This is a genomic window from Secundilactobacillus collinoides DSM 20515 = JCM 1123 (genome assembly GCF_001435975.1).
Taxonomy (GTDB): domain Bacteria; phylum Bacillota; class Bacilli; order Lactobacillales; family Lactobacillaceae; genus Secundilactobacillus; species Secundilactobacillus collinoides.
This window is the reverse complement of sequence record NZ_AYYR01000067.1, coordinates 1-57,671: the sequence shown is the minus strand read 5'-3', so window position 1 is coordinate 57,671 and position 57,671 is coordinate 1. Positions and strand designations below refer to the sequence as shown.

Genomic DNA, 57,671 nt, shown 5'->3' with positions numbered 1-57,671 from the left:
GGGTCGATAACGGTGATGCTTTTCTGGATTCGGACGACCTTGAAAAACAACGCGGAATCACGATTTTTTCACATGAAGCGCGTTTCCAGTACAACGATCTGCAGGTCGACCTGCTGGATACCCCGGGTCACGTGGACTTTGCTTCACAGACGGAACAGGTGTTGAGCGTACTGGATTACGCCGTTTTGGTGGTTTCGGCCACGGATGGTGTGCAGGGCTATACCCGGACATTGTGGCGGTTACTGGCGCGGTATCACGTGCCGACGTTTATTTTTGTGAATAAGATGGATGTGACGGGAACCGAACGCGATCAGGTGTTAGCGCAGTTGCAGGCCGAGTTATCCGCGGGATGTATCGCGTTTGATACTGGTGACGACGCTGCGTTGCCTGCCGATGTCTATGAAGATGTTGCGATGCAAAACGACACGGTGCTTGAAACCTATTTGAACGCTGGCAATTTAACCGATGACACAGTTCGCCAAATGATCCAACGGCGGGAAGTCTTCCCGTGTTTCTTTGGTGCAGCGCTGAAGGTTGACGGCGTTGATAGTTTGCTGGCGGGGTTGGCCCAATGGACGACTGAACCCCAGTTTGAGACAAATTTTGGCGCTCAGGTGTTTAAGATTTCCCACGATGAAAAGGACGTTCGCTTGACGTGGCTGCGAGTCACTGGCGGTAGTTTGCATGTGAAGGACACACTTTTCGGCGAACAGAAGGCCAATCAACTGCGAATCTATAACGGCACGAAATTTACGAGTGTCCAAGCGGTCACTGCGGGGCAGGTGTGCGCGATTCCTAATTTGACGGATACGCATCCTGGTATGGGGTTAGGTGAAGCAACGGCAGCTGAGACACCGATGATGCAACCCGTTTTGAACTATTCGGTGGACCCCAAGGGTTACGACATCCAGACCTGCTTAAAAGTCTTTCGCGAACTTGAAGACGAAGACCCGCAGCTTCACGTTTCCTGGTCGGAGCACCTGCAGGAGATCCGCGTTCAGATCATGGGTGAAGTGCAGTTGGAAATTTTGGAACAGATTCTCCACGACCGGTTTAACCTGGATGTGGGCTTCGGTGAGGGCAGTATTTTGTATCGGGAAACGATTACGAAAGCGGTGGAAGGTGTCGGTCATTTTGAACCGTTGCGGCACTATTCCGAGGTTCATTTGCTACTGCGACCAGCACCTCAGGGCAGCGGGTTGATCTTCGATGCCGACTGTCCGCTGGAAGTGTTGGGGAAGAATATCCAGCACCAAATTCTGACCAGTTTAGCTGCCAAGGAACATCTCGGCGTTTTGACCGGCGCGCCAATTACCGATATGCACATCACGTTAGTAACTGGTCGGTCCAGCACCGTGCATACGGTTGGCGGTGACTTCCGGGAAGCGACGTGGCGAGCGTTGCGGCAGGGGCTAATGATGCTGCGCGACTCTGGCGGTGATCAGTTATTGGAACCGTGGTACCGATTCCGTTTGGAGGTCGGACAGGATCAGATTGGCCGTGCCATGACTGACATTACTAGAATGACCGGCACTTTGGATGACCCGGAAACGACCTCTGAAGGAACAAATAATAATTCTGGGATGACGACCTTAACGGGGATCGCACCAGTGTCTGAGATGCAAAATTACGCTCAGGAAGTTAACGCCTATACACATGGACAGGGACAGCTAGAGTGTGTAATCGATGGGTACCGTCCCTGTCATAATGCTGATGCGGTTATCGCTGCTCAGGACTACGATCCGGTTAGCGATTTGGATAATACCCCGGGCTCTGTTTTCTGCGCGCATGGTGCCGGGTATCCCGTTCAGTGGGATGATGTTCCGGCGACTGCGCATGTGGATTATCGGTACACGGCGGATGAATTGGCAGAGATGACGTAGAAAATTAGTAAAACCTGCTGGGAAAACCTTATTCATTAGGCTTTTCTTATGATTATCAGATGATTAGAATGAATAATGTACAATAAAAAGCATTAATAGTATGATTTACTTATCAAATGCAAGGGGATGTTCTTATGGATTTGAGAGGTAGATTTACTGTTAAGCTGTTATTGTTGATCAGCATTATTGGTTTATTTGGTACATTTGGTTCAGTTAAAGCAAAAGCGTCTAAGTATGGTGTTGATGGCAGTTGGGTTTTTCGTTATAGATATGAATATAAAGTTCGTGTTAGAAAACCGACCGCAGCTTTTAAGATGCACATGGGAAAGTACGCTTATCAAAATGAAATTGCAAAACCATTTGTATTGCAAAAAGGAGCCGTTGTACGTACTTGGTATTCAGGCCATGATGGGTTTAATTGGTATTTGTCGGGTGGAACGCATGGGAAGTATGATGGGTCACGACATTATGGATATGGAGTTAATTGGACTTCTCCAAAATCTTTTAAAATCTTAAAGACATATCATGGTGATAATTGGTTTTAAAAGGGTGCTAATTATTAAATTTATATTCGTAATGGTCAGTTTAGAATGAAGAAAATTTATGCAACATTAACAAAATTATTACACTCTTCAAATGTAGATTAACAATCGATATAGCACCAAAAAACGTCAGCGAACACCAATTCGCTGACGTTTTTTGTTTGGTGAATCTAACGAATAAACCCATGACTGCGCAACGCTTCACGCGAGTAATCGTCCGCCGCCTGATACCCATGATCCAGCAGATCATTAATGTAAATCTTGTTATAAAAGAATGAAAAAATAATACCAATAATGCCGGCACCAAAGCCGAAAGTGGGCAGGCCGAAAACGGCTTCGACAATCAGTAAGATGAAGAACCATTTCCAGTCGCCACGAAATAATGGCGGTAGGCAACCGAAGAAAAACACCGTCCAGGAAAAGCCGATTTTTGCTGGTTTGACCTGCTGAGTTGCTGCATTTGAAAGATTAATGTGCATAAACACGCCCCCTAGCGCGACTAATGTCACGTAAACTTGTTCCTTGACCATTATGGCATAACTACGGATAAGCAGTGCCTTTTTGACAAACTAAAAATAAAAATCATATTCTTGACAGCACCCGTGCGCATCGGGTAAGATGTATTTGAAATCATATTATACGACATATAATATTACAGGAGGTGATAACGTGGCAATTCAAGTCAGCTCAGAATTGCTGGATGGCTGTGTGTTGGCCATCTTATCGGAACAGAACTTTTACGGTTACGCGCTGACACAGCGGGTTCAGGCATCCATTAAGGTGTCTGAATCGACCATGTACCCGGTGTTGCGGCGACTCAAGAAAAATGGGTGGCTGTCCACCTATGACGAGCCTTACCAGGGGCGTAACCGGCGTTATTACGAGATTACGACGAACGGCAGACTGCATCTGGCGACCATTCGAGGGGAATGGCAGACGTTTAAAAACGGGATCGAATCAATGTTAGGGGATGAAACGAAAAATGGATAAGTACTTGAAGGTGTTCGAGAGTTATTTGAATCAGCTCAGTGATGGCGAGCGTGACGAAGTGATGAACTTTTATTCGGAATACTTACAGGACGGCGGGTTCACGAACTATGATGATATCGTAACTGAATTGGGAACGCCAAAACAACTGGCACGCAAGGTGTTAGCGGATTACTCCATTCGAATCTTGGATGATCCGGACACTGGAAGTACCCGATCAAAAACGCAGCAATCAAAGACACAGGTCCGCACGATATGGCTGATTGGCTTGGCCATTTTATCGACGCCGGTCACGATTCCCATGGCACTAGTGGCGTTCGCGGTCATGGCCGCAGTGCTCATTACATTAGCGGCGGTGCTGTTCGCTATCGTGGTCACAATTATTGCGGTTTTTATTGGCGGATTAACGGCGTTTTTTGTCGGATTCGGGGTGCTGGGGGCTTCAATGGGTACCGGACTTACGTACATTGGCGGCGGTTTGACAATCATCGGATTATTCGTGCTCTTAATTCCGCTGATAGTTTGGATCATTCGGGGCATTATCCGCGGGGCACTGGCGTTCAGCCGCTGGTTATACAGTAAACTGGCGCGGAAGAATAAGGCCGAGGAAAGGCGGGCTCACAAATGAAAAAGACAGCAATTGTTGGGGCAATCATTGCGGTGATTGGCGTGATCCTGTTTTCTATTGGTTTGGGTCGCAACGGACTGAAGTCGATTTATTGGGATAATGGGTTTAAGATCAATCACACCGTGACCAAAACGGTCTCCTTCAAAAAGGTGACTGATATTGATATTAATGCAGCGACTACTGGCCCAATTATGATTGAACGGGGTGACACACCAGAAGTAAAAATTAAAACTTCAAAAAGCCGTCCAGTGACGACGTCAGTGTCGGATGGAAAATTGAACGTGACCGCTAAGCAACATTCTGGTTTTCAACTTCACGGTTTTTCTTTCGAGTATGATGATTATTCTCATTCGAATGTGACCATTATGATTCCTAAAAACATGAAATTAAACACAGTTACCACAGCGGGTGATTCAACTGTTATCGTTAAGGACGTTTCGGTTAAAACAATTGTCAATAATGGTGATAATGATATTAATCTGTCGAATATGAGTCTGGCCGATATGCTGACCATTCAAAGTTCGTCATCTGGTGGCGATGGTGATGTGACACTCAACAATGTGGCGGCCAAGGGGCTGACCCTGTCGGCATACGATGATGTCACGATTGCAAATAGCCGATTTAACGCGCAGGACAGTACCGTACAATCGCAGGATGGGGACATTACGTTCCATCAAAACGACTGGCGCAACGTCAGTGCATCCAGCAGTGATGGCGATATTAATTTTAACCAGCAAAAGATCCATCAGACCTTTAAAGCGACAACGACGGATGGGGATATCATGGGCGTGGTATCGCCGGATAAAGGCGTCTCGATTCAGACTCACGTATCCGATGGCGACAGTACGATCTTTGGTTTTTCTCGAAACAGTTATGGTTCAACAACGGGTAACCAGATTTATGACCTGTCTTCAACTGATGGCGATGTGGGGATAACGCGGTAGCATGTCGCAGCCGTGGTGTTAAACACTCATTTTTGATAATATACACGCAGAAAAACGCAAGACAACGCTACTAGAGCGTTTAGTCTTGCGTTTTTGTGCACGGTGTTTCACATGAAACAATCTGTATTAGGCTAATGTGTCCCGACGCGCCAAAAGTAAGTCAATGAACCGCTGACTGGCAATTGGTAATGAATCCTTATCTTTGTAACCTAACGCTAACGTCATGGTGATCGCCGGTTCGGTTGGCAATGAGTTGATTGCAAACGGCATTCGCGACAAAATGAGGTCCGACATGATACTGAAGCCCAAACCGGCTTCAATCATGGTCATGATGGCGTAATCGTCATGAATCTTAAACTTTAAATTGGGCGTGACACCTACTGAATGAAAGGCGTTAAGCGGTTCGCTGTAATCGCCCTGTTCCACCATGATATAGGGGTCGGCGGCCAATGCAGTCAGCGGCACCACATCCGCGTTGGCGTACGGATGATTGGGGTTCAGTACCGCCAGCATTCGCTCTGGTCGGACCACAACGGTCTGCAAATCGGGAACCGCTGGCGGTGTGACAATGCCAAAATCCACTTCACCATTTCTGATCATGGTTGGAATGGACGTGTAGTCACCCTGATGAAAAATAAATTGTACGTTAGGGTACTGCTGTTCGAATTCGACGATGAGTTTCGGTAACCAATGCCGGGTGACACTGGAAATGGTCCCGATACGAATGACCCCGCCGTCCAGCCCGCGAATGGAGTCAGCCTTGGCCTGCATGGCTTGGTACTGACGAAGCGTTTGCTCAATCAACGGGTAGAGCTGTGCGCCTTCAGCTGTGAGCTGGGTACCATTGCGGGAACGGGTGACCAGTTGAAATCCTTGTTCGCTCTCTAAACTGGTGATCATTTGACTAATAGCTGACTGGGTGTAGCCGAGTGATTTAGCGGCCTTGGTGAAGCTGCCGAGTTCCACGATTTTTTCTAACGCTAATAACCGATTCATATGTATCACGATCCCTAATAGTTGAATTAAAAACATTCATTATCCTTATGCTTGTTCTGATTATATAATAGTTGGTATTGAAGCGTAAGGGGGGAATCAAATATGACGCGAACCAAAGCGTTTTTGTTAATGCTCATCGTCACGGCGGGCTGGGGCGCATCGTACATGTGGATGAAGATTGCGTTGACTGGTGTGCACCCGCTGATGGTGGTGGGGCTGTGCTTCATGATTGCCTTTATCGCCATGGCGATCGTGTTTCCAAAGGCCTTAATGAAAACAACTAAACGAGATTGTGGCATCAGTTTTGTGTTAGGGCTGCTATTGTTCCTGCTCTTTACGTCTGTGGTCGTGGGATTGAAAACGACCAGTGCCTCGACTGCCGGATTTCTAACGAGTACCACCGCGATATTTGTGGCAATTTTTGACGCGATCCTGCACCGGCGATGGCCCGGTCGGCTGACTGTGGTCACGACTGTTACGGTGATTGTGGGCCTCTATTTGCTGACAGCTAGCGGTCCCATGGTCCTCAACCGCGGTGCACTTTTCTGCCTTGGCACCGCAGCGCTCTATGCGGTGTACATCCTGTTGTCGGATCACTGGGCTAAAAAACGTCAGGTCACACTCAAGGTCAGCATTCTGCAACTGGGCGTGGCTGGTGGACTTGGGATGGGAACAGGCTTCTTGTTTGAACCGGTGACGTTCCCAACTACGGTCAAGCAGTGGGGCGCAATTCTCGCCCTGGGACTGATTTGCAGTGCGTTTGGGTTCATGGTGCAGCCTCTGGCACAACGGGTCTTAGATCCGGAGACGATCAGTTTGATCTTTTCATTGGAGCCGTTATTTGCTGCATTGTTTGCCTTTTTGGTGCTTGGTGAGGTTTTGACTGGTCGGGAGGCTGTTGGTGCAGCAATCATCTTTATGAGTGTGGTGGTTGCCCAAGTCGCCAAAGCCCGCGCTGTATCCAAAATGAGCCCCGGTGGCCAGAAATAGGGATCTCGTTTCACCTGTGCTTGGCTTGGCGGGGTTGAAAGCGTACAATCGAACATGAAACCACATTTTGATCAAAGGGGATCGATTGCATGAAAATTGAAGAAGGCTACATGCCATTTCGCGGGTTCAAGACCTACTACCGCATTGTCGGCGAAGCTAACGGCAAGGCACCATTACTGCTGATTCACGGCGGTCCCGGCTCATCGCATAACTATTTTGAACTACTGGACGACTACGCTGAAACTGGCGACCGGCAGCTAATTATGTACGACCAAGTTGGTTGCGGCAAGTCGTCGCTGCCCGAAGACGAATCCGTTTACGTTAAGGAGACCTGGGCCGAAGAACTGATTGCGCTGCGCAAGTATCTGCACCTGGATGAACTACATATGCTGGGTCAATCCTGGGGTGGGATGCTGGAAATGCTGTACCTCACTCAGTACGATCAGACCGGCGTTAAAAGTGTGATGATCGATGGCTCGCCAGCTTCCATCAAGCTGTGGACGCAAGAACAGCACCGGCTGATTTCTTATTTGAGCTACGAGGACCGCGAAGCCATCGCTGAAGCTGAACGAACCGGCAACTTCTCGGGGCCGAAGTACTTGGCTGCCAACGACCGCTACATGGAACGCTATTGCTGGGATGACCCGGATGAAAATTCACCGGAACCGCTGCGCCGTGAAACTAACGGCAAACGGGCCAGCTTGATTGCTGAAGGACCCAACGAGTTTACCGAAAACGGGACCATCAGCGACTACGACGTAACCGGTGACCTGCACAAGATTCACGTGCCAGTGCTGGTAACTAACGGGACGGATGATCTGTGCACACCACTTATTGCCAAGTCCGTTTACGACCACATTCCGGGGGCAAAGTGGCATTTGTTTGCGAACAGTCGTCACTTGGCACTGCTGGATCAGCATGATGAATTTATTTCAGTGTTGGACGGTTGGTTGAAAGCCAACGATTAGGGCGTTAATAAATAGTGTGAAAGGACTGCGTTTTCTGGCATTGGCTGCTGGCAGACATGGCCAAAAAAATCTAAAAAACCGTTAAACTCATTTTCCTGAGTTTAACGGTTTTTAGTGTTGGTGCGTACTATTCAGATAAACTGGCAATAAAATCTGGGTAACCAATTGGTCGACGGCGTCATCGGATAAGCCACCCTTCGTCAAAATCTCCGAAGCCAGCAAGACGAGCGGCAGACCAATCAATGATGAATTGATGTTAGCCATGTCGACCTCACCGCGATCAGCAGCGTGATTGAGAATGGTCAGCATGATTTTGGCAAACCGGTTATCTTCAGATCTTTCCCCAAGCGAGGCGGTGACCCGATCTAACGTGATGTCGTGCAACCGGTCGAGCAAAACGCCTTCAAGCATTCCTGTCGTGAGCGTTTTAAGTGCGTTTTGGAAGTAGGCGAACAACCCAAACAGATCATCGCGGAGGTTACCGGTGTCAGGCTGTTCAAACTCGATCTCCGGGCCGTACTTGCTAAACGCGCTGATGACCATCACTGCCTTGGTAGGCCAGTGACGATACAGCGTATTTTTATTGGTGCCGGCTAATGTTGCAATATCTGAAATTGTTAATTTTTCATAACCAACTTTATTTAATTGTGCCCAAACCGTTGAAAGAACAGCATCTTCCAGTGCTTTTCCACGGCGGCGGGTGCTCTTTTTTTCTGCCATTTTAAATAAACCCCTTGCATTTTTAAGGTACCGTGGTACCATAAATATCATATTAAAGGTACTACAGTATCTTAACACAGATTCGAGGGAAAAACATGACAGAAAAAAAGGAACGCAGTTTTGCAAGTATCGCAACCATTTTAGTCTTGGGTGCCATTGCGCCAATGTTGGATAGTACAGTAACAAACGTCGGTATTAACACCATCATGAACGCGTTACACAGTTCGGTGAACACGATTCAGTGGGTTACGACGGCCTATGTGCTGGCATTGGGTATCATGGTGTTATTTACCGGGTGGGCGGCAGATAGGTTTAGCGGCAAGACGCTGTACATTGCTGGACTGAGTGTTTTCTTAGCAGGTTCAATTGTTTCCGGAGTAGCCGGCAGTGTGACGGTACTGCTGGTTGGCCGTATTATCCAGGGCGCGGGTGCCGGTCTGATTATTCCGCTCTTATCCACGTTGCTGGTTCGGGCAACTGGCGGCAAGAATCTTGGCAGCACCATGGCGATGGTTGGCCTTCCCGTTGTCTTTGCACCAATTTTGGGGCCAACGATTGGCGGCTTCATCATCGACCAGCTTAACTGGCACTGGATCTTCTACATCAACATTCCAATCGTAATTGCAGCGCTGATCTTGATCTGGGTCATGATGCCGACCTTTCCGGCGACCCAAAAAACGAAACGGTTTGACTGGTTCAGCTTTGTCGACCTTGGAGCGATGTTTAGCCTGTTGATCGTCGCTATTATCAATTTCAGCGAACATACCAACATCACCCATGCCAGTGTTATCTGGCCAATGGTGGCAGCAGTACTACTGTTGATCACCTACGTCATTTACGCTTGGAAGCGGCCGGCAAACGCACTCGTGAGTTTGTCACTCTTTAAATCAGCACACTTTTCCGGCTCAGTTGTGATTCTGTTAATGTCCGGCATCACCGTTAATGGGGCACTGTTTCTATTGCCGCTGTACTTGCAAAACATTCGCGGTCTCAGCGTTGTGTGGTCCGGTATCTACCTGATTGCACAAGGGGTCGGTATGTTGCTGACTCGGACACAAGTGGGGAAACTCACCGATCAGTTTGGTGCTCGTTGGATCGTTATCATTTCAGTAGCCATTACAATTGCCAGCACCTTGCCATTCGTTTGGTTCGGTGCGTCGACCAGTAAGTATTTGGTCATGGCAATGCTGTTCTTCCGCGGCATTGGGCAGGGCGGTTTGACGATTCCGGTCATGTCGGATTCCTTTGTGGGCCTGCCAAGCAATATGATTTCTCAGGCAACTACCGCTACCCGGATGATTCAAAACGTCGGCAGCGCGCTGGGGACCGCTGTCCTAGCCACTGTCATTTCAAAACAGATGACGGGTGTTCTACCAACTGTGGCTCACATGAGCAGCGCTTATCACATGGCGTTTATTTGGTCCGTTGCGTTTACCGCTGTGGCAATTATTCCGGCCTGGTTCTTATCACATCACGCGAAGGCGGGCGTATCTGAGGGTGCTGAAAAACAGGACCACTCGGAGAAGACAACGGTGACTGAAAAACCAAAGACGGTCTGACATCGTTGAGAACTTAAAGTTTACCGCGTTCGACAAAAAAGGGACTGACTATACGTCAGTCCCTTTTTAATTAGCGTTTAAATTTCAGCTAAGACATAGTGAGCCTTTAATACCTGGTCCAAATACGCGGCCAAGTGTTCATGAGCAAATACTTGGGCCTCCGCTTCAGCCTGTTCATTGTAGTTGGTGTTAGTGTTCACGTCATAAACGAATTTTCGGTGCTGTGCATCCTCCACCCATTCAACCGCCGCCACGTCCAGCTGCGCATCATTTAAAAAGCGTTCGTAGTCAGCTTGCTGTTGGGCGTCCAGCGGGTCGATGATCTTGAATTTAGAATCAGAAACGTTCGGCAGTTGGCATTCATCTGCTGGGCAAAGTTCAAAGCCCTGACTGGAGTCGATGGATACCGTGTATAAAAACTTGCGGCCGATAAATTCGGAACGACGGATGCGCCCGTCAATGGGGCGAATGTATTCCTGTAGCAGGGTGATACCGTCGACTGGTTCTTCAAAACTATCGCTATTGACGTATGTGTCAAGCGCTTCGGCATCGTTGAACAAGTGCACGCCGGCACCCTTGCCAGCGCGGTTATGTTTTGTGATCAGCGGATAAATGTTCAATTTTTTTGCGGCCTCAACGAGGTGTTCTTTGCCCAACACCGCAACCGTGCGTGGGGTTTGAATACCAGCTTTATTCAGCGCTAAATATTGTTTAACCTTGCTGATTTCAAGATTAATGGCGCCAGTACCGACACATGGCGCGTCCTCCTTTCTGGAAAATGGGTGGTTAAAGTGCTGTTAATTCAAACGATTCTTCTGGTTTTAATTCGGCATCCACGATGATTGAAGGCAATCCCGTAATACCAGCTGCAGCAATCTCATTAGCGGTCAAGTTGGTTGCCAAGTTATTTTGTTCAGTGAGGTGATAGACGGCTTTTAAATACGGGGCAACCTGTGCTTCAGTGAGCTGATTGAGCTGGTCCTGATTTGTAAAAATAGCATGGATCAACTTGCGAACCTGAGCGGGGTGTCGGTAATCGATATATTGATCAGCAATGCCGCCATTGACTAGGTTATCGAGAGGCTTGTTCCAGAACTTGAGATGAAGTCGGATTTCACCGTTGTCGACTTTGGTGAAGAGCGCTTTTTCATTTTCGAGGTACCAGGCGCGGCTATCGGGACAGCCGAGATTTAATATCACTGTGACATCGTGTGACGCATTAACCAAACCATAATTTACCGTATTTAGCTGTTGAAACTCCCAAGTATATTGACTCATTTATCTAATCACCTTTCTGTTCTTGATAAAACAAAAAACCGTCCCCGCAATTTCTTGCAGGGACGGTTTTAGCCGTGGTACCACCCAAATTCGCAGTCAATAAAGACTGCCTTAAAGCACACAATCATGTGCTGGGTGGTTAACGCACCCACGCGTGGCAGCAGCTTGCACTGCAGTCAGGACTCAGGACTCATCTTCCGGTCACCTTTCAATCCAGCCTTGCACCAACACTGGTCGCTTTGAAGATACTCGTTAACCGTACTCTTTCCCTCGACATCGTTTTATCATTCGTTTTTAATGTGTCTCAAATATTAATCAAGTTACGTATTATTGTCAAGAAAAATATTGTGAAATTATGAGTCAGATAAGAAACTAGTATGAGCTAGTACTTACTCGTAGTAAGAATAGGTCGCATTAACAACTAACTAAAAATAAATTTCGGTTGTTTATCAACGAAAGGCGAACTTTTGGTGACGTTTAAAGTCACAATCTGTGTGAGTTGAAATTAATAAACCTTTGATTTTGTCCGTGCCGTTACACAAGGCGCACATTTTCTGAGGACACAATGTTTCACATGAAACATCACTGCGCCGACAGCGACCTGATCGGCTTAGCAGGTACGCCGGCCACCAGTGTATTATTCCGAACATCCTTAGTGACAACGGCGCCGGCAGCGACCACCACGTTATTACCGATAGTTACGCCTGGTAAGACGACAACGTTTCCACCAAGCCACACATCGTTGCCAATGGTAATGGGCAACGCCTGTGCCATGTAGTCTCGCCGACCTTGGGCAGTCATTGGGTGGTTGACTGTGTACAGACCGACGTTTGGCCCGATCATGACGTGGTTACCCATAGTTACAGGTGCAATATCCAGGATTGTCAGATTGTAATTACTGAGAAAGTCATCACCTACGTGAATGTTCTTGCCGTAGTCACAGTGAAAAGGGGCTTGCACGGATAAGCGTTTGCCAGCCGCACCAAATAAGTCACGAATTTTTGCGGTCTGCGCAGCCGGATCCGTTGCGGGCAGCGCGTTAAATTCCTGACACAGCTGAGCAGAACGGGCCTTGCGAGCGGCAACCTCGTCGTCCAAAAAATAATACCAATCGCCATTTTTAAGTTTTTCTAATTCAGAGGGCATATTATCAATCCTTTCATGATCAGCATAGCACTTAGAGTGGCCTCTAATTCAAATTTGTTGCTTAGCAAAAAGTGGTACAGTAAGGCTATTCAGTGATGTTCGATGAGGAGGAAAACAGCATGATTGAAGTGGATCACATTGACCATTTAGTATTGACTGTTCACAATATTCAGCAAACCTGCAGCTTTTACCAAGAAGTACTCGGCATGGGCGTCCAGCATTTTGAAGGCGGCCGGGTCGCGTTACGGTTTGGTCAGGAGAAAATCAACCTGCATTTGTTGGGACATGAAATTGACCCGAAAGCCCAGTATCCAACGCCTGGATCGGCTGATTTGTGTTTCATTGTGACGTCCTTTGATGACGTTGAAACCACCTTGAAGGCTCAGCGAATCGACTATAAAGGTCCAGTTGCTCGGAGCGGTGCAATGGGTCCCATTACCTCAATTTATCTGCGCGATCCTTACCTTAATTTAGTTGAATTATCAATTTATAGGTGAAAAGAGATTGTGATACGGCTTATTCTAGAATAAAATTAGATGTATAAAACTTCGCATTCTGACAGATGTTTTACAAATTGGTTTAGTTCAGATTATTTGCAATACGAACACGAATTTTTAGCCTAGTAAGTTTCCATTTGTGAAATTCTGTCAGACTAAATGGGGAGTCTATTTTAGATTATTGGAGGCGGATCATTTGATTACCAAACAGCATCACCGGTCACTTGTCAAAACGCTGACGGTGCTTGGTGCTTTTCTCTTGGTTGGCGGTGGTTTAACAGGTTGCGGCAGCGATGCCAGCACTAAGACTTCCGAAGATAACCAAAGCCAATCGTCATCGGTCGTTAAACACAGTCATCACAAGTCAAACGCGTCAAGTTCATCGCAGGCTGCATCGAGCCAATCTTCGAGCAGTACGGCGAAAAGACAATCGCAATCTAGTGACGCAGCAATTTTAAAGCGGCTTGTCAGTTATACCGATAACGAGTCGGCTGGTCCCAATCAAAACTATTACTGGAGCAACGGCCACGCACGCATCACTGGGTTTAGCGGCATGCATGCGGGCAGTTACCACTTTGCGGGTGACAGTCTGGGACGCTCGGCCACAGCCAAAGCTGTCCTGACCTACTCTGAATACAAATCGTCACAGGGTTCACGGCAGGGTGATCCGCTTGAACCGCCGGCATGGCCAGCTTCAAACCCAATCGTGGCCATCTCGTTTAGTTTGACTGGTCGTACTTATCATGGGTATCTGTACAATCGCAGCCACTCCATCGCGGATAGTTTGCTGGGGTGGAAATCGTACACGTCGGCCTACAACTTCACGACCGGGACACGACCACAGAATGTGGGTGCCGACCAGGATGGTGGGATGCGTTACGCCGAAGAAATGGCCGAGGGTTACTGGGAAGACCACCCGAACACCTCGCATACCATCGATTATGAAACCACGCCGCTGTATGAAGGCAGCGAAGATATTCCCCGCGGGTCGGTGGTGGATATTAAATCATCCGATGGCGTGCTGAACAGCGAAATCGTTGTGATCAATTCAGTCGAGGGCATTAAGATCAACTATAACAGCGGTACAAGCAATGCGAAGACTTATGAAACATCCTCGCGAGCAGCCTATTCTTCATCAGCCACTAGGTCTTCAACAACCACTAGCAACACTCAGCATAGTACTGCTGGGGGAACGAAACAGGGTCAGTGGACGGTTGCGGGTAACGGCATGGTCTACGTTTCAGACAGCAATAAGTACTACACGAAAGTCACAAATCCGCAGAACTATCAGTACATGAGCAGATCCAAGGCAATTGCTGCCGGGGATACGCAAGCGAGTCGTGGCAACGAGTATGCTCGGCCGTAGTCATTTTTGAAAACAAAAAGGTGTGTCAAAAGCCGCTCACGCTAAGTAAGAAAATTATCTGGCCAGCAGATTCTGGTAATTAGCGTATCCTTGCGGCAAACGGTCATTTTAAAATATAAGCGCCCCTAGCTAGAAATCCGAGTAGGATCTTCTGCTAGGGGCGCTTATTTTTTTGAATGGTTAAGGAAAGGAAATAAACACAACCCCACGCTTTCTAGGCAGCAGTGTCGAAACAAGTTTTACAAGGCAAAGGGCTACAATTCGCCCCTTACCGCCTTGTTTCACTCGCTGTGCGTGGGAGCATCGCCTCAATTAAATCGAATTGGTCATCGACCTGTTGCGGTGTGACGCCGCTGGTCAGTGCCAACACGCTGAGGCCTTCAATAAGAAACATGATGTGCTCTGCGATGTCGTTTAGATTGCTGTCACGCAGCACGTTTTGTGCGATGCCAAACTCTAAAATGGTGGTGATGGTTTGTTTGATCATGGCAAACTGTTCAGCTTGGAAGGCCTGGTCTTCAGGGCGTTTGTGGGTGAAATAATACTCGTAAACTGCGCGTAACAGGCTGTCGTTTAAGCCGCTGAGCAACCGGTCACGCTGACCGTCAAAGTAATCTTGAAGGACAAGGTCAAAGTCGTTTTTTGAAACGATATCCTGTTTCACTTCTTCCAAGGAGTGGCTGTTTCGTTTGTTGAGGACGGCGACGAAGACCTCATCGACGGAATGAAAGTACAGGTAGATGCCGCCACGGCTGATGTTGGCCGCTTCAATGATGTCCTTCATGGTCACATCCAAAAAGCCTTTTTGCTGAAAGACGCGGCGACCGCTGGTAATGATGGTCTCGCGTTTTTGCTTTTTTCGTTCATCGTTGGTTAATGTGGCCATGGGGCACCTCCTTGTGTGCGTGTTTGATTAGTATTAGTTTAGCACATTATGAACTTGCACAATGGTGTGAAACGACAAGGCTAAAAAAAGACGATTTATTTCAACCATATTTGGATGTGATGCCGTAGCTATTAGGTATTAAGGTTGGCCCATATGGCTAAAATTACGGAGGAAACTATGATTGATATCACATTCAACGAAGCCTTTGCTGACACCTTGCACCAACACCTCAAAACGCCGGTTATCGCGTTGCAGTTTGACTTACAAATTGGTAGTCTGCACCGGTTAAACAACGCGCTAGATCCGTTTTGGCAGCTGAAGGCCAAGCATGATTCAAATAGTACGGCGGCGCAACTGGTTGCCGCTGCTCACCAGCAGCTTGCCCGGTTGCGCAAGTCAACGGATGCCGGGGAAGCAGTGCGTGTTTGGTGGAGTGATTCAGCTGATGATACTCTAGGCTTTCTCTGGCTCTGTGATCGACTGAAAGATCAGCAGCTCAATGTGACCCACATTAAGGTACCGCTGACGGTCGCCAACTATCAAAACCGGGATGTGTTGAAACGGTTTGCGACGCTTGGCGACATCGATTCAGATGCCGTGAATGCTTATCTTGATACCGCAAAAAATTTATCATACAGTTTGCGTCAAACATACAGTTACGAATGGCGGGCGTTGTCGGCGGCTAACGCACCGTTGAGGGTGGCCATCAATGGTCATATGGTGGGTGTTCCCGCTGATTTTTTGGACGGTGCTTTGAGACAAGCAATGCTGAACATCAAATTAAAACCAGTGTCTTTTGCCAAGCGGACGCGCATCATCACTGAGACTTTGACCGCTTATCCAATCGGTGTGCCAGCTTGGTGGTATCGGCATCGATTAGCTATATTGAATGACCGTTCTAATAAATGATTACTAAAAAAGCTTGGTCAATTTCGACCAAGCTTTTTGTGGGTCACGATTAAATTTGAGCGAAAAGGTCATTTAGTGCTTCGGTCATCGTTGGGTGCGTGTAAATTTGGTCGCGCAGCACTTCTGCTGGCAGATGGTTTTGCATCGCCACCGTAATCACGTTAATGGTTTCAAACGCTTCTTCCGCGTAAATTGCGGCACCAAGGATCTGATGGGTCTCTGGGTCGATCAGTGCCTTGTAATTCCCGCGGGGATTGCCAATAACCTGGGCTTTGGGTACACCAGCTGTTGCCATTTTCAATACCTGGTAGGGCTGTTCGGCTGCTTTTAATTGCGCTTCAGTCTGCCCGACGCTGCTGACAGCTGGATTCAAGAAGATGGTGTTGGCGTAGACGGGACGGTTAGCGCGGGTGCGAGTCTGATCACCAAACAGTTGATTGGCCATGATGCGCCAGTCATCAAGTGAGATGTAGGTGAACTGCGGACTGCCGGCAACGTCGCCGAGGGCGTAAACGTTCGGAACACTGGTTTCCAACACATCGTTAACTGCAATGGCGCCGCGGTCATCAGTGTTAATACTTGTACGTTCCAAATGCAGGTCGTCAGTGTTGGCCCGGCGACCGGTTGCAACGAGCAGCGCATCAGCAGCCAGTGTTTGCGTGCCAGCCGGTGTCTCAACAGTGAGCGACAAGCCGGTTGCTGTATCGGTCACCTTCGTCAGTTGGCTCGCGAGAACGAAGTTGACCCCGTCAGTCTCTAAATCATTTTTGGCGGCTGTCGCGATTTCTGGCTCAAATCGTTCTAATATCGCAGTGGTTTGACCAATGACAGTGACTTGACTGCCAAATTGCGCGTACATGGACGCGAACTCTAGTCCGATTGGACCGCTGCCGAGAATTGCTAACTGCTGGGTTTGTTTCGATTGATTCAAGAGCGTTTTTGACGTGAACACGTGCTGACTATCAGCGAGACCGTCAATCGCTGGAAGGATCGGCGTTGACCCGGTGTTGATAAAGATCCGGTCAGCAGTCAGGGTTTCGGTGCCGGAATCGTCTGTCACCTGCAGTGTGTGGTCGTCCAGAAATTCAGCGTCCGCATTTAACACAGTTGCGGTTGCCTGGTCGGCTACATTGTGATAATTTTTATTCCGCAACATTGTCGTCAATTTGTTTTTTGTTTCGAATGCTGCCTCGTAGCCGTGACCACTGTGTGCACTGATGATCATGTTTTTCGTGGGCAGGCACGCCACGTTAATGCAGGTGCCGCCATACATCATGGCATCCTTTTCAATGACTAAAACGTCCTGTCCGTGTTGTGCCAGTGTTCCGGCAAGGGTTTTGCCCGCCTTGCCAAAGCCGATAATGATGTTTGTAAAGTGCCGCATCTTAACCGCCATCCTTTCAGTTTGTCAATCGCGTTTTCTATAGTATAGTGGTGGTAAATTCAGTGCGCAATTAGGTACTTTTTGGTAACCAGGAGGGATCAGATGACAACGACATACATGGCGGACGGTGGTTTGTTCACTTGTCCGGTGGAAGCAACAACAAGTTTAATTGGGAAAAAATGGGTACCAACGATCATGATGACGCTGGCGGATGAGCCGTACCGGTTCGAAGCGTTGCACAGTACCATGGCTGCCAGCAAAAAAGTGTTGAAACAGCAATTGGACGTATTGATTGCCAACGGGTTAGTGAAAAACGATAAACAACGCCATGATAATCAAGTCATTTCCACATATGCGTTGACAAAACAGGGTACCGAACTAATGCCGCTCATCTTCGCGATGAAAAAATGGGGTACACAACATTTGGTCTGTGACGAGACAGGAAGCCGCAGTGAATGGTCACGATCAAACGTCTGATTTTTATCTTTTTTTGGAAAGCTTGTTGGGTTTTGACTCTTTACAGCAAAACCTTTTAATTGGTGCGTATTAATTTACTGTCAAAAATCAAAAGTGAAACGAGGTGTTTTTTTGGAAAACATTCGTCAGGTAGCGCAGTCTGCGGGGGTTACCGCAAACGCGCTCCGGTACTACGAAAAAATTGGCCTTTTAACCGTTGCTCGGGATAAAAACGGTATTCGTCAGTATAGTGATCACGACATCGAACGGGTGAAAATTATTTGTATTTTACGTCGAATGAATATGCCAATCAAAGAAATTCGCCAGAGCTTGCAGATAGGGGATACGCCAACTGTTGCGGAGCAAGAAGTATTTAAGCAGCAGTTATACCGCTTAGCGGATAATCTTGACCAGCAGATGGTCGCGCTGCAAGAGGAAAAACAGATGGTATTGCGTAAAATTCGGGCAGTCGATAACAATATTAACCAGACAAAGACCGAGGCATCAGCCAGCTAGGTTGGTGCCTCGGTCTTTGTTTGCATTTACCAAGCGACGACGCCGTCTGTATTAGTAAACGTTGCGTTGCTGGTATCATCAGGGTCGGTTGCTAGTTCAATAGTGCGCGCGACGCCCTCAGGAATGGGTCTAGCACCCATTGCCTGAGCCTGTTCAGGTGTAGCACCGCCAAATTCAGTTGCGACCATGCCAGGATCGATGGCGTTGACAGTGATTGGCAAGTTGTCCCGGGTCATTTCCTTTGCGAGTTGAACGGTGTACATGTTGACGGCTGCTTTTGCGGATTGATAACCCACGGCCACTGCGCGATAGACGTTAGTTTCTGGGTCTAAGGCACTTGTTATGGACCCCATCATGCTGGAAATGTTGATAACCTTAGCCTTAGGTGCCGCTTTTAGGAGAGGTAGAAACGCTTGGCACATATTGACCACGCCAAAGTAGTTCAACTCAAAATCTTGTCGCAATTGATCAGGATTTACAACGGACGGTTGTTGAAACGCGTCAAATACGGCACCGGCATTGTTAATAAGGATGTCGAGATAGCCAAATGTTTTGGTGATCATTTCAGCGGCGTTTTCAACTGACTGCGAATTTGTGACATCAAGTTCAATCAAGGATGCGTCAATGCCGTCGTGTTCAAGTTGTGAAACAGCAGCGGCGCCTTTTTCTGGATCCCGTGCACCAAGCAAAATTCGTTGCCCCTTTGCGCCCAGTTCTTTAGCGAGTTCAAACCCCATGCCCCGGTTAGCACCGGTGATCAGGGTCAGTGGTTGTGTTGTTGTCATGATAAACGACCTCTTTTAGTTTTAGGATGAGGCCACTTTAGCACGTTAGCGTTAGGCGAACGCAAGGAAAAAATGTGAGATAGTCAAAAAAAGTAACGATTTGAGTGAAGCATATTATTTTAGCGCGTCGAGCCCATCTAAACTAAGCGTTGGATGACTGTTTTTTGCTAGACAGCGCGTTCATCAATAGGTCAATTTTGGATATTGATGGATTCTTCTGTACTTTTTTGAAAACCATTTTGCGCGCAACCGCCTATATTTCCGGTAGTGTTATCATGCGCCGAAAAAGGGTATTCAATTCTCGTTCGGAAATCTTTACGTTTAAATCTTCCTGCCATTCTAGAAAACTAAAGGCATTGTTAACTAACGTATAAGCGACGAGCTCCTTAGGAATTGTTGAACGCCAATTCTCGCGCGCGAAAGTCTCCATGTAATAGTTCAGAAAATATTGACGATAGGTCCAATGAAATTCAGAGTCATTATTTTGGAGACTGATGATTTCTGGCAGTGGTGATTTAACGATTGCCGCGAACATTGAGAAGGGTTCTGTCATCAGCCGGTGTAATGAGATGCTGTGATTATCAATTGTTAGGCGATTAAAAACGTCGTACAGAAGGTCAGATTTGTCATGATAATGCTGATAAAAAGTAGTGCGGTTGATTAGGGCCTCATCACAAATGTCTTTGACGGTAATTTTGGCAAAAGCGGTGTGCTGCAGTAGCGCAGTTAATACTCTTTGTAATTGTAGCTTCGTTTTTTTGACTCGTAAATCGTTTTCATTCATGCTGATCACTTCCTAGTTAACACTTCATATTTATTATACCGTTAACCAAACACCTGTTGGTTATTGTTGGCTAAAAACAATTGTGAAAATGATAACATTTCTTTGGAAGCGAATACAAACTGATTATTTAATGCGAGGTGGTTGCATTGATATAGTGGGTATTCGTTTATAAAAGGCGACACAAGGAGGTTTTTTCATGACGCAATCATTGATAACAGATGTCTTAGTTGTCGGCGGTGGTGGGGCAGGTATTTCCGCTGCATTATCAGCCTATCAGCACGGCGCTAGGGTGACTGTTTTGGAAAAAATGGACACACTGGGCGGATCAACTGGGATGTCTGGTGGCGGCATTTCTGCGACTAATACAAGATTTCAACGTGAACAAGGTATTAAGGATACGAAACAAAGTTGGCTGACCCTTTGGCACGCTCGTGAAACAACATCGAATCCGGATGGCCCATATCCTGACTATGATTTTGTTGATTATTACATGGATGAAGCCGTAAAAACTACGGAATGGTTAGTTGACGACGCTGGACACCACTATGGTGAAATAACTGGTTTTGGTCTTGACACTGTTAAACGGATTCATTTCCCTGGTAAGGGAGGTGAACTGGGTGGGCCGCTATTGATTAATAATTTATCTGAGGCGTTGGCGAAAACCACAATTAAAGTGATGGTAAATACAGTTGCAAAAAAATTGCTGACTAACGATCAGGGCGCAGTTATTGGTGTCTTAGCAAGTACGCCGGACGGTGACGTTGAAATGACCGCTAAGAAGGTGATCTTGTCTTCTGGCGGTTTTGCTAAGAGTAAGCGGTTATTGCAAAAGTTTATTCCAGCTGCCCCAAACGTCTATGAACACAGTTATTCAGGTGCCGGAAATCAAGGAGATGGTATTCTGATGGCTCAAGCCATCGGGGCAGTTCTGTACGAAGACCCTTGGGTGATTGGCGAGGGCATCACAACCAACGTGCCGCATACTTTTCCACTGATGATGGATTGGTCAAAGGTTTATGTCGATGGTAACGGTAAGCGATTCATGAGCGAACAAACCCATTATGCCGTTGTGACCAACGCTATCATTGCTGCTAAAACACCGTGGTTAATTTTAGATTCAGCAACGACCAATGCCGAGATAATAGAAGCGTTGAAGGTCGGTATAGCAAGTGGCGAGGTTGTCACGGCGCCTGACTGCCAGTCTTTGGCAGAGCAGATGCAAATTCCAGCTGATACGTTTACCAAAACCATGGCGACCTATAATAAGGGGGCACATGACGGCGAGGATGCGATGGGAAAGGATCCCGAGTTCACAGTTGCTGTCGAAACTGCCCCATATTTTGCCGTCAAAATATATCCGGTTATTATGGGAACTTTCGGTGGTGTTAAAACCAGTAAGCAGTTTGAAGTACTAGATAAACAGGGACAGGTTATTCCAAATTTATTTGCAACGGGAGAAACTGCCAATAAGGTGATATATAATCATGTCTACATGTCAGGCAGTTCTGTACAATTTGCGCTGACTAGTGGCCGAATTGCAGGTCAAGTAGCGGCAGAGACACTTTAATTTCTAAGCCGTCGTTCGATTTCGAACGGCGGTTTTTCGATTGTTTAATGAGCGTTACCGGAAAAACTGGGTCTGAATAGCTGTATCATTGAAGAAAATAACATGGGAGGTCTTTTCATGTATCATTTCAGCAGTGACGAATTAACCCCAACAGAACGCTACAAACTTCTTTCCGGCAGTGTCATTCCGCGCCCGATCGCGTGGGTGATGACCGAGGACGTGAATACCTTGAACTTGGCGCCCATCAGCTTTTTTCAGGTGGCGTGCGGGCTCATGCCTTGGTTGGCCTTATCGGTGGGGTACCGCAATGGTAAACGGAAGGACACCGCCGATAATATTTTGACGCATGAGGAAGCAGTTGTGCACCTAGTGGACGAAAGTCTCGTGAAGCAGATGAACGCCACGGCTGCTTCGTTGCCCCACGATCAAAGTGAACTGGACTTGATCAATCTACCATTGGTTGATAGCAAGAGCGTCAGTGTCCCCGGGTTAAGGGACGCTAAAATCCGGTTTGAAACTAAGCTTTACGATTATAAACTCCTGAAGGATCGGGCTGAGCATCCCGTAGCAGACTTCTTTTTCCTTGAGGTGACGGACATGTACTTTGATGAAGCACTGATGGACCCGGCGAAAAAATACATCGATTACCACGCATTTAATCCAGTTGCTCGGTTGGCCGGTCCGAATTATGCGACGTTGGGGCCTGATTTTGAATTGAAGCGACCACGGTGATCAGTAACAATGAAACCTCGGTTAAAACCTCATGAGATCGCGAGCTGAAGCCTATCTCACACGACGAAATCTTGCTAAACTATAAGTAAGACTGTTGCTTATAGCGACTTGAAAGAGGCATTTTCATGATTAAAAAATTAACCAGCCGAGACATGCTCTTCATTGGGATGATGTTGTTCGGGATGTTTTTCGGCGCGGGCAACCTGATTTTTCCTGTCTTTGTGGGACAACAAGCCGGCACCAGTTACTGGCCGGCACTGATTGGGTTTCTCGTATCAGGGGTTGGACTGCCCTTGTTGGGGGTAGCTGCGATTGGAATTACGAAGACGGATGGCGTGTTTACCCTGTCGCAAAAGGTGAACCGACCGTACGCCTATGTGTTCACGATTCTGCTGTATATGTGCATTGGCCCGCTGTTTGCGTTGCCCCGATTGGCATCGATCTCATTTTCCGTTGGATTGACGCCATTTGTTTCGAAATCGCAGCAGAGCGGCGGCCTGCTGGCTTACTCAATTTTGTTTTTCGCCGTTGCCTGGTTCTTTGCTCGTAAACCTTCGAAAATTATGGTTTACGTGGGTAAGGTGCTGACACCAGCTTTTTTGGTTTTACTGGCGATCCTGCTTGTGATGGTCCTGATTAAGCCCATGGGTCATGGTCAGACCCCGGTTGGCGATTTTGCCAAGGTCCCCGTAGTGGCTGGATTTACCGCTGGCTATTCCACGATGGACGCGTTGGCAGCACTGGCGTTTGGCATCATCGTGGTTAATGCGATCAAGGGACTGGGTGTCACCCAACCGACGCAGATTGCAAAGGACACGATTCGCGCTGGCGGGTTGGCAGTCGCCTTAATGGCTGTCATTTATGGACTGCTAGCACTATTGGGGCGTAACGCGCTTGGCCGATTCGGCCGAGCAGAAAATGGCGGTCCGATTCTTGCAAACGTTGCGCACGCGTATTTCGGTGATTTGGGCAACGCCTTGTTAGCCGTCATTGTGATCATTGCCTGTTTAAAAACGGCTATCGGGTTGATCACCGCGTTTGGTGATACCTTTAAGGAGCTGTTTCCAAAGGTGCCGTACCAGTTGTTGGTTGGCCTCGCTAGTATCTTACCGTTAATTTTTGCGAACGTTGGTCTGGAACGACTGCTGGTCATTTCCACGCCGATTCTGTATTTTATCTACCCGTTGGCCATTACCCTGATTTTGTTAGGATTGCTTTCGCCTATTCTGGGTGAGTCCAAATGGCTGTTTGGAACGGTGACGGTGTTTACACTATTTCCAGCGATTCTTGATGGCTTGAACGCCATGCCGGTTGATCTTCATCAGGGTTGGGTGGCACAAGTGCTGCACTGGGGGCAATGGCTGCCCGGATTCAGCCTTGGCCTCGGGTGGACCGTTCCAGCACTGATTGGTTTAGTGCTAGGGCTGATATTGGCAAAATGGCGTGGCGGTTTGTCCCATGATTAGGTTGGTTAACCAGACCGTGCTTAAATAACGATCCTATTGCATAGATGGCCTTTTGGCACAGCCTCGTTTTGTAGTCAGCAGGGCGAACTTCATCGACACACTGTTGTATAATGAAACCAATAATCTCGAGGGGGTCAATTATGACAGCGTTAAAACACTTTTATGAAACATTTCAACCGGCGCATTACAATTTATACATTGATGTGAATCGTGCCACGAAACTGATTTCTGGGACGTCAACCATTACGGGTGACGCGAAGGAAACCACCGTCTTGATTCACCAGAAATTTATGACCATTAAGGCCGTCACAGCTGATGGCAAACCCGTAACTTTCTCCACAGATAACGATAATGAAGCCATTCATATCACGTTACCGCAGACAGGTGAAACAACGCTTTCAATCGACTACACCGCCCCGTTGACTGATTCAATGATGGGCATTTACCCATCCTACTATGAGCTAAACGGCGAGAAAAAACAGATCATTGGGACGCAATTTGAAACGACCTTTGCCCGTCAAGCCTTCCCATCAGTGGATGAACCGGAAGCAAAGGCAACCTTTGACCTCGCCATCAAGTTCGATGAACAACCAGGTGAAACGATTATCGCTAACATGCCGGAGAAGCGTGAAGAAAACGGCGTGCACTACTTTGACACCACCGTTCGGATGTCAACTTACTTGATTGCCTTTGCGTTTGGTGACCTGCAGAGCAAGACGACCAAAACGAAGAGCGGTGTTGAGGTTGGTGTGTTTGCTACCAAGGCGCACCAACCAAAAGAGTTGGATTTTGCGCTAGATATCGCAAAACGGTCGATTGAGTTTTACGAGGACTTTTATCAAACACCGTATCCGCTCCCACATTCATGGCAATTGGCACTGCCTGATTTTTCAGCCGGTGCCATGGAGAACTGGGGCCTCGTGACTTATCGTGAAGCCTACTTGACACTTGATCCTGACAACACCTCGCTTGATATGAAGCAACTGGTGGCCACGGTTATCGCCCATGAATTAGCGCACCAGTGGTTCGGGGATCTTGTGACTATGAAATGGTGGGACGACCTATGGCTCAACGAATCCTTTGCCAACATGATGGAATACGTGGCCGTAGATGCCATTGAACCCGATTGGCACATCTGGGAACTGTTCCAGACTTCTGAGGCGCCAATGGCACTAAACCGAGACGCAACGGATGGTGTTCAATCGGTTCACGTTCAAGTTGAGGATCCGGCTGAGATCGACTCCTTATTTGACAGTGCCATCGTTTACGCAAAGGGTGCTCGGATGCTGGTCATGGTTCGCGCACTGTTGGGTGATGACGCGTTACGGAAGGGGTTGAAAGCTTACTTTGCCACACATAAGTACGGCAACGCGACCGGTGCCGATCTTTGGGCCGCATTGGGTGACGCTTCTGGTTTAGATGTCGGCGCAATTATGAATTCCTGGTTGGAACAACCCGGCTACCCAGTGGTGACTGCAACGGTCAATGACGGGCAATTAACCCTGTCACAGGATCAGTTCTTTGTTGGTGACGGTAAGGAAGCCGGTCACCTTTGGCAAATTCCGTTAAACAGCAACTATGATGCTGCTCCGGAAATTTTTAAAGATAAAACGGTTGTCTTGGGCGACTACGCACAACTACGTGCAGCCAGCGGCAAACCGTTTCGTGTCAATGTCGGCAACAATTCCCACTTTATTGTGAAGTACGATGATACGTTGCTGACTGACATTTTAAAGGACGCGGCTTCACTGGATGCCATTTCACAGCTGCAAATTCTGCAAGACCAGCGCTTATTGGCTGAGGGCCGTCAGATTTCGTACGCAGCTGTTGTGCCGTTACTGACTCAATTTGCTGCTAGCAAGCGGGCTGTTGTCAATACAGCTTTGTACCAAGTTGCTGGTAATTTAAAGAAATTTGTTGATCCGGAATCCGCTGAAGAAAAGCAATTACAGGCATTCTTCAACAAATTGAGTGCCGACCAGGTGGCACGGTTGGGTTGGACCGCACAAAAGGGCGAATCTAATGATGATCAGCTAACACGGCCATATGTGTTAAGCGCCGCATTGTACGCACAGAACAAGGATGTCATCGCGGATGCCCATAAGCTGTTTGCCACCAATGCTGATAAATTGGCCGAGTTACCAGCCGATACACGGGGCTTTATTCTGGCCAATGAAATCAAGCATTTCGGTAATGAAACGCTTTTTGACCAGTTACTAGCTGATTATCGATCAACATCGGATGCCAGCTATAAGAATGATATTCGCGGTGCGCTGACCAGTACACCAGACGCTAATTTGATTACCAAATTAATTGGCAAGTTTGAGGACGCCGATACCATTAAACCGCAAGACTTACGTGGCTGGTTCCGTGGTGTGTTAGCCAATGAAAAGGGTGAACAGGCTGCTTGGGACTGGATTCGTAATGACTGGCAATGGTTGGATGATACGGTTGGCGGTGACATGGAATTTACGACCTACATCACCGTCATTACCGGTATCTTCCGGACGCCGGAACGATTGGCAGAGTTTAAGGCCTTCTTTGAACCGAAATTGCCAACACCAGGAATGACTCGTGAAATTACCATGGATATCAAAGTGATCACCAGTCGTGTTGCGTTGATTGAAGCTGAAAAGACCGCTGTTAACCAGGCAATAACTACCGCTAATTAAGTTAATAAAAACATGTTTTAAGTACCGCTTGGATGGGCGGTACTTTTTTTGACGAATGACGGTAAATTTCCTGTATACTGTGGTTAGAAAAAGGGGGATTTAAATATGGCCAAAACAAGAATTATGCTCTACGTGGATGACGTAGCGGCAAACAGTCAATTCTGGCAGTCCAATTTAAATGCCAAACTAGTCAGCAGTAATGCGTTACCAGATGGGTCACAGAACGAGACATTGGCGGTATCGGATGAGGTTGAATTTTCGTTATTCAGCAAGGCGTTCATCAAAAAATATTCACCGGAAGTCTTAGGTACCACCGGGCCATCCTTGATGATTTTTCGAGACGATTTCGAGGCATTGCATGCCAAACTGAAATCTGCTGGCGACATTACGGATGTCGGCGGTCAGCTAACATTCAACTTTCAGGATCCAGATGGTAATTACTATGTGATTGCTAAAGCTGACCAAAAATAGCGCGCTGTTGGCGCGCTTTTTCTATAGGGTACTGGAAAGTGCAAGCAAATCCGCTTTGAAGTTTGCACTAAATGCCCCCACTCTTGGAGTGCCCGGCGTTTCGTTCCATTTTTGAATAATGCCGACAAACATGCCAGCATATGCAAAGGCCATCAAGTCGGGTTCACTGGTTTGACTTAACCGGTCAATCAGCGGGTGGCGGACAGTGTTTAAAAGTGCCTTTTTTAAGATTGAGGCAATAATTTGTGTCAGGTCGGGATAAATTGCCGCACGCTTATTTTTTCGGGTCATATTGCGAAACTGGGCTTGATTGCTAGTGACAATATGCGTGATTGTAGTCATTAACGAAATGCCCTTGGTCAGCTCTTCTCGAATCGGTGCGCAGATCAGGGTCAATACGCCCCCTAACAGGTCATATTTATCTGCAAAGTAGCGGTAAAAAGTCGAGTGGTGAATGAACGCTTTTTGACAAATTACGTTGATCGTAATCTGATCGAAGGGGGTTGTTTTTAACATGCTGTTCATGGTCTTGATGATGTCCAATTTTGTTCGCTGTTGTTTCAATGTTAGTGTCATTTAGGGTATACCTCACTTCATTAGAATTGACGACACGGTTAATTTCCCGGGAAATAGTACCGCCATTAGCGGTACTTAAAATAGTCGGCAGCCGTAAACGGCACATCTGACATTTTAGCGGTAAGACCTTCAAATAAAGCCTTTTCTTCTAGGACGGTGAGAGTTTGACCGCTTTTTAGTGTGTCAAACACGTAAACTTCAATACTGGCCGCCACGTCAGCATGTTTGTGACACCAACTGCGGACGAGCCGTTTGAGTTTCTTATCGGTTTTTTGATGTTCGGGCTGACGCTTATAAGAATAGCCGATGTGGGCGTTACGAGCAGATTTGTAACCGTACCCCTGTGCATCGTCGACCAGGTTGCCTTCAAGGTCGAACACCCGGTAGCGTGTTTCAGTGACTCGTTGTTCCCATGGCTGGCGTTCTTCTTCAACCCTAGTCATTTGGTAAGATTTAACGACATAATCTTTTACTGACATGTGAGCACTCCTTTTAAACGATATTTTTTGCAGCTATCAATACATACGCTTGTGACGCCCGAATTGTTTTAAATTAAGTGCATTTATTTGAAATAAATAACGCGTTGCTGATTCTCATTCTGCAGGCAAGCTATACCAGGTCATTTGAACCACTTATCCCGCAATTTCGACCACTCATTGGCCAGTCTGAGACAACCCATTCATTAGTCGGTATGCTAAGACCATTAAAACTATTGGGAGATGAACGACATGCCTGATCTAATCATCAGTGAACTGACAAAAACGTTTCAAACAAAGGTGGCAGTCAACCACCTCAACATGCAGATTCCAGCGAATAAATTCATTGCGTTTCTGGGGCCTAACGGTGCGGGTAAATCCACCACAGTGGGTATGCTGACGGGGTTGACTCAACCGACGAGCGGGCAAATCACACTGGGTGACCTTACCCCGGAGACACTCGCTTATCGGCAGCAGATTGGTGTCGTTTTTCAATACGGCGTGTTGGATGAGCAGTTAACCGTGCGCCAAAATTTAAAGTTGCGGGCCTCCATGTATCCGAATGTGCAGCAGAGCTGGTTGGATAGGATCATTCATGACTTAGGCCTGACATCGTTACTTGATCAACGTTATGGCACCCTCTCCGGTGGACAGCGACGGCGGGTCGATATTTCCCGGGCAATGATCAATCGTCCCAAACTGCTGATTCTTGACGAACCGTCCACTGGGTTAGATATTCAAACGAGAACGGTTATCTGGCAGGTGATCCATCAGCTACGCAAGGAGTTGAAGATGACGGTCATCTTAACGACTCACTATCTAGAAGAAGCTGAGGACGCTGATTACGTTTACGTGATCGACCATGGTGAAGTGATTGCAGCAGATTCGGTGGCGCAACTTAAACACGAGTACGCTCAGGTTGAAATGACGCTGTGTTCACCATCACCAGAAACGCTGCTGACGAATCTTCAACAAGACGGGTATGCTGCTCAATTAGAAGAAGATAAAGTGACGTTGACGGTCCCGGATGCGCAGACCAGCATTGACACCTTAGTCAAATATCGCAAACTGATCAGTCAATTTGATAGCCACGAAGGTGACATGAATACCATCTTCTTGGCGCTGACAGGAAAGGAGATCCGTTAGAATGTTCGGCTTTATTAAGCGCAATTTACAACTGTTTTTCACGAGTGGCAGTAACCTGTTTTTTTCAGTTTTAGGTGCGCTGATTTCCTTCGTGCTCTACATCGTTTTCCTAAAAATGAATATGGCGAGTTCGCTGACTTTCTCTGGCAAGTCTGCGGTTCTGGATCCCTGGGTCATAAGCGGTACGCTGACGGTGACCGCCGTAACCACCACGTTAAACGCCTTAAGTCAGATGATTCATGATCGCGAAACGGGTACTTTGGCCGATTTCTTGATGACTAAGCTCGCGTACTGGCAGCTTCAGACGGCTTACCTTGTGAGCGCGTTTATTATTGGCTGGCTGATGCAACTCGTGATGGCGATTCTGATGTACGCCTATTTCGCGATGGTTGATGGCCTGAGCATTCCCTGGGAACTAACACCGCAGTTAATAGGTATCGCCGGGTTCAGCAGTTTGGTTTGGACCGCGTTTAGCTTACTATGTTTAAGCTTCGTCAAACGGGTCGACACTCTGGGCAAATTGGGCACCATTGTCGGGACCGCAGCGGGATTCTTCGCGGGAGTCTATATTCCAATTGACTCAGTACCCAGTTCTGCGCAAACATTGATGAAACTGACACCGGCACCCTATGATGCTGCCATTTACCGGCAACTATTAATGAAAACAGCGTTAACCGATAAGTTTAACGGCGCTGTACAAGGTCAAAAAATGGCTTTTGAGACTGCATTTGGGGTTCGACTTAAGTGGGAATCAGTATTATCATTAAATGATGTATACGGTGTAATGATTGCGTTTCTAATCGGTTTTGTGATTGTCGCGCTGTTGTTGATGCGACGGAGCAGAAAGCAAGTTATGGTGAGAATTTAGTGCGTGGCGGGCAAACATTCAGTCACGTGGGGGATACCTTGCCAGTTAACCTATAATGCCGCATTGTTTCAGGTCGACATTATTTGTAAAAAAGGGGGGCAAGGCGCATGAAAGTTTCGTTTGAACAGACAAATACGATCCCGGGCAATGACGTTGAGGTCGTGGTCCGGGCAGCGGCCTTGTCACCGGATGTCACGCAGCTTCTGAACCAGCTGAGTCAACTAGGCAGTCATCCATCTGTGCTGCCAATCACCGTGGATGATCAGGTCGTCATTTTAGCAACGGCAGACATTGTGGCTATCGAAGTCACTGGTGAGCACATTACCCTGCACACGGTCGACAAGATCTATCAGGTGAATGGTCAGCTGAAAACGATGCTGGCGCGCCTGCAGAACCCGGTTTTCGTTCGCGTTGGCCGCAGTGTTGCGCTTAACATCGATTTTTTGACGGCCCTTGAAGCAGAATTTTCCGGCAACATGACAGCAAAAATGGCAAACGGTTTGAAGCTGACTGTGAGTCGTAAGTATCTGCCTGAACTGAAGCACAGCATTGGGTTATGAGGTGATCAAAATGCAAACAGTAAAAACAACTTTGATATTGGGCTTGTACGGTATTATGGCAGGGACAACGGTGTACTTTTTGATGATTATCTTTGGGGTGCGCGCATTTGTGGCAACCCCAAGTAATACAATCGGTCTGTTTGTTTTGTCGGCACTCATTAGCCAGTTTTCGAGGTTGTTCGATGGTGAGCGGTTATCGTTCATTCAACAATTAGCGATTCATTTTGTTGCCACCTTTGTTCTAGTTCTTATTGCGAATGCTGTTATGCACTGGCAGTTTTTGGTGCCTGGTAACTGGATCCGGTTTGGTATCATCTTTTTAGCCGTCTATTTTGCGGTTTGGCTTGGATGGTATTTGCAGGCTCGGTTTACTGCGGAAACGATTAACGTACAGTTGCAGAAGCGAGATAAAGCGGAACGTTAAAAAGATAATCAAAAGCGACCTCAAAACAGGGTTAGGTACACTGTTTTGAGGTCGCTGTTTTTGTACTGCTTTTTCGCTTGGTGTTTGTTTATTGAGGGATACTTGTGGCGCGGGTTATAGGTTATTGTGACGAAATTGTTTGAGACGGCGCGCTTCTATTTTCTATTGCAAAAACGTGTTTCGCAAGGCAAGGGGCTCCTGCATAAGAGACTTTGAGCCGAAAAGTCAGGCCCGGACTTTTGACTTTATTGAAAAGTGTGTTTGAGACGGCGCGCTTCTATTTTCTATTGCAGAAACGTGTTTCGCAAGGCAAGGGGCTCCTGCATAAGGGACTCTGAGCCAAAAAGTCAGGCCCAGACTTTTCGGCTCAGAGTCCCTTATGCTCCGCCCCTTTGGCGCCTTGCTACACACTCTTTACTTTGTATAATCCATCTCTTTCGTTTCCTTAGTAGTCAACAGAGCCAGAAAGGCAACAAGCGCCATCACCGCCAAATAGAAGCCCACAGCGTGGATGCCCCACTGGTCTACCAGCCATGATGCTAAGGTTGGGGCGAATGCTGCGCCAACGATGACTGATGCGTTGTAGGCGATACCGGCACCCGAATATCTAGTACTGGTTGGGAACAACTCTGGCAACAGTGCGGCCACTGGACCATACACAACACCCATTGCTAGGAAGCCAACCACTAAGAAGAACAGACCGCCGGCTACGTTGTGGCTGCCATTCAGGAAGAATGGGAAAATCATGGCAAATGCGGCAATCAAAACGGTCCCGAGCAACAGGACTTTTTTTCGGCCGAACTTATCAGCCATGAGGGATGAATATAGAATCATGGCTGCAAAAGCGACGATCGATCCCATCAGCATCAATAACCATTCCTTGTTGGCAAAACCCAATTCTGTGGTGGCGTAACTCAGCGACCAGGGGGACAATAGGAAGAAGAACGTATAGGAAACGGACATCGTCAAGGTACCTTGCAGCACCTGCCGCCAGTTTTCCTTAAATACCTTAGCGAGTGGGGCCTTTGCAACGGTATTTTCCTTTTGTGCCAACCGGAACAACGGGGTTTCAGATAAGCGGTGACGGATCCAAAGTCCGATGATAACCAAAACGGCTGAGGCGAGGAATGGAATACGCCAACCGAAGGCCTGCATCTGTGAGGCCGTCAGGTTTGATTCAAGCATGTAGTAAAGCCCGTTACAGAGGAAAAAACCAATTGGTGCACCTAATTCAGGAAAAGCACCAAACAATGCCCGTTTGTTCTTTGGTGCGTTTTCAGTGGCAACTAGCACGGCGCCTGACCATTCGCCACCGAGCCCGATACCTTGGATGAACCGGCAAAGACAAAGAAGAGCAATGGAGGCCATGCCAAGAGTTGCGAAGCCAGGTAACACACCGATCAATACGGTGGAGATTCCCATGATAAGCAGGGAAACAACCAGTGTTCGTTTCCGGCCGAGTTTGTCGCCGAAGTGGCCGAAGATGAGGGAACCCAATGGGCGGGCAACAAAGGCCACCCCGAAGGTCAATAAACTGAGAATCATGGCGATAGTGGGGGTTACTTCTGGGAAGAATACCTTTGGAAAATATGTAGCGGCTGCGGTTCCGTAAGCGTAAAAGTCGAAAAATTCAATGGCGGTCCCGATCATTGATGCTAAAATAACCGTTTTCACAGGGTCGCGTTCCATTGTTTTCGTGGTTGTAGCTGTTAGTGCGGATGGTTGAGTTTCCATGTAGTCACTTCCGTTTCTGAGAATTTGATGTGAAAGATACAATGCTTTTGTGGGGCTATGTGTTGGTGCTGACGTCATCTGAATCTGGTGCCTAATTATCACCTCCGTTTTTGACTAAAAAAGGCCAGGGGCTGAATTCACAGCTCCTGGCCTAAACCATCGCTGCCCGTTGCTTGCGGGCATCATCAAATGACCCGCAGACTAAATGACAATAATGTCTTGGGCAATGCCGATAACATTCACGTTGATGATAGCGGTAGTTTTTCGCATGGTTTCTGACCTCGAATTTTTAGAATGTTTTGACTATACCAGAAGAAAAATGAAAAGTAAATGGCAAACGGATTAAAATATTTATTTTTTTGTTATAATTAAAGCCACTGTTTGTATATGCGGTGTCACAGTGAACACAAAAAACACCGGCACGGTTAGGGCTGATGTTTTAAATGCGAGAGGTTACTCGCGAAATTTATAGATAGTCTCATGGTCACAATTGAAATTAATCGGTGATATGAATCACGAGTTTCCCAGTTGTGTGATGTGATTCGATTATTTGGTGCGCTTTGACCACGTTTTCAGCGGTGAAGGGCAGCGACTGCACTTCAATGTGCAGTTGATCATTGGTGAATAATGTGATCAAACCGTCAAATACTGCTGTGTCTGAATGTGAAAATTGAAAGCTGACTGATTTATCAGGGAGTGCCAACTGTTCAGGCGTTGGTTGTCCGCCCACTGTGACCAGCTTGCCACCGGGCTTAAGGACGGTTAAGCCGCCCGCAATATCGCCGACAGTATCAAAAACGGCATCAACGCTGGATAGCACATCGCTAACTGCTGTGGTGTGGTAGTCGATTACTTGGTCGGCACCCACTTGCTGTAACAAGGCTGTGTGAGCCGGACTTGCTGTGGTGATAACTTTTGCACCACGTGACTTTGCGATTTGGACTGCGAACAGGCCGACACCACCGGCACCGCCCTGAATCAGAATCGTCTCATTGGGATGGACATTAAGATTTTGCGCAATGGCTTGGTATGCAGTGCCGCCAGCAATCGGCAGTGCAGCTGCCTGATCAACGGACATGCCAGCAGGAATCGTGCTGATACTGGCCGGATCCACAACGGCCGTTTCTGCATATGAGCCGGCGTTGCCTGCGTGATTGGACGGCAAGGTACCAAAAACCTGGTCGCCAATGTGATACTTCGTGACGTTTTGGCCGACCTGGGTAATGGTACCTGAGAAATCCCAGCCTAATACCAACGGAAATGTCCAATTGTCGGTAAATGGGGATTGGAGGTAGCCAGCGCGAGCAGCGATGTCCATAGGGTTAATACTAAAAGCGTTAATGGCGACTGCAACGGTATCAGGTGTGATTTGTGTTTGAGGAAGCTCGGTTTCGTAAAATGTGTCAGCGTTGCCGAATTGATTGATGACAATAGCTTTCATAGTAGGGTCCTTCTTTCGATTTAAGGCAAATTATCTGTTAGAATGAGGCTATCTTAACACCGTCGCGGCGCTAGACAATCTTTAATCAGCAGGCAATGTCGTTTTAAAAGACACTGCTATCAAAATGTCGGGGAAAGGAACACATGTATGACGACCCTTCAACAGAAACGCACCGAAAAAGTTATTTTTACTGCTTTCCAAGAATTATTGGACCAAAAGCCCTTTAGTAAAATCACGGTAAACGACATCACCGCGCAAGCGTTAATGCACCGTTCGACGTTCTACACACATTTTACAGACAAATTTGATTTACTTGACCGTTTTTTAAGAAATCTATTTCCAGATTCAACGATAAATGCTCAGGCTATCTATGAGCACCCGTTCACAGCCTTTTCGCTGAAAAACGATCAGGTGCTCGCAGTTTTGCAGTATCAAAGCCGTGATGACACGTTTCGTAACGGCTTATTTCGGTTTATGATGCACATGATTTTGCAACTGCCTTCCGATAAGACTGAGCTTGAAAAATTCTTTATCATTGGCCGGGTCAAGGCGATTACGATGTGGATTTCGGAAACGCACCAACCCTATGATATTTTGACCGATTATGCTTATTTGGATGAAATTTACCAAACTGGTCGGTTACCGGACGCAAAACACGACTAGGAGGGACGACTATGGACGCGTTTGCTGCGTTACTTGTCAGTGCAAAACTCAAGAATACAAAGAGCTGGCGGAACCTATTACTTCCGCTAACAATTCGCTATGATCAGCTGCATGTTTTACTGCAGCTGACGTTTGGGTGGCAAAACGATTATTTCTATACCTTCCATGCATCAGCTGAAAACAGCAAGCAATACATGCCGGCGTCATATGAAGCAATGGGCGTTACAGAACAGCTGGAACCCAGTGAATACGCGGAACAAAATTATCTGTATCCTGATTTGAGCGCCGGACCCGTTGACTATGAATACGCGTTTAATGGTGGGTATTCGATTGTACTCACCCTGAAGCAGACCGTGACCTTTGCAGAATTAAAGGGGCGGAATTTACCATTTTGCACAAGTGGTCGGGGAAGTAATCCGCCGAATGAGTTGACCATCGAACAGTCAGACAATGGTGATGAATCAGAAGTATTTCATCGTAACCGGCTCAATCGCGCCTTTATGTTATGGACACGAGCAGGTGACCAAATGATTCTAGCCGATGGCGACGATCTTGAGGATATTGATTTGAATGACGAAGAAAATTGATTTGGGCAATCGTGGAAAAGTCGTCAAAATCGAAAATCTTTCGAGAATGTTTCACGTGAAACATTGGGCACATTCTGAGTGCCGATTTTTGCCAACATTTACCATAATTCGGTATGATAGATGTTAGACAAACGCTATTGGGGGCAGGAAAGATGAACAAAGGACGATTAGAGGCATTCACGGATGCCATTCTAGCAATTATTATGACGATCATGGTTCTCGAACTACATACACCAAATGGGTACACATGGCCTGCCATTCAAAAAGAAATTGTACCGCTGCTGGCCTACGTGATCTCATTTGTAGGGTTAACGAATTTGTGGGCGACCCACCACTTCATGTTTGAAGCAATGCATACCGTCAGTTATGGTGTTTTCATTGTGAACATGGCCTTATTACTGTGGGTCTCACTGGTGCCCGTTTCAACCGCTTGGGTTGCAACCTACCCGACTAGGTTTTTGCCGCAGGTAACTTACATCGCCGTCATTTTCGGTTGGGCTGTTTTTCTGTTTCTTCTAGGGCACGAGGCACATAAAGCGGATCCACGCTACCCGACCAATATTATGGCCGGCCGTGAAATGAGTGTCATGATGGTAATCATGGTCCTTGGGGCAATCTGCTCATTCTTTTTACCAGATGTTGCGCTGACGACTGGGGTTATTGTGATTGGGATGTATCTTGTTATCCCGCATCAAAACTTTGTGCGGCATCGGCGTCGGCAACTCAAGTAGACTTATTAAACAATACACGGCAAAGGACTGATCTTGACCATAAAAGCGGCCCCTGTGAAAATCCAAATTTGGCATTTTCAGAGGAGGCCGCTTTTATATACTGACGGCAAACTTTCTCACTTGCTGTCTTGCAATTAGGTGGGGAGATAAATTTGAAAACCTGCTTCTGGGTGAATAGGTGGAACAGATTTTACGAGGATCCGGGACCAGTACGTCAACAGGTCTGACTCAAAAAAACAGGTCGATTTTTCGCCTCAGAATCCGTTATGCATCGCCTCTTAACTGTCTTGCTTCAAGCTCTTGGTTTAGGACAATTTAAAATGTTTTAGCAATGGCTTCTGCCGTTTTGAACGCATCAGTAACAATGGTTTCCGCTCGGTCGGGGTAACGGTCCATACCTTCCACTGGCAACGAAGTGACCTGGGCACCCAAAAAGGTCATGACATCCTTTACGTACCGACTGGCGAGGTTTTGGCCGTTTGTGACGCCGCCGGCTGCCTGTATGTGCAGCACATGCTTGCCCGGCGCCAGTGGCCGTTCACCCACCGCAACCGTTTCAAAGGTCTGACCTTCCACACAGATGGTATCAAACCAGGCCTTCAATTTTCCGGGAATCATTAAATTCCACAGCGGGTTCGCAATGATGACCTTGTCTGCATCGATGAATTGCTGTGTTGCTTGACGAAACACAGTTAGGCGCGCCTGCTGGTCAACAGCCAAATCGTCAAAGGCTTTTCCGGCAGTTAAGGCCCGCTGGGCGGTCACTAAGACCCGGTCAAAGTCGGGGAACCGCTCATCATACAGGTCACGGACAACAACGGTATCGGCTGGATGCCGCTTAAGATAGGCACTTAAAAAATGCTCGAGTACGGTTAGTGATCGTGATTCCGAAGTCGGCTTAGGATTTGCTTTAATTACCAGTACGTTAGTCATGCGGGCCACCATCCTTTTCTTGACTATCTTGTTACCTATATGATAGCGATTCTGGTCAAATTTAACAATCTAAATGTGATGCCGTGCTTATGTGAGGTTGAACTGCAAATCGCATAAAATCGCGATTTATTATCAATAATGTGCTAACGTTGACTGTCATGATTATGCGCATCTCGATGTAACGTTGCGTGACATCAACAATTATCGTAAAATGGGCACGATATTAAAACTGGAGGCACACGACATTGACCGTGACATTTGAGTACGCAACACACGCTGATCTACCTACGATTGTTCATATCTATAACGAAATCATTCCCAGTCGGTTAGCAACCGCAGATCTTGAACCCATTTCAGTTGCTTCACGTGAAGACTGGTTTGCGTCCTTTGATCCCACAACACGTCCGCTTTGGGTGATCAAGGATGACGACAGAATTGCCGGCTGGGTCAGTCTTGAATCATTTTACGGCCGACCGGCTTATCATCAGACAGCAGAGGTCAGTATTTACATTGATGAAGATTTTCGCCATCAGGGTCTGGGGCAACAATCCTTGGATCATGTGTTTGCCCAATTGCCAAAACTAGGACTGCAAAATATCGTTGCGTTTATTTTTACGCACAATGTTCCCAGCCAAGGTCTGTTTAAAAAGAACGGCTTTGAGACGTGGGGCCATTTACTAGAAGTTGCTGAAATGGATGGCCAATTACGAAGTTTAGATATTCTCGGTCGACATTTTGACTAATAGTTGGAAAATTATAGTCAAAAAAGTGGGACAATAGACGGGTTTGTTCCCAGAATAGAAGGACCCCACCTAAAACCTGAACGGGTTTTTAGGTGGGGTCCCTTTTACGATGAGTCAAAACGGCAGCCCATGGCAACTTAAAATTGGCTTGATAGTTATTCACAAAAACGTTTGATTTAATATTTCGATAATAATTATAAAATTTCCTTATTGGCTTTTTTGAAAATAGTTGATAGTTCAACTTGTCAGAGCCTGATATTGAATTTCAATATGTAAGAATGCTATGAAAATCGGATGAAAAATAGATGCCAATGTTAATTACTTTCAGTAATCTTGTGAAAATGATAACAGTCAGAAAATTAACGTGCGTCTAACGTTTGCTTTGCCTTAACAGCAACCATTCCGAAAATGACATGCCGGTAATCCAAAACGTGAATACCATCAAAATATTCTCAAATTTCACTAACTTATTATGAAAATATCTATCGAAAAACAGGAAAAGTAAAAAAAATTCAATTAATTTTTTAAGAAATGTAAACGGTTGCTAAACGTTACAGTCACGCGGGTTTGACCGCTTAACGATTTCATGAAAATGGGGGCGATTAATTAAAAATTATAAATTTAAGCGTTTACATTTCAAAATAATGGTCCTAGAATAATCCTCGTAATAAAAAAGTTATTTCTAAAAAGTAAGGAGGCCATTATTAATGGCTGAAAAAATTAGCGGTTCAGATGCTGTTCTCAAAGTAATTCAAGACTGGGGTGTTAAACACATCTACGGTTTACCTGGTGGTTCATTTGATTCAACAATGAACGCCATCCACAATCAAAAGGACACACTCAAATATGTCCAAGTTCGTCACGAAGAAGCCGGCGCCATCGCTGCTTCTGCTGACTACAAATACACTGGTAAGATCGGTGTCTGCTTCGGCTCTGCCGGTCCTGGTGCCGTTCACTTGATGAACGGGTTATACGATGCTAAGGAAGATGGGATTCCATTGTTAGCTATCGTTGCCCAAGTACCATCATCAAAGATGAACATGGACTTCTTCCAAGCCATGGACGAAGAACCAATCTTCGATGACGTTTCGGTTTGGAACCGGACTGCTATGACTGCTGAAAGTCTCCCTATGTTGACTGATGAAGCTATCCGTCAAGCATACGAACACAAGGGTGTTGCTGTTTTGACCATTCCAAAGGACTTTGGTTGGGCTGAAATTGATGATACCTTCGAAACAAACGCTGACGTGCATGTTGTCAACTACCCAGCTCCTACTAAGGAATCCGTTGACAATGCTGTTAAGCTGATCAAGGATGCTAAGTCACCAATGATCTACTTTGGTGTTGGTGCCAAGGGTGCCGGTGAAGAATTAAAGGCAGCTTCAGAAAAGTTCAAGATGCCATTAGTTTCTTCCGTATTAGGTAAGGGCATCATTGAAGATAACTACCCAGCATACCTTGGTTCAACTGGTCGTGTTGCACCAAAGCCGGGCGCTGAAATTGGTTTCAGTACTGACTTGATCGTTTGGGTTGGGAACAACGTGCCATTTAGTATCTTCCTGTTCAACAAGAAGGCTAAGGTTATCCAAATTGATGTGAACTCAGAGAAATTTGGGAAACGTCATCACACCGATGTTCCTATGTTAGCTGATGCAAAGAAGGCTTTAACCGCTTTAGTTGACGCTGGTGAAGCCCGTGAAGCTTCAGCCTTCTACAACGCTGCATTAGCTGACAAGAAGAACTGGGACGAATGGCAAGCTAGCTTCAAGGACAGCACTGAATCACCAGTTCGTCCAGAACCTATCTTTGACGTTTTGAACCAAGAAGCCGCTGATGATGCTGTCTTCTCAATCGATGTTGGTAACGTCAACATTGACTTCGAACGTCTCTTAAAGATGCATGGCGACCAAAAGTGGTGTACTTCAGGAATTTACGCAACCATGGGCTGGGCTGTTCCTTCATCATTGTCAGCCAAGACCAACTATCCAGACCGCGAAGTTTACAGCCTGAGTGGTGATGGTGGTTTCGCAATGTTATCAGAAGAGTTGTTGACTCAAGTGAAGTACAACATGCACATCGTAAACATTGTCTTCAGTAACGAAACTTTAGGATACATCGAAGCTGAACAACGCGATGACTCTCACCAACCACAATCAGGGACTGATTTGATTGCCACTGACTGGGCTAAGGTCGGCGAAGGCTACGGTGCCGTTACCTTCACTGTTAAGACTAAGGATGAATTCAAGAAGGCTTTGGAAGAAGCTAAGAAGACTGATAAGCCAGTATTGATCGACGTCAAGTACACCCACAAGATGCCATTCACGACTGAACACATGTTTATCGACCCTTCATGGCAAGACCAAGCCAAGGTTGATGAGTTCGTTAAGACATACGATGCTCAAGACTTGAAGCCATTCAGTTATTTTTTAAAGCAAGCGCAAGCCTAAATCACCCAGGATTTTTTGATTAGGTACTGCGGGCGTTATCGTAACTCATAAGAAAAACACTTTCCGTTTAAAACGAGCAGGATGTCATTTTGCTCAGAGAAAAGGTGCCGCACTGTTAGGTGCCGCACCTTTTTTCATACATAGTCAAGCGTGTCATTGAAGAAACATAGCATCGTCTCAAAATTCACCAGACCAATCAGGAGGCACTTCATTCATGAAGGTGATTGCACTCAACGCTCAAAAATTAAATCAGATGCCAAAACAGGCACCAATTGTGCTAGCGCTCGGCTTTTTCGATGGCGTGCACCAGGGTCATCAGCAGGTCATTCAAACAGCTAAACGGCTTGCGGATGAACGGCACCTGCCGCTTGCTGTGATGACCTTTAACCGCCATGCTTCGCGCTTATTTCAGCCTGATTCGCCATTCCGGTATCTCAATACAATTGATCAAAAAACGGCCCATATGGCTGAAAATGAGGTTAATTTGCTCTACATTGCGGATTTTGATCAGCGATTGGCTGGCTTGACGCCCACGGAGTTTGTCGATCAGTACCTTTTGAAATTAAACGCGCAGGCAGTCGTAGCCGGTTTTGACTACACATTTGGCCGCGGCGGCAGTCATGGCATGGCGGATTTAGATCGATTGAGTGACGGTCGGTTTGACGTTGTGACCGTTAAACAATTGACTGAACGTCGTGAAAAGGTGAGCTCTACCCGGATTCGCCACTTGATCGGCCATGGCGAAATTAAGGCTGCCAATGCTTTGCTGGGTTATGCTTATGAATTAACTGGGCAGTTGACGGCTGCCCACCACCTCTTGATCATTACACCTGATAGTCCACTCCAGCAGTTGCCGGCGGCGGGCAGGTATTTCTGCATCGTTCGCGATGACCACTTACAAGAACCAGCTGTGGTCACAGTAGAAGAGAACCAACAGATCACGGTGATGCTGTCAGGCATCAAACCGCAAGATAACGCACCAATTAGCGTTAAGGTGACTTGGTTGCAGCAGTTAAGCGTTGATACAGCTGAATTGGTGCTGCCCAGTAGACGGGTAGCTGAGGGTTAATGAAATCAGCGCCAGTCACACAGTGAATGCGACTGTGAAATCCAAGTCGTTTTCGCAAAAATATGAGCTGCTTAATAACGTCTAAACGGACGCATTAAAAATCTTTCGGGATTTTTGATGTGTCCGTTTAGACGTTTCACATCAATATGGGTTTGCCATAGTCAATTGAGCCGTCGAGGGCAGCATGCAACGGCATTTTTAGCAGGATCAACTGAGTGTTGGAATGTTTATCCCACAGAAGTGCTGCTTTTCTGCCAACTGTAGTTTACACAAATCTTAAGGAAACTTAACGCTAAAGCAAACATACTGGACTTTCAGCATTGAAATCGAGTACAGTATTCCTGTTTAGAAACGTTCGGCCATTAATGAGGGGAACGTTGGGTTAAGACCTGTCTAAATGGTGTGATTTAGAGTATAATTATGTTTTAACTTCGACAAAAACGAAGCGTTATTTGTAGGAAGTAACGCAAGATAAGATACAGGGAGGAACAACAGTATGTGTGGCATTATTGCCTTTAGTGATCCGCAAGTAGAAGACAAACCAGCCGTTCTTGATTCAATGCTTAAGATGATTCAACATCGTGGCCCTAACGTGAGCGGCGGTGGTAAGTATACGAATGATGAAGTGGCCATGGGCTTTGTTCGCCTCAGTATTATCGACCTGAAGTCCGGGAAACAGCCTATCTATAATGAAGATGGTTCAATTCTCGTCACGTTTAATGGTGAAATTTATAACTACAAGGCACTGCGTAAAGAATTGATCGAAAAAGGCCATACCTTTACGAGCAAGGCCGATACCGAAGTGCTGCTGCATGGTTATGAAGAATGGGGTATGGCGGGCACACTTAAACGTGTTCGCGGGATGTTTGCTTATTTGATCTATGATATGAATAAGAAGGCGCTGTATGGCGCCCGGGACTTCTTTGGTATCAAGCCAATGTACTATTACCAAAACGGCGAAACGTTCATTGTGGGCTCTGAAATCAAGTCCTTTATGAAGCACCCGAACTTCAAGCTGGAGCTCAACAAGAAGGCCGTGAAGCCATACCTGATGAACCAGTACAACGACCTGAAAGAAACCTTCTTTAAGGGTGTGTACCGCTTCCCAGCTGGTCACTGGTTTGAATACAAGGACGGCCAATTAGATATTCACAAGTACTGGGATGCCCAGTACAACATTGAAAAGGGCCGCAGCGTCGACCAAGTCGTTGATGAGATCGATGATGTGGTGACAAACTCGATCGACATGCATGATAACGCCGATGTGCCCGTTGGGAGCTTTCTGTCTGAAGGGGTCGATTCGTCATACGTCACGACCGTTTTGAAACCGCAAGAAGTCTTCAGTGTCAACTTTAATAACGGTCCCTTTGACGAAGCCAGTGTCGCTAAGGAATTGGCGGATGAAAACGGCTTTAACTTTAACGTAGAAACGGTGAACCCGCGGGAAGCCTTTGATGATTTCCCTGAGATGCAGTATCACTTGGACGAACCGGACGCTAACCCGTCTGTGATGCCACTATGGTACCTCTGCCGTTTAGCACGTCGGAAGGTGACGGTTGCCCTTTCAGGTGAAGGTGCTGATGAACTGTTTGCCGGCTATGTGAACTACGGTGAACATTCAACTAATGGTGCGGTCAAGGCGGTGGCGAACGGTATTCGTCATTTACCAAAGGGCCTGCGCTACAGCATCGGTCACAGCATCAAGAAGATGAAGAACTTCCCAGGAAAAACGCAATTGTACACCTGGGCAGCCAAGCCTGCTGACTACTACGTCGGTGAATCCCTGATTTACGATCCCGACCAACCAACCATCTTCACGGCGAACCAAGCCAACGGTATTTTGACCGCCGACTACAAGAACGATTTGACAGTCAACGGCATCTACCAGGAAGACTTCGCCAAGGTCAAGGATGCTGAAGAAATCAAGCAGATGCAATATATCGACCTGCACCACTTCATGTTAAACGATATTCTGCAAAAGGCCGACAAGATCTCGATGGCGCACTCCCTTGAACTCCGGGTTCCATTCCTGGATAAGGAAGTTGCTGACTTTGCCAACAATGTGCCAAGCAACATGCTGTTGAACAGCAAGGATTCCAAGTGGGCCTTCCGGAAGGCTGCCGGCAAGCATTTGCCCGCCGACTTTGCCAACCGGCCAAAGCTCGGGTTCCCAGTCCCAATCAAGACCTGGTTGCGTGAGGATGACTACTGTGACGTTGTCCGCGACCTGTTCAAGGAAGATTGGGTGTCAGATATTTTCGACCAGGACAAGATTTTGAAGATTTTGCAGGATAATTTTGATGGTAAAACGGATGCCCGTCGTCAAATCTGGACCATCTATACGTTCTTGGTTTGGTACAAACTGTTCTTTATCGATTTTGACGGGACTGTGAAGAAATATGGCCATGTTCAGCCTGAAGTTAAGGCTTTGATGGATAGTGGAAAATTAGTTTAGTGTAAATAAAAAGTGAGTCCCATTGGCGGGACTCGCTTTTTTGTACCAGTAAATATTAAAAAGACGCGCCCAATGTGGCCCGTCTTTTTGTCTAATGAGTGACAGTCTTCATTAGACAACGTAGAGTTGCACGAACGCGGTGATTGCATCTCATAAGCAATAAAATCTGCGACCGATACACACACGATGGCGTCGCTCTTATGCTTAATTAAATATGACGTCATAAAAGGACTGATGGTCACATATTTCACAGACCACCAGTCCCTTTTCATTTTTAAACCTAGGTATTATTTATCTTGTTTTCGACGTCGTTTCATCACATCTGCCAGGGCGGTGATTTCTTTAGCAGAGGTATCGGTACCGTGAACTTTCAAGTTCGGAAAACCGTGGAGGAGTCGCCGTTGCACGTAATTCAAACGCGGCACTTTTTCGCCGGTATCCTGACCGGTTCGGTAAGTATCCAGCCAATTTTTAGCGGATTCCAGGGTGGCATCGCTGCGTTCGCGTAATTCTTGCTTCTTATCTTCAATAACGTCACCAATGCGTTTCGTGGCAGCACCGAAGGCCAAGACATTTGCTAAGGTAAAGCCAAAGTCGAAGGCGAAGAGGACCAGCAAGACGATAGCGCCAAAGATGCCGTGAAGGGCAGCTAAATGCAGAACGGCTCTTGAGACGAGCGGGTGGATGACTTTAACGATTACGAGCACGCCCACTCCCCAGAACGCGGAAATTGGCAGGGCGACCCGGCCGTTCAAGTTTAATGGCACCTTGCTGTAATCCCACCAACGGGCGTGGAAGAAGACTTCCATCAACCAACTGGTGACGTATTCGATCAGTGTGATCATGATGGCACTGGCGAAATAGACGGCTATGAGGTTGTTTTCAAACGGTCGAATCGCGGCGAGCACAGCAATCATACTGAACCCATAAACGGGAATTGCTGGCCCGTTTAAAAAGCCCGAATTCGTCCATTTTCTCTTTCGTACACTCACGTATCCGCTTTCCCACAGCAACCCTACAAAGGCGTAGGCGAAGAAATACAGCACCCAAATCGTGAAATTGTATTCCAATGTTAAATTGTAAGCCACGACAATCTCCCCCGTCATCAACGTTTTCTTTAGTATACCAAACCAGCACTATGCGCGTTTGAAATGAACGCGATTCAGGACAAATCCAATTGAAATGTTGATGACCGCGAGCACCATGAGTACAACAACGATGATGCTCCAGGAGTGGGTCTGACTTTGAAGTACCCCTAGCAAAACGGGGCTAACACTGGCAATGAGGTAACCGCCTGACTGCGCGAGACCGCCAATTTGTCCAGCCTCGTCCGGATTATTAGCAAGAATTGTAATCAAACTCAGGGCAAGCGAGAAGATCGCCGCAGTCGTAGCACCAAGAATCATTGTGGCCAATGTGAGCGTTACGGTGCCGCTATCGAACAGGAATGGCGCCAGACCGATGAGATACCCCAGTAAAATAAGGGTAAGACCGATTCGTAATTGTTTATAGCCGGTGAGAAATCTTGGCGCCCAGTAGGAAAAGGGAACACCGATAATTTGGAAAACACCGAAGATAAGGTTGCTAGTGGTAGCCGATAGTCCGTGGCTGGTCAACAGGCTGGGCAGCCAGGCCACCGCTGCATAGTAGATGGCCGATTGTGCACCCATGAAGACCATTAACAACCAGACCGCATTATTTTTGTAAACGGATGAGTGGTGGTTCTGTTTTGTTGCGGGCGCAGCATCAGTTGCCGTTTGTGATTGCGGTGCCTGTTTCGGTGTTCGAATCAGGAATACGGTGAGGTAGATAACGGCCAGAAGCGCCGGAATGGAGATGAGTTGCACGGTAGTTTGCCAACCCAAGTGCTGGGCGACAGCAGCAGACCCACCTGCAACGATGGCAGCAAATAGGTTAAGCGAGGCAGTGTAAAGCCCGTTGAGCCGTATTTGTTCACTTGGGAACCAGGAGAGCACTAGAATCGGCACCCCAATGTTTAACACAGCAATCGCGAGACCAACGAACAGGGTGCCGACGAAAAGCAGTGTTGGTGAGTATATCCGGACAAAGTTGGCAATGGTAAGCACGATCAAACCGGTCATTAACGTGGTATGTAGGCCGATTCGTTTGATAATGAAACTCCCTATCGCTGAAAACACTCCGAAACAAAGCAGGGGAATGGAAGTCAGGGAGCCGATTTCTGATGTGGACAGGCCCAGACTGCGTTGCAGCAAGGTGGTCAGCGGTGGAATAACAATGATTGCGATCCGCATGTTAGCGGCAATGAGAATGAGTAAAAGTGCAAAACTGATGAAGCGTTTATGATGCATAGCAATCCCTCCAGATTCAAAAAAGCACAGTCGACTAGGCGATTCTCGCCTAGCAAGCTGTGCTCGTTAGTAACATGACGGGAAAAGTGTCCCGCTATTAGAATTTAAGTTATTTGATTAAGTTCAGTTTAGCAAAGTTTAGCATATTTTAGATTGTGTCGCAAGGCAGATTGGGTCACTTGTGACGTCAACACCGGCACGAACGTGTTTAACCTCGCTGAGGACATGATTAAGAGATGATAACGGTGATTTATATCGAGCGTTTTCGGTGTTGGACCGGTGACCGGATCAAACAAGGGCGGTTGATACCAGACAAGAAGCGGCTGACTGTCAGGTCCGCGAATCGTAATTATCAATAAGCAATGAATTGTTAACGCATAAAGTGTTACTATAAAATTAGGTATTATACCATTCATTTATTAAAAATAGGTGGTTTAAAATTAGACAGTTTAAAGTAAGGCGGTGAATAATCGCATGTTTTGGCGTGATTTATTCAGCAGCGTGGTCTTTTTGACTTTCGGTCTGACTGGGTTCGCTGCAATTTTTGGTAATATTGAAGCTGATAGTGAACGGCTAGCAGCAAAAAAACATTGGTTAAACGTGTTTCGTCAGGAATTAGGGCTGGTTATCTACGTGATTATTGTCTTGATAGGTCTTTATTTTTTGGCGCAATCTTGGTGGCGTCAAACAACCGACACGACGCTATATTGGGTTTTCATTAACGCGCAGTTTCTTGTTTTAATCTACAGCAATTTAATGCTGAAATCGGTCTGGAGTTTTGTTATTGCCCAATCAATGGGCGCCATAATTTTAGGCGGTACCGGGTCAATGTCGGTCTATACGTGAATCGTTTTCATGGTTGCGGGGTCGATAATATTTACCGAACGCTTATATAGTCACTTTTTTGATCAGCGACCGGTACTATATGCGATACCGCCCCTGGCAATCGGCATGTTTTCCTGGTATTCAGTTTCAGTGAGCTATTCAATCAGTCGATCCCAATTAATCGTTCAAGTTATCAGTTTTGTGGTCTGCGGTGCAGGCGTATATATTTTCAACCGGCACTTGCACAATGATCAGCGAGTTATCGCAAAATTGACTCAGGAAGTGCAGTATGACGCACTAACGGGAGCCCGCAACTGGATGATGTTTCGCGATGACCTGGACCGAGTATATAGCATCGTGCGTCACAATCGTCAGGCGGCACTGGTCGTGTTTGACGTGGACCACTTTAAGGATGTTAATGATACGTTTGGCCATTTGGCGGGTAATCAAGTGCTGATGGCGGTATCCAGTACAGTTCAACACATTTTAAACGACCAAGGCTATCAAGACTGCCTGTACCGGACTGGTGGCGAAGAGTTTGCGGCCATTTTAGTGGATTGTTCAGCAGACAATGCCCAGCGAATTACTGAAATTTGTCAGACCAGTCTGCGTAAGCTGATTGTACGTGACCGCGGTCAGCATATTCAAATAACGGCCTCGTTTGGTATCACAACGATGACTGGTAAGGATCGAAATGCCACCGAAGCGTTTCGTCGCGCAGATAAGAATTTGTACCAGTCTAAAAATACTGGGCGGGATCGAATTACGATTTCAGCAGGGTAGCGAGTAAAGCAAAGCGCGTAGGGTGCAGAGCAGAAACCCTCTGCCTGGCGGAACTTGTGTATGTAATGTAACTTAGAAATTGAAATTTTAAATATGGTTTATTGATGATTGATACTTTTTTAATCTCTTTCTTAAAAAACGCACCGTCATTTGGCGGTTTGGCGATTATTGTACTATACTGTAGTTTCAGCACAATAACGTTCAAAAAAGCTAGAAGGACTGACCACTCAGTTGCTCTAGACTCTATTTTTCAAAAGAGGTTTATATCATGGTAAGTCAACAAGCTCCCATTGGTGTTTTGGACTCTGGTGTTGGCGGTATCAGTACGCTTCAAACGCTAACAAAACTGCTTCCAGACGAAAGCTTTATCTTTTACGGCGATTCAGCCAATGCACCCTATGGCGAAAAGAGTGCTGCTGAAGTTCAAAAATTAGCCGACCATGTCATTGATCAGTTACGCGCGCAGGCCGTTAAAGCAATTGTGATTGCCTGCAATACAGCGACCAGTGCCGCCAAACCACAACTGATGACTAAATATCCTGACATGCCAATTTTGGGCATTGAACCAGCTCTAAAAGAGGCGGTAGATGCCGGCAAGAAAGACATTTTGGTCATGGGGACACCGCTCACGATTAGTCTTCCGAAATATCGCGCTCAAGTTGCGCGGTTCGATAGTCAGGCCAATGTTTATTCGCTGCCGTGTCCGGGGTTAGCAGACCTCATCGAACAAGGACACGATGGGTTGCCGGAGATTGAAGCACACCTGTCTGAATTAATGGCTCCGATGCTTGAAAAACCAGTTGATGGCGTGGTTTTAGGCTGCACGCACTACCCATTTATCGGTAAATTGATTCAAGCACAGTTTGATCATCCAGTGACTTTGTATACGGGCTATGAAGGCCTGACAAACTATCTAAAGCGTCAATTAACAGATCGTCATTTGTTGCGGCACGACCATGTTAAACAAACGGTAAAATTCATGAGCAGCCGGCAAACGGTTGCGGAATTAGCGTTATATCAGCAGTTATTTGACAGTGGCATTGGGTTGTAAAAAATAGCGGCGCCGGCAAATTTAATTTTGCCGGCGCCGCTATTTTTATCGTTAATCAACTTGAACATTACGCTTTGGTTTTATTTTTGCCTTATTCAGTAAGACTGAACTGGTAACCACGGACAGTGAGCTGAACGCCATGGCCAAACCGGCTAACTCTGGGCTGAGACTGAGGCCGATAAAGTAGAAGACTCCGGCAGCAACTGGAATGCCAAGCACATTGTAGACGAACGCCCAAAACAGATTGAGTTTGATTCGGTTGAATGTTTTTTTACTCAGCGCAAGTGCCCGATCAACATCACGCAGATCATTTTTAACAAGGACAATACCACCAGAATCAATAGCGATATCGGTACCTGATCCCATGACAATGCCGACATCGGCTGTCGTGAGGGCGGGTGCATCATTGATTCCGTCACCAACGAAGGCAACCTTACCCGTCTTTTGAAGGTCGGCGATGTGGTCAGCTTTATCACCAGGCAGCACGTCAGCAATTACATCATCGATTCCAACTTCTTCTGCAACAGCCTGGGCGACTCGCTGATTATCGCCGGTTAGCATGACCGTCTTTAGTCCACGGGCTTTTAGGTCGGCGATAGCTTCACGTGAAGTATCCTTAGGCACGTCCTGGATGGCAATTAAGCCGATGACAGTTTGGTCTAACCCGACCAGAACGACTGTTTTTGCTTGATTCTGCAGTGTGACCATTTGCTGTTTTAATGCATCGCCAAAGACCAAGTCTTGAGCCAGTTTATCATTGCCCACGACACCGCGCTGATCATTGATCTGGGCTTCAACGCCCTTTCCCTCGATGGCTTTAAAACCAGTTGTGGGCTGCGTTTGTGCTTGGTCGGTTTTCGCACGGTCAAGAATTGCAGCAGCCAACGGATGTTCAGAATTTTCTTCCAAACTGGCAGCGATGCTGAGGACTTGTTTGGTATCCCCAACGATATCAGTTACTTGAGGCTTCCCAACGGTAATGGTGCCGGTTTTATCGAACACAACGGTTTGAATGTCGTTAACGGCCTCCAAGACGGTACCATCTTTGATAAGAATTCCCATTTTGGCACCGCGGCCAGTGCCCACCATCAGTGCAGTCGGTGTCGCAAGGCCAAGGGCACATGGGCACGCAATAACCACAACGGAAACTGCGAAAATCAGCGCATTAGCCACGCTCGCATCCAAGAAAACGTACCAGATCAAGAATGTCAAAATTGCCAAAATGAGCACGATAGGGACGAAAATATCGGAGACTTTGTCCGTCAAATTCTGAATCGGTGCATGACTGTTTTGGGCTTTTTTAACCAGTTCAACAATCTGTGACAACATGGTGTCTTCACCAATCTTATTAGCCTTGAAAGTAAACGTGCCGTTGCCGTTGATGGTGGCCCCAATGACCGCGTCGTCCATTTTCTTTTCAACCGGCATACTTTCGCCAGTCACCATCGATTCGTCAACACTTGAGGTACCTTCAGTGATGATCCCGTCAACCGGAATCTTTTGCCCGGGTTTGACCCGAATCATGTCACCGACAACAACCTCAGAAAGGGGAATCTTTGTGAACTGCCCGTCACGTAATACTTCAGCATCTTTAGCCTGCAAATTGGCCAGCTTTTCAACGGCGTTTGAGGCGTTATTCCGCATTCGTTCTTCGAACACTTGACCCAACAGCACAAAGGTTGTCACAAAAGCGGCACTTTCAAAGAAGACATCCTGGCTAGTGATCATCGCATAGATGCTGTAAACATAGGCAGTGACGGTGCCAATCGCAACTAGTGTATCCATGTTGGAATGGTGCTTTTTAAACGAAGCCCAAGCACTTTCCCAAAATGGCCGGGCCGAAATTAACATAATCAACGTTGTGAGTACCAACTGAGTCCAAGCGCCTCCTGGCAACAGCCAGCCAAAGGGCATGAGAATCATGTTGGCCACCATCGGCAGTGACAGGATCAGTGAAATCCAGAAACGTTGGCTAATGCTCATGGTTCAATGACCACCTTTCCATGGAACATGTCCATGCCGCAACTAAACTCGAATTCGCCAGTGTTAGTTGTATCAATCGTGACAGTTTTTGTTTCATTTAAGGGTAATTCTTGCTCAAAGTTGAGAGCCTTTGAATGGACAACATCGAGGCAACCTTGGGCATTTGTCCGGGTGAAGCTGAGTTCTGCTGGAATGCCTTGTTTTAACGTAATGCTTTCAGGTTTATACCCACCTGCGACTTCGACTGCTGCTTGTTGTTTGTTTTCACTCATAATGATTTCCTCCAGTTATTTAATGATTAATTTGCCATGAAACATATCCATGCCACAGGCCCATTGGTATTCACCAGGGGTTGTGGTATCAATGGTGATGGCTTCCTTCTGGTTCCGGGGAAGCTCTTGATTAATGCCGAAATCACTGAATACGACGCGGTCCAGACAACTCGAGGCATCTTTTCTGGTGAAGTTCAGAATCGCAGGAACACCCTGCTTTAATACAACGGTTTCTGGCGAGTATCCACCATTGACTTCAATATCAATTTCCTGTTGCTGGTCTTGGACATCAGCGGCAACTTCTTCAGTGGTATGTTTCCCAAAGAACCACCAGCCAATAAAGCCAATGATTGCCAGACCAACGATTAATACGATTATCTTAATCATTTTGAATGCCTCCCTAGTTTGACTACATATGTAAACCTTGAGCATAGAATAATCCCTACGTTTACAAATGTCAACACAATGCGTAGAAATTAATAAATGATTGTGAGTTATCATACTGCTGTTTCAACTTCTCCTATTATCCGGTGCAATGTACAAAATGCCAATTGGGGAATTGCCGTATCTTTTATTTTTACAAACCAGTCACTCATCTAAGTGGTTAGGAATTGTTTAAATCAAAAAACACCCGGTCGACTGAAGGGGGGACTTCAATCGACTGGGCGTTTGGGAGAGGTTATAGGTGGTGGTGAATTATTGACACAGTTGGGGGACTGCGGACAAGCGGGCGAACGTTATTAAGCGCGCGCTGGATGTAATTCTTCAGTAGTGTAATCGGCGACAACTTGGAGGAGCCGATCGATATCGGTTTTGGTGATGGCGCCAATGTTGCCGATTCGGAAGCTGTTAACGCGCGAAACTTTGCCCGGATGAATGATGAAACCACGATCTTTGAGATATTCATAAAAATCATGGAAATCAAAGTCATCAGTGGGGTAGAGGAAGGAAGTAATGATTGGCGATTGTACAGCTTCTTCAATCACAACCTTATATCCCATATCGAGCATGCCTTCGCGAATACGTTGTTCATTAGTTTGATAACGACGGAATCGCACGGTAATACCGCCTTCAACGGCCAATTCACGTAATGCTTGAGCAAAAGCGTACATCACATGGGTTGGTGATGTAAAACGCCATTTTCCATTATCATCTTCAAAGGTTCGATATTGTTCGTACAGATCAAGTGAGAGTGAGCGTGCCTGATATTGTGTTGTTTCTAGTGTTGCACGTTTTGCGAGAACGATACTGAAACCGGGTACACCTTGAATACACTTATTTGAACTCGTGATGAGGTAGTCGGCTTGGAGGGTGGTCAGGTCAATTGGAACCCCGCCAAAGCTAGACATTGCGTCCACGATGGTCACAATATTGTGCTTTTGCAACTCTGGCAAAATCGTTTCAATTGGATTTAAAATTCCCGTTGTGGTTTCACAATGAACTACTGCAAAATGTGTGATTTCTGGATGAGCCTCCAAGGCAGTTGCAACTAATTCGCGAGTAACTGGTTCAGTTTCTGGTACCTTCAAGACAACGTGAGCGATGTTAAGGTAGTCTGCCATTTGTACCATCCGTTCACCATAAGCACCATTCTCGGCAATTAATAAAGTGGCGTTTTGCTTTGGAATGGCAGTTCCTAGAGTTGCTTCCACACCAAATGATCCGCTGCCTTGCATCAGGATTGCCGTATATTCTTTTTGGCTAGCGTTAGCAATGGCTACTAATTCGTGGCGAACCCATTCTGTGAGTTCCTTATAATCGTCGTCCCAAGTGCCGTGATCAGCAAGCATATTTTCTTTGACGGTCTTGCTTGTGGTCAATGGACCGGGTGTGAGCAGCAAAGGCGTGGTTTGTTGGTGATCATTAAGCGATTCAATCATTGGAATCAGATCGGCGATGTTGTTTAAGACTGCATCAGCGCCTGCTTCTTTTAGGATTGCTGTGGCTTGCATGCGTCGCATGTCTTGGTCTTGAATGGGCAGGCTAGTGAACTGGGCTTCGGTAAGACCAATCAAACTACTGCCTTCAGTGACACCAACAGAAATTGTGCCAGCGTTTTTCCCTTCTAAAATATCGCTGACAGAATCACCAACCTTAATAACCTTGGAGGGATCTGTAATGCCCAGTTCGCTCATGGCTAATTGCAGCATGTCGGGTTCTGGTCGACCGACTTGATGGGTCTGCTCAGAAGTAACGTTGTAAGCAGGATGGTAACCTTGTCGAGCAGCCTCAGGCAGAATCCGGTCTAACATTGCCTGGGTGTATCCGGTGGTCGTTGCAAGCTTAATATTATGGTCAGCAGCAAAGGCAATGAGTTCCATCATACCAGGTTTTAATTGGGCTGTTTCAGCCAGTACCTGGTCAATCTCAATTTGAAACTGACTATAAATACTAGAGACGGCCTCGTTCAGCGGCACAGCCGGTTCCTGCTCCTGCCAAGCTGCCTGAATTTCTGGATCATGCAGCAACTTTTGGATGTGGGTCTGCTTATCTAGCCCCATATCTTGCCGAATGAGGGTGTCACGGATAGTAATGCCAAAGTGGGCAAACGCTTTTTTAAAAGATGAAACGGGTGCCAGGCATCCGTAGTCGATTGTGGTGCCGGCCCAGTCAAAAACAATTGCTTCAATCATGGAAAATCCTCCTAGTAGTTGAGAGTAAACAGCGGGATTATTGGTTGCCCATTACGCGTTTTCGCAAATGGTAAGAGGCAATTTCGAGTAGAATCGCGAAAACCAAGATGAGGTAGACAATGACACCAACTTCATGAAAATTAAAGTAAAAACTGCTGGCCATGAATAATTGGTACCCAATGCCACCTGCGCCAGCGGCCGCGCCAACAGCAACCGCGTCAGCAAAGTTAATTTCGAAGCGGATGAAGGTCCAACTGAGGTAACTTGGGATGAAGTTTGGGACAAGCGCTTGGCGAATAATGGGACCATTTTTGAGCCCCATTGCACGCATGGTTTCAATGGCATCAGGTTCAAGTTCTTCCATGCTATCGGTATAGACTTTCGTCAGGTAGGCCACACTATGAAATGTTAATCCAATGACTGCTGCGTTAGCGCCGAGGCCGAAAACGACACTGTAGATCAGAACCCACAGCACATTTGGAATTGCACGAATCAAAGCCATGAAGCTCTGAATGGCCAGTCCGACCCAAGCGGGAACCAATTGTCGAAAGCTGACTAGCGCTAAGACAAAGGCAATCACAGAACCAATCAGGGTGGTTAAAAATGCCAACAGTATACTTTCTAGCAGAGCTTGGATAAGTTGCACAAAGGTTGTATTACTGAGCCCTGGATGAAAAAACATGATTTGAATATTTTGCAGAAAAGTTAAACTCGCCGTTTTTAGATTAAGGTGATCCGGCAACATTGTTGGCAGTGTCACCATGGTCAAGTAGGCAAGTACGAGCAACGTGAGATAAATGGTGACACGCCGCCGATCTTTGAGCTTTACCGGCATTTTAAATTGGGGTCCTTTAGCGGTCGGCGTAGGAATCGTCAACTGCTTTTCTGGCTTGATCATTCAATCAACCTCCCAATGAGATTTGAAATAACTTCGACACCGACAACAAGAATGATAACCGCGAGGACCACCAGCCCAGCTGCACCGTAGCGCATGCCTTTGAAGTACAGATCGAAGATAAAGCCGATTCCTGTTCCAGTGAGTAACCCCACTAGAGTGGCATCACGAACGTTGTTTTCAATCATGTAAAGAACCCAGGATAGTAAGGCTGCCGCAATTTCAGGTAGGAGTCCTTGAAAAATCACTTGAAGATAGTTGGCGCCGGTTGCCTGTAGCGCTTCAATCTTGTCCATGCCAAAATCCTCGATGGTTTCCATGAACGCGCGTGTTAGAAAGCCCATTGTCATAAAGAATAGGGCGAGAAAGCCAGTCAGGTCATTTTGCTTGAACGAAAATAACAAGATCATCGCCCAAGCAACAATAGGAATGTTACGCATTAGGGACGAAAAACCGCGAATAAACCAGGTTACAGCATTATTGAGGCTTAGTGTATTAGCACCCAGGGCAGCCAGAAATAAAGAGATGACTGCTGCACAGGTGGTCGATGTAACCGCAATGAGGAACGTCCGAACGAGCTGGTGGCCGATATCTTGCCAATAACGCATGGACTCAGCGTTAGGGATGAAGTTATGGAGCAGCCAAATAAGTCCGTCCTGCGCGTGGAAGAGCGCCGTTGTCTGGAACCCTAAGCCAATCGAGGACACCACGTAAGCCAGTCCTAAAATGAGCACTAATAAGGTTAAATGGAGTCGTTTCTTGAAGAAGAACTGACTGATTGTTAACGCCTTGGGGGTCATACGGCGGCCTCCTCATTAAGCACTAAATCTTTGCGGTAAATTTGGGCAGCCGCGGTATCAGTTAAAGCCTCAGCATGATCATCGAAGACTACTTGACCGCCGTTAATGCCAATAATGTGATCAGCATACTGGCGGGAAATGTCAACCTGATGCAAGTTGATGAGCACTGAAATGTGTTCTTCAATCGCTAATTGGCGTAACGTTTCCATGACGAGCGTCGAAGATTTTGGATCAAGGGAAGCAATCGGCTCATCACACAAAATGAGTTTCGGATGCTGCATCAGCGCTCGCGCAATGCCCACCCGTTGCTTTTGGCCGCCACTTAGGTGTCGGCATTGCTGATAAGCAAAATTACCAAGCCCTACTTTTTGAAGCAATTGCAATGCTTCTTCTTTCTCTGATTGTCGATAAAGAGAGAAAATGCCGGCAAGGGTTGATTTATTGCCAAGGCAACCGTGAAGCACATTCTCAATGGCAGTTAGCGGTTCAATCAGGTTGTAATTTTGAAAAATCATCCCGATGTTTTGCCGCGCTTGTCGCAGTTGCGAACGGTTCAATTGGCGCATATCCAACTCATTGAGTAGAACCTGACCTTCATCGTCCTTTATCAGTTGATTAATACTGCGCAAAATAGTGGTTTTACCAGCACCAGAAGGCCCAATAATAGCAGCAACCTCACCCGTTGCAACGGTAAATGAAACGTCTGTTAATGATCGTTTATGACCATCGTAGCTTTTCATTAAGTGTTTAACTTCTAACACGGGAATTCCTTCCTTCTAAATAGGCTTTATTCACCGAGAATTTTTTGAGTTGGGGCATACCACTTATCACTAATAGCGATAAATTTGGTGTTGCCATCCTTTGTGAACATGCCACGTACTTTAGCATCGGCAGGGGCAAAGAACTTCGGATCATTTGTGACTTGTTTGCTAGTAAATGCCTTGACGATTTTGTTAATTTCCGTCTTAGTAACGCCCTTCTTGTTTACTAGAACAGGTTCGTTTTGAACCGGGTAGACAGCCAGGGCAATGCTTTCCTTGCCGCGAACTGCATCGAATGGTGCGGCAGCGTCTTTGTTGATCTTGAAGTCAGCACCAACTTTTGACGCATCATTGGTGAACTTTCCGTATTGAACCAGGTCAGTATCATCGAAGGCGGCCACGTCAGAATCTCCCTTCAGCAGGTTGACGGCTGAGCCTTGATGGGAACCGCCGAAAAGTACTTTAGAGAAGAATTTGCCATTTTGGGACAAGTCATCCTTGTTCTTCAGTTTGAAGGTTTGTTGCAGGGCACCGGCTGGAATTGCAAATCCGGAAGTTGATGTATTTGACACAAAAGACATCCGCTTACCCTTGATCTTATGAATATCATATTTACCGTTAACTTTATAACTGGCAGCTTTGTCCTTTGGTACCATGATGTAGCTGCGGTATTGGGCATCCGATAAGGTGCCGGATTTACCAGAGTGGGTCAGAATCGGAACAACGTCCTTGCTTTGCTTTTTAGCCTGAATGTAGCCTTCGGCGCCCATCATGGCGATCTGCGCTTTGCCGGAAGCGATGGCTTGGACGGCAACGTTGTAGTCCGTTGTCGTCTTGACGGTTACTTTTTTACCGGTTGCTTTACTCAGTTCTTTTGCCACGGCAGTACGGGCAGCAGTGGCTTCCTTAGCAGAATCACTAGGGAGAAAAACGACTGAGAGGGATTTATTGCTGGCAGAATTACCGGTAGAATCCGCGGATTGACAACCTGCAGCTGAGAGGGCAACGCCAACCAATCCGGCGGCAAGTAACGTCTTTTTGAAAATTTTCATCATGTAAGCTCCTTGTGGGGTTAGTTTTGGATATGAGTAAAGCTTACATGAGCTATGTAAAGATAGAGTTAGGCTTATGTAAAGGATTCGACCAGTAATGTAAAGATTTGGTAAATACCAATTGTGAATTCTGAATAAAAGTTGATATAACAGGATTGATAGAACGAGAACTTGCGGATTGTTGCCGGAAAAGTGAAGCTTTTTTGTTGTTGTATTTTTCCTGCCATTCTTTTAAAGTTATTAATACCCCGGATTTAAAATCTAAGTGCAACAAGTTCAAATTATACAAATAGGCCATGGA

General features: G+C 46.7%; 56 protein-coding genes and 3 pseudogenes (1 of these 59 running past the window's edge). 32 read left to right on the top strand and 27 right to left on the bottom strand.

Annotated elements, in window-relative coordinates:
- Together FC82_RS11340 and FC82_RS11335 are read left to right on the top strand one after the other, a co-directional pair.
- A protein-coding gene (locus tag FC82_RS11340) for an elongation factor G (RefSeq protein WP_054760433.1) crosses the window boundary here: on the top strand, window positions 1-1,883 show its 3' portion. It extends 103 nt beyond the left edge of the window; the window shows 1,883 of its 1,986 coding nt (coding positions 104-1,986); its start codon lies beyond the left edge, outside the window; the stop codon is at window positions 1,881-1,883.
- Window positions 1,884-2,017: 134 nt separating this feature from the next.
- Window positions 2,018-2,428 (top strand): hypothetical protein, encoded by a 411-nt coding sequence (locus tag FC82_RS11335; RefSeq protein ID WP_054760435.1) that lies wholly within the window; start codon window positions 2,018-2,020, stop codon window positions 2,426-2,428.
- Window positions 2,429-2,595: 167 nt separating this feature from the next.
- On the opposite strand, the gene FC82_RS11330 is transcribed toward FC82_RS11335, so the two are convergent.
- The gene (locus FC82_RS11330) at window positions 2,596-2,904 is read right to left on the bottom strand and encodes a hypothetical protein (protein WP_056997054.1); all 309 of its coding nucleotides are present in this window, start codon (window positions 2,902-2,904) and stop codon (window positions 2,596-2,598) included.
- Between the two features lie 190 nt (window positions 2,905-3,094).
- Here FC82_RS11330 and FC82_RS11325 point away from each other — a divergent pair, with 190 nt between their 5' ends.
- From FC82_RS11325 to FC82_RS11315, 3 genes are read left to right on the top strand one after another with little or no spacing between them, the layout of a single operon-like run.
- On the top strand, window positions 3,095-3,415 hold the full coding sequence (locus FC82_RS11325; RefSeq protein ID WP_054760437.1) for a PadR family transcriptional regulator: 321 nt from the start codon (window positions 3,095-3,097) through the stop codon (window positions 3,413-3,415).
- Complete coding sequence (locus FC82_RS11320; RefSeq protein ID WP_235809227.1) at window positions 3,396-4,040, top strand: DUF1700 domain-containing protein; 645 nt, start codon at window positions 3,396-3,398, stop codon at window positions 4,038-4,040. The genes FC82_RS11325 and FC82_RS11320 overlap by 20 nt, the downstream gene beginning before the upstream one ends.
- Window positions 4,037-4,984 (top strand): DUF4097 family beta strand repeat-containing protein, encoded by a 948-nt coding sequence (locus tag FC82_RS11315; RefSeq protein ID WP_056997052.1) that lies wholly within the window; start codon window positions 4,037-4,039, stop codon window positions 4,982-4,984. Before FC82_RS11320 ends, FC82_RS11315 begins: the two co-directional genes overlap by 4 nt.
- Before the next feature lie 126 nt (window positions 4,985-5,110).
- Here FC82_RS11315 and FC82_RS11310 read toward each other — a convergent pair whose 3' ends face one another.
- Window positions 5,111-5,980 carry a LysR family transcriptional regulator gene (locus FC82_RS11310; protein ID WP_056997078.1) on the bottom strand — a complete coding sequence of 290 codons (870 nt, stop codon included), beginning with the start codon at window positions 5,978-5,980 and terminating at the stop codon, window positions 5,111-5,113.
- Window positions 5,981-6,082: 102 nt separating this feature from the next.
- Between FC82_RS11310 and FC82_RS11305 the strand changes: the two genes are divergently transcribed.
- Both FC82_RS11305 and pepI read left to right on the top strand, forming a co-directional pair.
- A complete protein-coding gene (locus FC82_RS11305) occupies window positions 6,083-6,970 on the top strand; it encodes a DMT family transporter (RefSeq protein ID WP_056997051.1) in 888 nt (295 codons plus the stop codon).
- 89 nt (window positions 6,971-7,059) lie between these two features.
- Window positions 7,060-7,938, top strand: a complete 879-nt coding sequence (gene pepI, locus FC82_RS11300) for a proline iminopeptidase (protein WP_054760457.1) — start codon at window positions 7,060-7,062, stop codon at window positions 7,936-7,938.
- Between the two features lie 111 nt (window positions 7,939-8,049).
- Here pepI and FC82_RS11295 read toward each other — a convergent pair whose 3' ends face one another.
- Entirely contained in the window at window positions 8,050-8,658 is a 609-nt protein-coding gene (locus tag FC82_RS11295; RefSeq protein WP_056997050.1) for a TetR/AcrR family transcriptional regulator, read from the bottom strand.
- Window positions 8,659-8,753: 95 nt separating this feature from the next.
- Here FC82_RS11295 and FC82_RS11290 point away from each other — a divergent pair, with 95 nt between their 5' ends.
- Complete coding sequence (locus tag FC82_RS11290) at window positions 8,754-10,217, top strand: MDR family MFS transporter (RefSeq protein WP_056997049.1); 1,464 nt, start codon at window positions 8,754-8,756, stop codon at window positions 10,215-10,217.
- A gap of 77 nt (window positions 10,218-10,294) precedes the next feature.
- Here the strand turns inward: FC82_RS11290 and FC82_RS11285 are convergent.
- The 3 genes and pseudogenes from FC82_RS11285 to FC82_RS11275 all read right to left on the bottom strand — a co-directional run.
- A pseudogene (locus FC82_RS11285) lies at window positions 10,295-10,966 on the bottom strand (ATP-grasp domain-containing protein); the annotation flags it as partial.
- Between the two features lie 37 nt (window positions 10,967-11,003).
- Window positions 11,004-11,495 carry a thioredoxin domain-containing protein gene (locus tag FC82_RS11280; RefSeq protein ID WP_054760463.1) on the bottom strand — a complete coding sequence of 164 codons (492 nt, stop codon included), beginning with the start codon at window positions 11,493-11,495 and terminating at the stop codon, window positions 11,004-11,006.
- Between the two features lie 582 nt (window positions 11,496-12,077).
- Window positions 12,078-12,641, bottom strand: a complete 564-nt coding sequence (locus FC82_RS11275; RefSeq protein ID WP_056997047.1) for a sugar O-acetyltransferase — start codon at window positions 12,639-12,641, stop codon at window positions 12,078-12,080.
- 119 nt (window positions 12,642-12,760) lie between these two features.
- Between FC82_RS11275 and FC82_RS11270 the strand changes: the two genes are divergently transcribed.
- Together FC82_RS11270 and FC82_RS11265 are read left to right on the top strand one after the other, a co-directional pair.
- Window positions 12,761-13,138: a VOC family protein gene (locus FC82_RS11270; RefSeq protein ID WP_054760465.1), complete on the top strand. Its 378-nt coding sequence runs from the start codon at window positions 12,761-12,763 to the stop codon at window positions 13,136-13,138.
- 196 nt (window positions 13,139-13,334) lie between these two features.
- Window positions 13,335-14,504, top strand: coding sequence for a DNA/RNA non-specific endonuclease (locus FC82_RS11265; RefSeq protein ID WP_235809226.1), 1,170 nt, complete (start codon window positions 13,335-13,337; stop codon window positions 14,502-14,504).
- Between the two features lie 268 nt (window positions 14,505-14,772).
- Here the strand turns inward: FC82_RS11265 and FC82_RS11260 are convergent, their stop codons facing one another.
- Entirely contained in the window at window positions 14,773-15,390 is a 618-nt protein-coding gene (locus FC82_RS11260) for a TetR/AcrR family transcriptional regulator (RefSeq protein ID WP_056997046.1), read from the bottom strand.
- Window positions 15,391-15,567: 177 nt separating this feature from the next.
- Here FC82_RS11260 and FC82_RS11255 point away from each other — a divergent pair, with 177 nt between their 5' ends.
- The gene (locus tag FC82_RS11255) at window positions 15,568-16,299 is read left to right on the top strand and encodes a DUF1835 domain-containing protein (RefSeq protein ID WP_056997045.1); all 732 of its coding nucleotides are present in this window, start codon (window positions 15,568-15,570) and stop codon (window positions 16,297-16,299) included.
- 49 nt (window positions 16,300-16,348) lie between these two features.
- Here the strand turns inward: FC82_RS11255 and FC82_RS11250 are convergent, their stop codons facing one another.
- Window positions 16,349-17,683, bottom strand: coding sequence for an FAD-dependent oxidoreductase (locus FC82_RS11250; RefSeq protein ID WP_056997044.1), 1,335 nt, complete (start codon window positions 17,681-17,683; stop codon window positions 16,349-16,351).
- Between the two features lie 102 nt (window positions 17,684-17,785).
- On the opposite strand from FC82_RS11250, the gene FC82_RS11245 reads away from it, so the two are divergent.
- Window positions 17,786-18,160, top strand: coding sequence for a winged helix-turn-helix transcriptional regulator (locus tag FC82_RS11245; RefSeq protein WP_056997043.1), 375 nt, complete (start codon window positions 17,786-17,788; stop codon window positions 18,158-18,160).
- Window positions 18,161-18,271: 111 nt separating this feature from the next.
- Window positions 18,272-18,655 carry a MerR family transcriptional regulator gene (locus tag FC82_RS11240; RefSeq protein ID WP_056997042.1) on the top strand — a complete coding sequence of 128 codons (384 nt, stop codon included), beginning with the start codon at window positions 18,272-18,274 and terminating at the stop codon, window positions 18,653-18,655.
- 26 nt (window positions 18,656-18,681) lie between these two features.
- On the opposite strand, the gene FC82_RS11235 is transcribed toward FC82_RS11240, so the two are convergent.
- Both FC82_RS11235 and FC82_RS11230 read right to left on the bottom strand, forming a co-directional pair.
- On the bottom strand, window positions 18,682-19,440 hold the full coding sequence (locus FC82_RS11235) for an SDR family oxidoreductase (RefSeq protein ID WP_054760480.1): 759 nt from the start codon (window positions 19,438-19,440) through the stop codon (window positions 18,682-18,684).
- Window positions 19,441-19,693: 253 nt separating this feature from the next.
- Entirely contained in the window at window positions 19,694-20,224 is a 531-nt protein-coding gene (locus FC82_RS11230; protein ID WP_056997041.1) for a TetR/AcrR family transcriptional regulator, read from the bottom strand.
- A gap of 196 nt (window positions 20,225-20,420) precedes the next feature.
- Here FC82_RS11230 and FC82_RS11225 point away from each other — a divergent pair, with 196 nt between their 5' ends.
- The 5 genes from FC82_RS11225 (at window position 20,421) to FC82_RS11205 (ending at window position 27,132) form a co-directional block, all read left to right on the top strand.
- A complete protein-coding gene (locus tag FC82_RS11225; RefSeq protein WP_054760483.1) occupies window positions 20,421-21,791 on the top strand; it encodes an FAD-dependent oxidoreductase in 1,371 nt (456 codons plus the stop codon).
- A 117-nt stretch (window positions 21,792-21,908) separates the two neighbouring features.
- A complete protein-coding gene (locus FC82_RS11220) occupies window positions 21,909-22,523 on the top strand; it encodes a flavin reductase family protein (protein WP_056997040.1) in 615 nt (204 codons plus the stop codon).
- A 125-nt stretch (window positions 22,524-22,648) separates the two neighbouring features.
- Window positions 22,649-23,989 (top strand): branched-chain amino acid transport system II carrier protein, encoded by a 1,341-nt coding sequence (gene brnQ / locus FC82_RS11215; RefSeq protein WP_056997039.1) that lies wholly within the window; start codon window positions 22,649-22,651, stop codon window positions 23,987-23,989.
- 140 nt (window positions 23,990-24,129) lie between these two features.
- Window positions 24,130-26,661 (top strand): M1 family metallopeptidase, encoded by a 2,532-nt coding sequence (locus FC82_RS11210; protein WP_056997038.1) that lies wholly within the window; start codon window positions 24,130-24,132, stop codon window positions 26,659-26,661.
- A 105-nt stretch (window positions 26,662-26,766) separates the two neighbouring features.
- Window positions 26,767-27,132 carry a VOC family protein gene (locus tag FC82_RS11205; protein WP_056997037.1) on the top strand — a complete coding sequence of 122 codons (366 nt, stop codon included), beginning with the start codon at window positions 26,767-26,769 and terminating at the stop codon, window positions 27,130-27,132.
- Between the two features lie 21 nt (window positions 27,133-27,153).
- Here the strand turns inward: FC82_RS11205 and FC82_RS11200 are convergent, their stop codons facing one another.
- On the bottom strand, window positions 27,154-27,708 hold the full coding sequence (locus FC82_RS11200; RefSeq protein WP_056997036.1) for a TetR/AcrR family transcriptional regulator: 555 nt from the start codon (window positions 27,706-27,708) through the stop codon (window positions 27,154-27,156).
- A 65-nt stretch (window positions 27,709-27,773) separates the two neighbouring features.
- Window positions 27,774-28,187 (bottom strand): hypothetical protein, encoded by a 414-nt coding sequence (locus tag FC82_RS11195; protein WP_054761787.1) that lies wholly within the window; start codon window positions 28,185-28,187, stop codon window positions 27,774-27,776.
- A gap of 249 nt (window positions 28,188-28,436) precedes the next feature.
- On the opposite strand from FC82_RS11195, the gene FC82_RS11190 reads away from it, so the two are divergent.
- The 4 genes from FC82_RS11190 (at window position 28,437) to FC82_RS11175 (ending at window position 31,182) form a co-directional block, all read left to right on the top strand.
- Complete coding sequence (locus tag FC82_RS11190; protein ID WP_054761789.1) at window positions 28,437-29,330, top strand: ABC transporter ATP-binding protein; 894 nt, start codon at window positions 28,437-28,439, stop codon at window positions 29,328-29,330.
- 1 nt (window position 29,331) lies between these two features.
- Window positions 29,332-30,198 carry an ABC transporter permease gene (locus FC82_RS11185; protein WP_054761790.1) on the top strand — a complete coding sequence of 289 codons (867 nt, stop codon included), beginning with the start codon at window positions 29,332-29,334 and terminating at the stop codon, window positions 30,196-30,198.
- Window positions 30,199-30,305: 107 nt separating this feature from the next.
- On the top strand, window positions 30,306-30,758 hold the full coding sequence (locus FC82_RS11180; protein WP_056997035.1) for a LytTR family DNA-binding domain-containing protein: 453 nt from the start codon (window positions 30,306-30,308) through the stop codon (window positions 30,756-30,758).
- A gap of 10 nt (window positions 30,759-30,768) precedes the next feature.
- Entirely contained in the window at window positions 30,769-31,182 is a 414-nt protein-coding gene (locus FC82_RS11175) for a DUF3021 domain-containing protein (protein WP_054761792.1), read from the top strand.
- Between the two features lie 414 nt (window positions 31,183-31,596).
- On the opposite strand, the gene FC82_RS11170 is transcribed toward FC82_RS11175, so the two are convergent.
- Window positions 31,597-32,916 carry an MFS transporter gene (locus tag FC82_RS11170; protein WP_056997034.1) on the bottom strand — a complete coding sequence of 440 codons (1,320 nt, stop codon included), beginning with the start codon at window positions 32,914-32,916 and terminating at the stop codon, window positions 31,597-31,599.
- Between the two features lie 496 nt (window positions 32,917-33,412).
- Entirely contained in the window at window positions 33,413-34,357 is a 945-nt protein-coding gene (locus tag FC82_RS11165; protein WP_056997033.1) for an NADP-dependent oxidoreductase, read from the bottom strand.
- A 147-nt stretch (window positions 34,358-34,504) separates the two neighbouring features.
- Between FC82_RS11165 and FC82_RS11160 the strand changes: the two genes are divergently transcribed.
- The 3 genes from FC82_RS11160 (at window position 34,505) to FC82_RS11150 (ending at window position 36,338) form a co-directional block, all read left to right on the top strand.
- Window positions 34,505-35,020, top strand: a complete 516-nt coding sequence (locus tag FC82_RS11160; RefSeq protein ID WP_056997032.1) for a TetR/AcrR family transcriptional regulator — start codon at window positions 34,505-34,507, stop codon at window positions 35,018-35,020.
- 11 nt (window positions 35,021-35,031) lie between these two features.
- A complete protein-coding gene (locus FC82_RS11155; RefSeq protein WP_054761794.1) occupies window positions 35,032-35,607 on the top strand; it encodes an IS1096 element passenger TnpR family protein in 576 nt (191 codons plus the stop codon).
- A gap of 152 nt (window positions 35,608-35,759) precedes the next feature.
- Complete coding sequence (locus FC82_RS11150; RefSeq protein WP_054761796.1) at window positions 35,760-36,338, top strand: TMEM175 family protein; 579 nt, start codon at window positions 35,760-35,762, stop codon at window positions 36,336-36,338.
- Window positions 36,339-36,653: 315 nt separating this feature from the next.
- Here the strand turns inward: FC82_RS11150 and FC82_RS11145 are convergent, their stop codons facing one another.
- Window positions 36,654-37,271, bottom strand: a complete 618-nt coding sequence (locus tag FC82_RS11145) for an FMN-dependent NADH-azoreductase (RefSeq protein ID WP_056997031.1) — start codon at window positions 37,269-37,271, stop codon at window positions 36,654-36,656.
- 245 nt (window positions 37,272-37,516) lie between these two features.
- Between FC82_RS11145 and FC82_RS11140 the strand changes: the two genes are divergently transcribed.
- The 4 genes from FC82_RS11140 to asnB all read left to right on the top strand — a co-directional run bounded on the left by FC82_RS11140 (window position 37,517) and on the right by asnB (window position 43,985).
- Window positions 37,517-38,014, top strand: a complete 498-nt coding sequence (locus FC82_RS11140; protein ID WP_054761805.1) for a GNAT family N-acetyltransferase — start codon at window positions 37,517-37,519, stop codon at window positions 38,012-38,014.
- Between the two features lie 707 nt (window positions 38,015-38,721).
- The gene (gene spxB / locus FC82_RS11135) at window positions 38,722-40,461 is read left to right on the top strand and encodes a pyruvate oxidase (protein ID WP_054761807.1); all 1,740 of its coding nucleotides are present in this window, start codon (window positions 38,722-38,724) and stop codon (window positions 40,459-40,461) included.
- Window positions 40,462-40,675: 214 nt separating this feature from the next.
- Entirely contained in the window at window positions 40,676-41,530 is an 855-nt protein-coding gene (locus FC82_RS11130) for an FAD synthetase family protein (protein ID WP_056997030.1), read from the top strand.
- Between the two features lie 496 nt (window positions 41,531-42,026).
- Window positions 42,027-43,985: an asparagine synthase (glutamine-hydrolyzing) gene (gene asnB, locus FC82_RS11125; RefSeq protein ID WP_056997029.1), complete on the top strand. Its 1,959-nt coding sequence runs from the start codon at window positions 42,027-42,029 to the stop codon at window positions 43,983-43,985.
- Window positions 43,986-44,272: 287 nt separating this feature from the next.
- Here asnB and FC82_RS11120 read toward each other — a convergent pair whose 3' ends face one another.
- Both FC82_RS11120 and FC82_RS11115 read right to left on the bottom strand, forming a co-directional pair.
- Window positions 44,273-45,073, bottom strand: coding sequence for a putative ABC transporter permease (locus FC82_RS11120; protein WP_235809225.1), 801 nt, complete (start codon window positions 45,071-45,073; stop codon window positions 44,273-44,275).
- Between the two features lie 48 nt (window positions 45,074-45,121).
- Window positions 45,122-46,315 carry an MFS transporter gene (locus FC82_RS11115; RefSeq protein WP_054761815.1) on the bottom strand — a complete coding sequence of 398 codons (1,194 nt, stop codon included), beginning with the start codon at window positions 46,313-46,315 and terminating at the stop codon, window positions 45,122-45,124.
- Between the two features lie 462 nt (window positions 46,316-46,777).
- On the opposite strand from FC82_RS11115, the gene FC82_RS11110 reads away from it, so the two are divergent.
- The 3 genes from FC82_RS11110 to murI all read left to right on the top strand — a co-directional run bounded on the left by FC82_RS11110 (window position 46,778) and on the right by murI (window position 48,974).
- Entirely contained in the window at window positions 46,778-47,161 is a 384-nt protein-coding gene (locus FC82_RS11110; protein WP_162260948.1) for a hypothetical protein, read from the top strand.
- Window positions 47,162-47,290: 129 nt separating this feature from the next.
- Window positions 47,291-47,923 carry a GGDEF domain-containing protein gene (locus FC82_RS11105; protein ID WP_161939742.1) on the top strand — a complete coding sequence of 211 codons (633 nt, stop codon included), beginning with the start codon at window positions 47,291-47,293 and terminating at the stop codon, window positions 47,921-47,923.
- Between the two features lie 268 nt (window positions 47,924-48,191).
- Window positions 48,192-48,974 carry a glutamate racemase gene (murI, locus tag FC82_RS11100; protein ID WP_054761821.1) on the top strand — a complete coding sequence of 261 codons (783 nt, stop codon included), beginning with the start codon at window positions 48,192-48,194 and terminating at the stop codon, window positions 48,972-48,974.
- 51 nt (window positions 48,975-49,025) lie between these two features.
- Here murI and FC82_RS11095 read toward each other — a convergent pair whose 3' ends face one another.
- From FC82_RS11095 to FC82_RS17205, 10 genes and pseudogenes are all read right to left on the bottom strand, one after another.
- Entirely contained in the window at window positions 49,026-50,957 is a 1,932-nt protein-coding gene (locus FC82_RS11095) for a copper-translocating P-type ATPase (protein ID WP_056997027.1), read from the bottom strand.
- Window positions 50,954-51,229 carry a cupredoxin domain-containing protein gene (locus FC82_RS11090; RefSeq protein ID WP_054761822.1) on the bottom strand — a complete coding sequence of 92 codons (276 nt, stop codon included), beginning with the start codon at window positions 51,227-51,229 and terminating at the stop codon, window positions 50,954-50,956. Before FC82_RS11090 ends, FC82_RS11095 begins: the two co-directional genes overlap by 4 nt.
- A gap of 15 nt (window positions 51,230-51,244) precedes the next feature.
- A complete protein-coding gene (locus tag FC82_RS11085; protein ID WP_175279845.1) occupies window positions 51,245-51,616 on the bottom strand; it encodes a cupredoxin domain-containing protein in 372 nt (123 codons plus the stop codon).
- 353 nt (window positions 51,617-51,969) lie between these two features.
- The gene (gene phnW / locus FC82_RS17365; RefSeq protein ID WP_056997077.1) at window positions 51,970-53,109 is read right to left on the bottom strand and encodes a 2-aminoethylphosphonate--pyruvate transaminase; all 1,140 of its coding nucleotides are present in this window, start codon (window positions 53,107-53,109) and stop codon (window positions 51,970-51,972) included.
- A 6-nt stretch (window positions 53,110-53,115) separates the two neighbouring features.
- Window positions 53,116-53,862, bottom strand: a pseudogene (phnX, locus tag FC82_RS17360) (phosphonoacetaldehyde hydrolase); the annotation flags it as partial.
- Between the two features lie 37 nt (window positions 53,863-53,899).
- Window positions 53,900-54,760 carry a PhnE/PtxC family ABC transporter permease gene (locus FC82_RS11075; protein ID WP_056997026.1) on the bottom strand — a complete coding sequence of 287 codons (861 nt, stop codon included), beginning with the start codon at window positions 54,758-54,760 and terminating at the stop codon, window positions 53,900-53,902.
- Window positions 54,757-55,557, bottom strand: coding sequence for an ABC transporter permease subunit (locus FC82_RS11070; RefSeq protein WP_056997025.1), 801 nt, complete (start codon window positions 55,555-55,557; stop codon window positions 54,757-54,759). Before FC82_RS11070 ends, FC82_RS11075 begins: the two co-directional genes overlap by 4 nt.
- Complete coding sequence (gene phnC, locus FC82_RS11065) at window positions 55,554-56,318, bottom strand: phosphonate ABC transporter ATP-binding protein (RefSeq protein ID WP_082620335.1); 765 nt, start codon at window positions 56,316-56,318, stop codon at window positions 55,554-55,556. Before phnC ends, FC82_RS11070 begins: the two co-directional genes overlap by 4 nt.
- A 26-nt stretch (window positions 56,319-56,344) precedes the next feature.
- On the bottom strand, window positions 56,345-57,370 hold the full coding sequence (locus FC82_RS11060; protein WP_056997024.1) for a phosphate/phosphite/phosphonate ABC transporter substrate-binding protein: 1,026 nt from the start codon (window positions 57,368-57,370) through the stop codon (window positions 56,345-56,347).
- Between the two features lie 52 nt (window positions 57,371-57,422).
- A pseudogene (locus FC82_RS17205) lies at window positions 57,423-57,671 on the bottom strand (hypothetical protein); the annotation flags it as partial.

Bases quoted from the DNA above. Each gene is read 5' to 3' on its own strand.
- FC82_RS11185 (WP_054761790.1), top strand. From the start codon at position 29,332: ATGTTCGGCTTTATTAAGCGCAATTTACAACTGTTTTTCACGAGTGGC.
- FC82_RS11225 (WP_054760483.1), top strand. From the start codon at position 20,421: ATGACGCAATCATTGATAACAGATGTCTTAGTTGTCGGCGGTGGTGGG.
- FC82_RS11155 (WP_054761794.1), top strand. From the start codon at position 35,032: ATGGACGCGTTTGCTGCGTTACTTGTCAGTGCAAAACTCAAGAATACA.
- FC82_RS11190 (WP_054761789.1), top strand. From the start codon at position 28,437: ATGCCTGATCTAATCATCAGTGAACTGACAAAAACGTTTCAAACAAAG.
- FC82_RS11170 (WP_056997034.1), bottom strand. From the start codon at position 32,916: ATGGAAACTCAACCATCCGCACTAACAGCTACAACCACGAAAACAATG.
- FC82_RS11315 (WP_056997052.1), top strand. From the start codon at position 4,037: ATGAAAAAGACAGCAATTGTTGGGGCAATCATTGCGGTGATTGGCGTG.
- FC82_RS11115 (WP_054761815.1), bottom strand. From the start codon at position 46,315: ATGCATCATAAACGCTTCATCAGTTTTGCACTTTTACTCATTCTCATT.
- FC82_RS11310 (WP_056997078.1), bottom strand. From the start codon at position 5,980: ATGAATCGGTTATTAGCGTTAGAAAAAATCGTGGAACTCGGCAGCTTC.
- FC82_RS11330 (WP_056997054.1), bottom strand. From the start codon at position 2,904: ATGCACATTAATCTTTCAAATGCAGCAACTCAGCAGGTCAAACCAGCA.
- FC82_RS11085 (WP_175279845.1), bottom strand. From the start codon at position 51,616: ATGATTAAGATAATCGTATTAATCGTTGGTCTGGCAATCATTGGCTTT.
- FC82_RS11130 (WP_056997030.1), top strand. From the start codon at position 40,676: ATGAAGGTGATTGCACTCAACGCTCAAAAATTAAATCAGATGCCAAAA.
- FC82_RS11335 (WP_054760435.1), top strand. From the start codon at position 2,018: ATGGATTTGAGAGGTAGATTTACTGTTAAGCTGTTATTGTTGATCAGC.
- FC82_RS11205 (WP_056997037.1), top strand. From the start codon at position 26,767: ATGGCCAAAACAAGAATTATGCTCTACGTGGATGACGTAGCGGCAAAC.
- brnQ (WP_056997039.1), top strand. From the start codon at position 22,649: ATGATTAAAAAATTAACCAGCCGAGACATGCTCTTCATTGGGATGATG.
- FC82_RS11160 (WP_056997032.1), top strand. From the start codon at position 34,505: ATGACGACCCTTCAACAGAAACGCACCGAAAAAGTTATTTTTACTGCT.
- FC82_RS11195 (WP_054761787.1), bottom strand. From the start codon at position 28,187: ATGTCAGTAAAAGATTATGTCGTTAAATCTTACCAAATGACTAGGGTT.
- FC82_RS11260 (WP_056997046.1), bottom strand. From the start codon at position 15,390: ATGGCCACATTAACCAACGATGAACGAAAAAAGCAAAAACGCGAGACC.
- FC82_RS11320 (WP_235809227.1), top strand. From the start codon at position 3,396: ATGAAACGAAAAATGGATAAGTACTTGAAGGTGTTCGAGAGTTATTTG.
- FC82_RS11250 (WP_056997044.1), bottom strand. From the start codon at position 17,683: ATGCGGCACTTTACAAACATCATTATCGGCTTTGGCAAGGCGGGCAAA.
- FC82_RS11145 (WP_056997031.1), bottom strand. From the start codon at position 37,271: ATGACTAACGTACTGGTAATTAAAGCAAATCCTAAGCCGACTTCGGAA.
- murI (WP_054761821.1), top strand. From the start codon at position 48,192: ATGGTAAGTCAACAAGCTCCCATTGGTGTTTTGGACTCTGGTGTTGGC.
- FC82_RS11095 (WP_056997027.1), bottom strand. From the start codon at position 50,957: ATGAGCATTAGCCAACGTTTCTGGATTTCACTGATCCTGTCACTGCCG.
- FC82_RS11245 (WP_056997043.1), top strand. From the start codon at position 17,786: ATGACAACGACATACATGGCGGACGGTGGTTTGTTCACTTGTCCGGTG.
- FC82_RS11150 (WP_054761796.1), top strand. From the start codon at position 35,760: ATGAACAAAGGACGATTAGAGGCATTCACGGATGCCATTCTAGCAATT.
- FC82_RS11175 (WP_054761792.1), top strand. From the start codon at position 30,769: ATGCAAACAGTAAAAACAACTTTGATATTGGGCTTGTACGGTATTATG.
- FC82_RS11180 (WP_056997035.1), top strand. From the start codon at position 30,306: ATGAAAGTTTCGTTTGAACAGACAAATACGATCCCGGGCAATGACGTT.
- phnW (WP_056997077.1), bottom strand. From the start codon at position 53,109: ATGATTGAATCGCTTAATGATCACCAACAAACCACGCCTTTGCTGCTC.
- asnB (WP_056997029.1), top strand. From the start codon at position 42,027: ATGTGTGGCATTATTGCCTTTAGTGATCCGCAAGTAGAAGACAAACCA.
- FC82_RS11270 (WP_054760465.1), top strand. From the start codon at position 12,761: ATGATTGAAGTGGATCACATTGACCATTTAGTATTGACTGTTCACAAT.
- FC82_RS11275 (WP_056997047.1), bottom strand. From the start codon at position 12,641: ATGCCCTCTGAATTAGAAAAACTTAAAAATGGCGATTGGTATTATTTT.
- FC82_RS11255 (WP_056997045.1), top strand. From the start codon at position 15,568: ATGATTGATATCACATTCAACGAAGCCTTTGCTGACACCTTGCACCAA.
- FC82_RS11165 (WP_056997033.1), bottom strand. From the start codon at position 34,357: ATGAAAGCTATTGTCATCAATCAATTCGGCAACGCTGACACATTTTAC.
- FC82_RS11220 (WP_056997040.1), top strand. From the start codon at position 21,909: ATGTATCATTTCAGCAGTGACGAATTAACCCCAACAGAACGCTACAAA.
- FC82_RS11230 (WP_056997041.1), bottom strand. From the start codon at position 20,224: ATGAATGAAAACGATTTACGAGTCAAAAAAACGAAGCTACAATTACAA.
- FC82_RS11210 (WP_056997038.1), top strand. From the start codon at position 24,130: ATGACAGCGTTAAAACACTTTTATGAAACATTTCAACCGGCGCATTAC.
- FC82_RS11200 (WP_056997036.1), bottom strand. From the start codon at position 27,708: ATGACACTAACATTGAAACAACAGCGAACAAAATTGGACATCATCAAG.
- FC82_RS11280 (WP_054760463.1), bottom strand. From the start codon at position 11,495: ATGAGTCAATATACTTGGGAGTTTCAACAGCTAAATACGGTAAATTAT.
- FC82_RS11070 (WP_056997025.1), bottom strand. From the start codon at position 55,557: ATGACCCCCAAGGCGTTAACAATCAGTCAGTTCTTCTTCAAGAAACGA.
- FC82_RS11090 (WP_054761822.1), bottom strand. From the start codon at position 51,229: ATGAGTGAAAACAAACAACAAGCAGCAGTCGAAGTCGCAGGTGGGTAT.
- pepI (WP_054760457.1), top strand. From the start codon at position 7,060: ATGAAAATTGAAGAAGGCTACATGCCATTTCGCGGGTTCAAGACCTAC.
- FC82_RS11235 (WP_054760480.1), bottom strand. From the start codon at position 19,440: ATGACAACAACACAACCACTGACCCTGATCACCGGTGCTAACCGGGGC.
- spxB (WP_054761807.1), top strand. From the start codon at position 38,722: ATGGCTGAAAAAATTAGCGGTTCAGATGCTGTTCTCAAAGTAATTCAA.
- FC82_RS11295 (WP_056997050.1), bottom strand. From the start codon at position 8,658: ATGGCAGAAAAAAAGAGCACCCGCCGCCGTGGAAAAGCACTGGAAGAT.
- FC82_RS11290 (WP_056997049.1), top strand. From the start codon at position 8,754: ATGACAGAAAAAAAGGAACGCAGTTTTGCAAGTATCGCAACCATTTTA.
- FC82_RS11075 (WP_056997026.1), bottom strand. From the start codon at position 54,760: ATGATCAAGCCAGAAAAGCAGTTGACGATTCCTACGCCGACCGCTAAA.
- FC82_RS11060 (WP_056997024.1), bottom strand. From the start codon at position 57,370: ATGAAAATTTTCAAAAAGACGTTACTTGCCGCCGGATTGGTTGGCGTT.
- FC82_RS11305 (WP_056997051.1), top strand. From the start codon at position 6,083: ATGACGCGAACCAAAGCGTTTTTGTTAATGCTCATCGTCACGGCGGGC.